Below are 45340 nucleotides of genomic sequence, written 5' to 3' on the forward strand. Positions count from 1 at the left end.
AGGTAGTTGGCACCGATTGAGTGCCGCTGAACCCTCGAAAGATCCGTCGGCCGCGGGTTCTAGCGGTCAGCTCGGAATCTCTTGCAAGGTCCTGGTCGGTGCCAAATCCGCTGCTAACTCACATAGAAAGGAATCAGAAATGATTTTTTGCGGTTGAATTGGCACTAGATGGGGTACAGCGACGAAGAAGGCTATAGGGCGTGGGTGTCGAGGATTCAGAACAATCGGAACTTACAACTCATGGTATGAGCGTTTGGAGGGAAGGACGTAAACGACTGTCCCGAGATTCGGATCAAAAAGCTGCCCGCTACGCTGAATTACGGGTGGTAACGGTCCGGTATACATTCCATATGCTAGGCGATAACGTGCTTGTCTTCCGGGTTGCGCTGGTATCGTTACGTCTAAATACCCTGCCCAATTTAGCCACTTAAGGAAGTTCTTGGCTGTTGAAATGCTGGTGTACGTTGCATGGCTGGCGTGGGCCGCAAGCTCCGTGGCGTTGATGTCTTTGAGCATACGTAACGTTCTCCACATAGCCTCTGTGCCTTGCCCAACCTTGCTCGGGCTCCCATCTATTTTGAGGCGAGGAGCCTCGACTCCAGTATCAAGCATCAATCTGTATATTTTCTGAGTACCAACCCCTTCTCCTCGTTCAAGGTAGCCTCCCTTACGAAGAGATTCGATGTAAGTCTTAACTGTTTCGTCTGAAATGCTGGTAATGCGACTGATTGTGTAAATACTTATGCCCTGCGGTTGGTTCCTCAGTGTCTCCCAGATTCTCTGTCGATTATCTCGCCCCTCTAATACGGTCAGATGCGCGGGCTTGCGGCCATTGCTCATTTAGCGGTTTTCCTCAACGGCGGCTCACCGGTAAACCAGCCGCGCTGTCCCCATTCCACAAGACCGACAGAAGACCAACCTTGCGTTTGGGCTTCAGAGAATACGCGATGAAGGTTGACGACCACTCTGCGTAAACAACCTCTCACGGTCAGCCTCAGGCTCTCTAAAAGGTCATCGTCAAAGCGGAGTTCAGGATAGCTCTGCTGCGTTAGAGCCCTAATGTCATCTTTAGAAGCTGGCTGGGCCGGCACCCACTCTAGAACGCGGTTATGAAGCCGCTCCAGCTTCGCTAGGCTTGCAGGGATTCGTTCTTCTCCAATGAGAATAATCGTGGCTCTGCTTGAATTGTAGATATCTGTTAGGACGTTTGCAGCAGCCTTGTCTAAGAGATATTGGGCGTCATCAATGATAAGAGGTCTACCGCTGCGGGATAACTGGTCTGAAATCTGGTCAACCATTTCTGATGTTGTACGGCTTGGCATGACGGCCATCTCCCTCAGAACTGCGGTCAAGAAAGCTTTTTTCGTCCACGTATCTAGACATTCAATGTAATAGGCGCGATATACGTTTGCTGCGAAGGTGGCTCCCACAGTTTTCCCCAAACCACTAGCTCCGTACATGACAACCAGCCCTGGCAAATTTTTCGGCCGAGCTAAAGATTTTTCAATTGCACTTGCGATAAGGCCAACATTTGTCAAAGGCGCTATTTTTGTCGCACTCATATAGTTCAGTCTCCTAATATATTGATTGTGTGGGGTGGTAGAAACTAGCTTTCGACATGTTCAAACATACGGCGCATAGCAGCAAACTCAACATCTGTTTGATAGTTTGAATGCCAGATGGATTCATCTTTTGTTAGAGGTGAACTATTGCATATGTCTGCGTTCAATTTTTGCCATAGTCGATATTTCGCTATTGGGTCGGGTGGCAACGTAAATGGGGTAGAGCCCGAATCGATAAGTGCTATAGCGACTCGTTTAGCCTCGGCAAGCCGAGCGGCGTCAAGTGTTGGTGCAGAAGAGTGCTCAACTATACTCATGTGATTTTTTTTATCACTAAGCATTTTAAGTTTTTCTAATGTTCGCCTTATTTGACCATGTTCCCGTTTTTCGTACGCTTGTTCTACCATCGATTTCGGCATGTACGGGCTGGCGTTTCCATCGAGATGTGCCTCACCTATTAATTCACCACTGAGATTTCTGACCCATACCCTCGAAGCATCACGAAGGTCATAGCTGATACGAACATCCGCCCCATGGAAGTCTCGCAAGCTGTCTAGAAAATATTTGTTCCCGGCCCAACTGATTTCGCCGCGACGGGTGGGGCGAATAACTTGAGGGCGCATTACATCATTCAAGACATCCGAAGGAGCAATAATTGCCTGCCAGCCAGTTGAGCTTGCTCTTGCCCAGGCTTCATTTGGACTTAAGTGTCGGCGTTTACCTGTAATAGGGTCGCGAACTTTGGAAAGTCCTCGATGAGGGGCGTTGTTATAAGTTTCGATCTCGTACTCAATGCCAGCCATAAACGTTTCGAAACTAGGTATGAGACTGGTGCCTCCGTTTTCTCGAATCTGCTTGCGGCTGATACGAAATGCTTTGGAGCTTGCATGTCGATCCATGTCTGCGCCGATGTAGCTAGTAAGCTTCTTCGCGGCGTTAACCCAGATTGTTTTATGGGCGCGTTCAATTAGGCCGCGTGCTTGGCTATTGTATGGTAGGGCATGGGTAAGAGTTCCTCCCAGTCGCTCAACTACCTCTCGAACAGTATCGTTTACAAAACCGGATCCGTTGTCGACATATAGCAACGCAAACATACCGTGCTGTACCGCATCTCTTAGAGCATCAATGACTGCGATTGAGGATTCCGACTCTCCAATGGATATTCCGACAACCTTTCGGGTTGCCACATCAATCACTGTGGTAGCTTCGGGTCTGTATGGCTTTCCCGTGCGAGGATTAATTATCTCTGCGTCGAATTTATGACCGTCAGCCGTGAATACGTCACAAGGCATTAGATCTTTGGTTGTGCGGCGTCTAAATGGTTGAAGAGCTTTGAGCTGTTGAGCAGTATGACGGCCTATATTGCGAGCCTCTGGACTGAGTTTGTCTAGGAATCGGCGTACCTGATGAATACTCGGTCGGTCAGAGGCGTATTTTTTGCAGAATTCCATATAGCTGGCTTCAACGCTAGGTTTTGTCGGCCGCTGATAGCAACGCAAGAAATCGGTACTCCAGAGCGGCATAGTCAGATCTTTTCTGCGGCGGCCTGGTGCTAATCCAACCTCCCCATGCTCACGGTATTTACTTAGCCAACGCTTTAGCGTCCTTTCTGACAGAGTTGAAATTGGCGTCGAGCGATCATTGGCAACCAGAAGGCGATCTTGCAGAAAGAGATCCAGCTTGCGTTCCTTGGAGAATGCTACTGTCACTGCAATAGCCTGCTTTTGAGTCATGGCTGACGTCATTTTCTCTATTTCCAAAACGAATGAAAGACGAGCCCCCATAGTTAGGCGTTGATCATCATTTAGCGCTGTGGCGGAGAAGGGGGTGGATTTTCCTTTTTCCGGAAAGCATCGTTTATGGTCAGAAAAGTCTGAGCAGGATTGGGTTTGCGCTGCGATTATCGCCGTTTGTGTCTCTGTTGGTAGTACATTGAAAGGATACTCAATTGCCTTACTATGTGAGCGGCGTTGACCTGGCCAGTTTTCGCGAGCGGCTCGTGCTTTTACGCCTCGAACAGTACTGGGCATGCCTATTTTTCCTGATAGCTCTTTAGCTGTGTACCCGCTTTTCATAGGTACCTCTGATATTTAATCAGTGACGAAGAGGCATTGGTCCAGAGTGACGATTATTGTTGGCCATTCTAGGTGATGATTTTGTTTAGCCTAAGGTTTCGATCTAGATTAATGAGAAGCTCCCGCGTTACCCAGGAACTGGGTAAGTTGTTCGCTATTTTCCTTAAGTAGTGCTGTCAGATATAAGTTTATTGCAAACCTCGCATTATAATTATCATGGTATGATGGGCAAATATCTCGTATTGAGGAGTATCCATAATTAAGCTAATTATCAATTTCAGCGGGGCGTAGATTAATGCTGTCATTGAGTTTGTTCTGATCATGAGGTCGGCCATCATGGTACCTGCTGATCATGTGATGCATGCTGCCGATTATTGTGGCTTCAATTGAAACTTCAGTATACGGCTTCCCATTTTTGGTGTAGTGATATGGCCCTGACAGGTCGTATTCGACTGTCTCCAATTCGCCTACGAACGGCTCAAGCGGGCTGTAATTTGTTCGCTGAGTGGTGTTGGTTTTGATAATCACATTTGGCTCCTTGCTACGGTATGTATTAGGAATATAGGACTCGAATTTTGATCGTCAATGTTAGGTATTAAATATTTTTATTGCTGATATGTATTGTGAGTTGGTTTCATGGCTGTACCCCTAAGTCAGATGAGTGGCTCGATATCGAAGTGACCGTGGTAGTCAGTCCAGAAAGATACCTTTCCTTTGCTGACACTTTTTTCATTTTTGGTTTTATGATCGGAACCGATTCGGGGTGTTTGTAATGAAGAGATTCTTATGTTTATCCCGATTTACAGTGCGGATATCAACGAGATTTCCGCTCAGCTACGAGCTTGGCATAAAGCGTGGGAGGTTGTTGTTTACTCGTTGCTGTGCCGACATTGCGGCTCACGCCAATAGCTGTGCCAAGCTTGGGAGCTATTTAGGCATTATTCCGTACGTTCACGACTGAAGCTGCATGGATTCCAAGGCACGATGTTGCTTGCTTGTATCTTCGGAGCTGTCCGCTAACGATCCAGTTCAGTCTGTGCGGTCTCTCTGAAGCCTCCTAACGAAGCCGGCTCGGCGCCGGAATATATCCAGAGGAGGGCGGAGTCTGGCCGATTGTTGCTGGTCTCCTGAGACGGCCGTTGAGAAAGCTAGGTAAGCGTCTACCGAGCACACCTTGCGTGTTCAAACGGGTGCCCACCTATGCGGCAGCAACTCCGTAATTTCACTCGCCCGCTGCGTCGGTAGACGCGTGAGAACATGCTTCAAATAACCTCGGGACTCGCACGCTTTGAGCAGCACGTCGGCGACTTTTAAGGCGCGTGCTTGCTGCGCTAGAGACACCGAGATGCTCAGCGCTGGACGTCGCGTACTGGGCATCTCGCGTGCGTCAATCAGCGGTTTTTTCAGCGATTCGCGCGCGGCGGCGACCAGTGGACGCCAGTGGCGGATGTGGTCAGGCACGAGGATGTGATTGGCCGGGTCGCGCTCGAAGGTCAGCACTACGGCCAGCCGTTCATCCATCGGCTGTGGTACAGGCGGCGCGGTGGTGCGAAACAGGTGCATCGGGTGCCCGATGTATTCCCGCAGCTTCGGACGCGGCGCAACCGGCTTGCCGGCTTTGAACCGGGTCCAATAACCCCGGGGTGGCGTGGGAATCTGAAGGCGGCGACAGAGTTTCTGAAGCCCCACGTCGGACAGTTGGTAACGCGGCGCGACCACCGTGACTGCGTCCGTCCACACCTCATCGAGCAGCTTGGCCCGGTCGTACTTTTCCAGCATCGGCGCAGTCCTCCGTCAGCAGGGCGAACCCTTGTCGCACACCGTATCAGGGGCGCCGGATTTCTCGCCGCGCCGCCTGTTTGAGCCCGTGGCCCAGTGAACGTTGTCCCTTTGGCGCATCGTGCCAGGGGGGCCGCCCCACGATGGCTAGAGCAGTGCCATCGTGGCCGACGTATCGTTCAGCCGGTACCCCATCGCCTTGTAGCCGGCCTTGCGCTTTTCCCACATCCGCAGCAAGGCGACCTGGCCCTCGTCCACGAAGTCGATCACCTGGATGTCGGCCTTGGCGGCGTGCGCTCGATGCAGGCGCCCGGCGTATTGCTGAAGGATGCCTCGCCAGGAAATGGGCATGGCCAGCACCAGGGTGTCCAGCGGTGGGTGGTCAAAACCCTCGCCGATGAGCGTGCCGGTGGCCAGGAGCACCCGAGGGGCGGCTTCGGGCAAAGATTCCAAGGCGCTGATCAGCGACGTCCGCTGTTTCTTGGGCAGGCGGCCATGCAGGGTAAACAGATTCGCCACCTGCTCCCTGAGCGCGACGTCTAGCGTCTCCACATGCTCGGTGCGTTGAGTGAGCACCAGCACTTTGCGGCCCTGGTTGTAGGCGTGCACCACGTCCGCCACGATGGTCGCCGTGCGTTCTGCGTCAGCGGCCAGTCGTTTGAAAATTTCCTGAATCCCAGCGCCCTCGGGGACGAGGAGTGGGCCGGACAGCAGGCGAGGGCTCACGGACAAGTCGTGAGGGGCGCTGGCCGGGCGCGCGGCGGTATGGCGGATCGGTCCGCACTGCATGAAAATGATGGGCTGTTGCCCATCGCGGCGGATCGGGGTCGCCGTCAGCCCGAGCACGTAACGCGCGGGCGAACTGCGCAGCAGGGCTTCGAAAGACACCGCCGACAGGTGATGGCATTCGTCGATGATGATCTGCCCGTAATTTTTCACCAGGTCACTGATCTCGCCCTGGCGCGACAGCGATTGCATGACGGCGATATCGATCTGGCCGGTGAGCTTGGGCTTGCCGCCGCCCAAGGTGCCGACGACTTCTTTGCCGACGCCGAGGAACGCCTGCAAGCGTTCTTGCCACTGCCGGAGCAGTTCGGTCCGGTGCACCAACACCAAGGTATTCACACGCCGCCTGGCAATCAGCGCCGCGGCACTCACGGTTTTACCGAAGGCCGTTGGCGCGCAGAGGATGCCGGTGTCATGCGCTTGCATGGCGGTGACGGCCGTTTCCTGATCAGGACGCAGCGTGCCGAGAAAACTGACATCCAACGGATGGCCCGCGAAACGCTCGTCTTCCACCAATGGCGTGATCTGGTACTGCGCCAGCAGCGCCTGCACGGCTTCCCAGCAGCCACGGGGCAAGGCGATATGTTGGGGGAAATTCTGCGCGCAACCAATGACTCTGGGTTTGTTCCACACAGACAAGCGCAGGGCCTGCGCTTTATAAAACTCAGGATTCTGAAACGCCGCGAGGCGGATCAACTGGTTGGCCAAGGGTTGAGGCAACTGGGCCTTTTCGAAGTAGATCAGATTCGCCAGGGTGATGCTCAAGGTGGCTGGCATCGGGCCCTGGAGCTTTTGTGATCGAGGCGAGGGGGCTTTCCATGGCTGGGCACCTTCGTCTTCATCGACGTAGGCCACGCCAAGGGGGTCGCGGTTACCCATGGCCTGAGTAATGACGGTGTGGATATGCTCGGGGTCCATGCGCTCAAGATTCGCCAGGAATGCCCACTGATCGGCATAGGGCTCCAGCGCATCGTCGACAAAAACGCTGTGATGCTGGGCCCGGGCGCGTTTTTGCAGCGGCAAGGCGATCAAGTTGCCAAAGCCACCTTTGGGCAGGGTGTCCTGGTTGGGAAACAAGCGGTCGTAGGAACTGAGCGACAATTGCCGAGTGCGTTCACAGGCATGGCTGATGATGGCGGCGCCGAGACGACGGGCATCGCTGGCCAGCACCTTGTCCTCGAAGAAGATCCAGGTATGCGCGCCGTTGCCCGAGCGTGAGACTTCCAAGGCGACGGGCACGTCGAGCGCCTGGCAGGACGCCACGAATGCGCGGGCGTCATCGCGCCATTCGGCCTCGTCGAAGTCGGCGGCCAGAAAGTAGCAGGTATCGTCCTTCAGCAGGGGGTAGACACCGGCGACGAGCGCGCCGGCCAAGTGGCGAAAGATGACGTCGTCGGTCACGGCCAGCAGTTGGCGCTGGTGGCAGTCGGCGCATTTAATCCGGGGTTTCTCGCAGATCCCCGGACGCCACTCGTTCGCGCAGGCGGGCGCATAACCGGACTTGCCGCTGTTGCTTTCCCAGCGCAGCGGGTAGATGTCGGTACGCCCTCTGAACAAGCGTCGAAAGAGGGCGACCTTGCTGCGGGTGTCCAGGGCGGACGACGGATCAACGGGCGCCAAGGGGATCCGCGCCGGTTCGACAGGCGGTTGCCAATCGATGCCGTGCGCGTCGAGCAAGGCAATCAACCGCGCGTTCTCCGCCTGGAGTGTCGCCAACAACTGGGTGTCGGTCACCGCATCGAGCCTCGGTGTTTAGGAATGACCTGTGGGGTTAGGCTATCAGTCGGCGGGGGGCGGGATCAAACCGCCGGGTCGGGTGCGGGCCGGTGGCAGCGCCACGCCGCGAGTCGTCCGGCGGTTTAACCAAAACCGTGTTCTGCGCACAGCGGTTCGATTCCCCCGCGTAGCGCGGTGCGCTTCAGATCGTAAACCAATATTTAGCGTAAACACGGGGGCTTTACGCTAAAAACGGGTTTACCTGGCGTAGCAGCAGCCTCACGCAGATTGAGCGAGCCGCCTGGGGCATTTGTTGGCGTCTGTTAGGCCGGATTAACCTCGTTGGCCCGTCCCGAAGCTTCCCGGCAGTCGGGCCCAAGCGTCTAGCCAGTCGACGCAGCTGGGTGGCGTTCTTGGGCTTTTTAGGGGGGGATCGTGGCCGTGGTTCGGGCGGCTTGATTTGCGGGCTTCGCTACGTTGGTCTGCCGAGCAGGCTTGGCGTTAAGAAAGTCATGGCACTGCACCTGGGGGGTGGGCGGCATACCTGAACGGCGATAGGAGCGTTGCCCCAGTCTCTCCTGAATATCCAATCCGGTCCGGAAGCTGAACCAACTCGCCATTTGCAGTGCATACCCGGTGTTTTTGAAGATATCCAGAATTTTATCGATATAGCCGCTATCACCGTGCTGAATCGCATGCAGGGCGGCATGTATCGTCAAGTCGCGCATCACGGACGAGAACGCCAGTTTCCTGAAATCAATGAACTCGATCACGTGTGTAGTTAGCAATGCCGACAGCAGTGCCTTGCTTTGGTCCATCATTCACTCCGTGCTGTTGATGAGCGAAAAGGCGCTAGGTATGTAGGTGTCATTCGCCCTTTGGCCAAATTCTCAGAGCCACATCTGCAAACAATTCGCCTCGCGCTGCAATTTCTAGCTCGTTCCACTTCAGTTTCGCTATCAATGGGATGTTGAGGCGAAGACTCGTGTTGGCAATCAGCTTGTCCCGCTTCACCAGAAAGTCGCAGTGTTGCGCTGACCGGTTCACGCTCAAATTCAGTAGCGTCAGGTTGCCCAAGGTTGGAATGGTATCGTGTCGTTCGCGAATCAATTGCTGCCTGGGGGTCAGTGAGCCTCCAGAGCGCAGGATAATTTCGATATCCGCTTCATCATTGTTCGCTGCGGCACTGCCGTCATTTAGAGGCCAGTTGGCGTGCCAGCTACGTGGCATTATGTGATCGATATCGAGGTTTGACAGATCCGGAAGCCCAGGCTCCTCACTCTTGACGGATAGTCGTAACGCCCCTTCCAACTCTGTCAATAACGAGCGCATTTTGGCTGCATCAAGTCGGCCAGGGTAAAGCGGGGCGCAGATACACGCATTGCGAAATTCAGAGTTTTCGGGCCAGCGGGAGGCATCTCCTTTGAGCATACCAAGGTAGCTTCTCAGTTCCTCGCTCGATATGCCGGACTTCGTCAAGTGGCGTAGAGCGCTCAAAAACACGTTGTTGTAGTTCTTTGGGGTAAGCCCACATATCGCTCGGCGCACAACGTAGGACACGAGGTCATTGAACATTTGTTTCTTTTCCGCATCACCCACCTCCGCGACTGAAATCAACAACGTCAGTGGGTGCAGCGTGGTGACATCATAGGCCGCGATTCGACGACCAAGACGGGCGATAGGTGATGAGCCAGACATGCTGATCAAGTCGCGATAGTGCTCAGCGTATCGGTTTAAGGTCACCAGTTGCCGGCCTGCTGTTTTGGGTGGGGGGCTAGTGGCAGCGTAGCGTCTGTACTCGTTGTACAGGCGCGACAGGTCAATCTCACTACCCATCTCCGCCTGAAGTGTTGAATGGATCAACCATTCAAGCCGTGGTTTATTGATACGGCCGCGTCGCTGCTTGGCCGACCAGTAGTCTGATTCGAATGGCAACCATTGACTATTGTAAAGCTCCCCCGCATCCACACCGTCGTGGTCTGCACGCATGAAGATATAGTTGCGGATCAAATCAGTAGCGTGCAGCTCAGCCCCACGGCCGTTGAGGGTCTCAAAGATAACCTGGGCGTCGTCCTCGGCTTCCAGTGAAATACTGACCAGCTTTAGATCTTGCAGAACGGCCATGATGAGCGCTTCGGCGTAACTTAGTTCTTGGCCGATACCAGAGCGGATCCACTGGCTGAACTCTGCGGTAAAGAACCAAATGGCTGCCAGTGATGGCGGATGGTCATAGTGTTTTCGCAGCGTGCCGTGCTGCGTGAAGTGTGCTGAAAACTCTTTTCGGAAATCCTCAAGGTGCTGGATCGCCAGGCTCTTTTCGAAGTGCGGGCGATCCCGAAAGGTCGGCCACAGCTTGAAGCGCTCCATCTGAGGATTGCGCATTGTTTCTTCATTGGTGTTTTGCATGCAGGCGATGACGCTGGGCTCAAACGCTTGCATGCCGGTTTCGCGCAGGGCGAGCAGCAGGGAGGCCAGGATGTATTGGAGCGTCGTCAGGCGCTGTTGGCCATCGATTATGTGCAACGTGTCGACACCCATCAGCCCATGCTTGACTTGAGGCTCCAGAACAACCGCACCTAAAAAGTGTGGGGTGATGTTCATGCCCGACACACGGGCATTGGCTTTCTCTTGAATGTCCTGCCACAGGCCGGTCCATTGATTCCGCTGTGTCCATACATACGCTCGTTGGTAGAAGGGAACACAATATTGGCGCCTGTCCTGGAATATTTGGCGCACGGTGAGCGTTTCGGATTTCATGATTGCCCCTTTTGGTCGTCGCCGCATTCTGGCGCGTGGTTCCCGTGGTGTCACTTGGTATATATACATGGCCGGGAGAGCTGGCGATCTATGAGCTAGGCGCTTTTGCGGAGTGCGGGCTGTGCGTAATTTGCCGTTATGGTCAATTGCCTTTCTCGTTAATTGGGCGCCCGGCGTCAGTCCCCCTTGGGACTGGTGACCACGCCCCCCCGGTCGCTGGTCAACCGGAAACGGCCACCTGGTTGAGGCGCGCGGCGACCACTAGCCTGAGTGCTCAGGACACGGGCGGTTGGGGCGAGAAAAATGAAGAAAGCGGTGGAGCAGGACACGCTGGTGGTGCTGATCGAGAGTGGGGCTGCGCGGGAATTTAGAGCGATGCGTGGGCCGGGTAGCGAGGGCTGGAGCCTCAGTATCCGGCTGGGCAGATTTTGTTTGCCGGTGCGCTCGCGCCGGGAGCCGGTCAGAACGTGGGCGAGTCTGACCGCGTTGGGGCGGTTTTGCGAGAGCGTGGGCATCCGGGGGTTGAGCGTGGAGTTCTAGCGTCGGTTGGTTGGATTAACTGCTCTCCGCATCGTCCTTCAACAGGCTGTCATTCGCCTTGAACATCAGAAATGCGTTCGCGGAGCCTGTTCCAGTGCGGCTTGAGCTGCTTCTTGATTGAGAGGGAGTCCATGATTCTGGCTGCCCGGTAGCCATAGGAGATGAAGTTTCTCCTGCCCAGATAGGAATACTGCTTATACAACTTCTTCAGGAACATTGAGCGGGGCAGCTGTCCTCTGGAAATTCGCTTGGCATTGACCTTGTCCATGCATTTTCCCGCCAGCCAGATGCCTCTGTTTACGCGGTCCTGATAGCGGGCTAAAGACGATGAACGCAGGTAAATGTTGGCGCCATCGAAGATAAACCCTAGGTATTGCAGCGGTCGGTCGGATCTAAAACCCTTGGCGGAGCGTATGAACTTGCAGGTCTCCGTTTTGGCGGCTTGGATCTCCAAGCCAATCGTATGGACGCGTAGATCGACTAGGGCCTTGGCCTCTGCCTCCTTCTCCAGCGGCACAATCAACAGCACATCATCGCAATACCGGTAGTAGGCGCCGCCGCAGGATTCGACATAGGCGTGAATCTGCTCATCGAACCCCATCATGTACACATTGGACAACAGGGCGCTGATGGGGGAGCCTTGGGGGATACCCTTTTTGTCCTTGTTGGTTTCGATCAGATCGCCATCACGAACCTTGGCCCGGAACTCACAGGGCTCGCAAATTCGTTTGCGACCTTGCTTGGGGTTGTTCTTGGAGAGCCCCAGTGCTTCGTAGACTTGATCCCTGTAGATGAACGAATACTTGGTGAGGGATCGAAACACCGAGTAGTGGTCGTCGGGCAAGCGGCTGGTGCCTAGTAGCGCCTGCCAGGCATTTTTCAGGTGCGTATGGTCTAGGTTGTCGAAGAAGCCCTTGATGTCGATGGCAATGACGCAGCAGGACTTTCGCGCCGCGATATCCAGAAACGCATCCCGAGCAAAATCGATATTGCTTTTGCCAAGGGCTCTAAACGCCAAGATTGCCGAGGCCCACTGGACCTTCGCCAGATGGTCCTCGTAGGCCTGGTTCAGCAGATCGCAGTAGTACGAATAAATATGGCTGTCGACGTGTGCGGCGTAGGAAATGGGCCTTTGCTTAGGGTCTTTTTTGACAACCTTCCCAATGCTTTTGTCGAAGAACACTTTCTGTGTTTGCGCGACATAGCGAATGAACGGGTAAAAGGCATGCTTAGCAACAGTCTTAGGACTTGAGACTATTTCTAGTGCAGCTGCCTGGTTGATCGGACGATCAAAGTGCAGATAGCCCCGAGACTTGTACCAATTTTCTGGCATCAGACTACATCCTTATTTCGAGCCAACCGGCCAGGCTTAGGATGGCGGCAATCCTCAAGCCGCCTGGCCGGATAAACCCAAATGTTCCTCACATTGTCCAATCGGTCTCAGTCACCCAGTTCCGATTTCGCCGCGATTGCTAGGATCGACGTATATTGTCAGCGTCACACTTGGAGTACCTATGAAGATAAGTATTCGAGGGCTGCTGGCCGCATTGCTGGTCACCCTGGGTTGTTACACCTGGGATGCCGCCTTGGGGCTTGACAGCTTGTGATGCACCTTTGGATCTATATCCAAAGCGCTTGCAGGCTAGCATAAATCTGAACCGAGCCGGCACCTCGCAATTCGGGAAAAACCATTCACTTGGCTCAGTCTTATTGAAAGGAAGCACAATGCCTGAATCGGCTTTCAATATCTTCGATGCGCTGTCCGCGTGGGGTAAGACGCTCCCAAATTGGCAGCACTTCTTGCTCAGCAAACTGGTGGCAGCTGTTGATTTGACCGATGAATCCTTGGAGGAAGTCTTCGGCGAGTATCTGATCGATCAGGGACTCAGTGAATCAGATGCGGTTCGGGTGAGCTGGGACATGGTTTTGCCGCAGCACCAGGGAGGCGCGGCGGCAGTGCTCAGCCCCCTTACCGCGATGACCTCTGTATCGGGGGTCAATACGCTCGCAGCCGGCGAGACGTTGAGCTTCGGCCCCAGACTCACGGTGATCTATGGGCCGAATGGTGCCGGGAAGTCCGGTTATGCGCGCGTGGATACAGCCTACTTAGCTTTGGGGGGAGCTACCTGCGTCTCGGGGTGTACCGGTTGTGCGTTGGACCGTATCTGGGCAATTGATTCGTTTATGAAGTCTCGGTAAGCGGGGGTGATGGGTGATCCCAAACGGCCATCGCTCCTCACTGCTGCGGTGCTATGTGATCGCTTTTTCTCTTTTAGTGTTCGACCCTTCATTGGCGGTAGCGGATCAGAACTGCGTTTTAGATAAAAATCAGGAGCATGCGCAGGAACTGATTCAAGCCGTTGATGGGCTTTGTACAAGTCGCTGATAGAAAGCCAGCCGAGCGGAGCAAGGGACAGGATCCCATAGAGGCTGCCGGTCTCTGTTTCTACCCAGAGGCTTTGCTTCACTCCATGGATCGCCACAACAGGAGACGTTATGATTTTGTGGCCATCAGCAAATTCGCCCTCTTTACTGGCATCAATATGCCTCCAGATATGGCCTGAGAGCGTTTCCGATTGATCGACAGTTGCGTACGAGACGAAGCCAGTAAATCTTTCAATCCCGGAGTCGTGCTTGAGGCGCGCGATTTTATCGTCAATTGATTCTTCCATTGGCAATCTCTCTTTTCTATTTAGGCGCGTAATTTGAGGGGGCGGACTGCTGATTGGTCTGGTGCCAAGCTCATTGTCAGTCATCGGTGTCAGGATCGAGCGCGTCGGTCGACAGCTGTAATTAACTCGCCGGAGTACAGTCTGCGGAATGAAATACGGTCACCTTCTTGCCATTTCAGTTCCTCGCATAGGCCAGGAGTGAGCTGTAACACCATCGGCCCTTCCACTGACCCATGCACGTGGGCATGCCAGGCAGGCGCAGAACGATCATCGAGCGAACGCCTCATGGTTTGGAGGTCGTCTGGATTCAATTCGGGGCGATAGCTGGGGCTCAGAACCCAGTACCCCGCTCGATGAGCATTCTTTGAGGATTCCGAGGCATGTATGTCTTCAATGTCTGAATACACCATGCCGCCGGGTGTTGCGTGCAAAAGCCCAGGGCAAAGTCGCTTCTTGCGGAAATATCCATCGATGACTGCGCGGACCCTCAACCAAATTCTGAACATGGTTCCTCCCGCTTCTGCTCACGAAGTCCTGCCCACAAAGGTCGCACGTAGTGTTGACGCAATGCAAATAAATATAAAAATGTGTCGAGTTCGCTATGGTTCTTCAGTGGATGTCCGTGTCTGATTCTACCTTTTTTGGGCGGGGTATCAGGTGGATCTCAATCAGGCGCTCGGACGGGCGCTGCGGCACGTGCGTAAGAAAAAAGGACTCACGCAAGAGGATTTTGAGCCCATCACGTCGCGGAGCTACATCAGCAAGGTGGAGGGTGGATACCACCTGCCTACACTCGACAAGACAGTCGAAATTTGCGACCGATTGGGTGTTTCGCCCTCTCTGCTGCTCACTCTGACTTTTTTGATCGCAAATGAATCAGAGGATGCATCCAGTCTCCTTGACCGTCTAAAAAGCGAGCTTGATACAGTCGGGATTCCGCGAGAGTAGCCCAGTTGGTGATCGCCTACCTGGGCACTGAATACGCTCTGAAGTGTTTCCAGCTACCGAGAGTCTCCACCTGAAGTTTGCTGGCACGAACCTGCTCCGCAGAAATGGCCAGCGGTTTTTTAGGTAAAGTCAGGTGCTAACAACTTAAATCTGTTTGAAATGTAGTGCGAAGCTGTTGGCGCCGAATATTTGGCGTGAGGGACGGCGGCTGTTCTTCAATGTGGCTCGTATAAATCGGTCCGTCAGATGTTGGGCTGTACTCAAAATCCATAACTAGCTCGCACTGAGCTTTGAAAATGCCGAAAAAAGTCATTAACGTTGACAACATCTGCTGCATTAGGCGAATAATCCTATTCGTCTCTATTTCGGTTCGAACTTCCCTATAGTCTTTTTTGAAAGCAAATATCATGTATTGGGAGTTGAAACGTGTAGGGGGCATCATTCTGCGTGCTATTGCGTAGTGATATTTCTGCATTGTGACACGAATCGCAAAATATTCGTCCTTTGGTTTTTGCTCCTTTTTCTTGCTTAATCTATGCCTAGGACCTGACGCGGCGTCCATGTAGTCGTCTGCGTTGATTTGATCGTATCTGGCAACTCCGCTTGGGAGATTGCCACCTGATCTTCTTTTTTCGAGATCCTTTTCGTGCTTTGATTCTTTTGATTCTCCAGCTCTAAATTGCACCGCTCTCTGTAAAGCCGAAAAATGCTTTTCTGGCTCATATGAAATACCTTCTTGTTCGATAAGTTTTTGGAAAGTTAAGCGTGATCTTTTAAGCTCACGGCCAGTGATGTGGCGACCGTCAAAGATGTAGGTGATGCCTGTTATTTCTTTAGTGCCTTCTTTTATGGTGAATTTTACATCAATTTCGCGCTTCTTTAATGCAGCCACAAATTGAACCATTGTTGGTTGAGCTGGGTTTTTCTTTGTGCTTTTTCGCTCAGCTATCGCATGTACCTCTTCTATTGAAGCAGCTACGCGAGCAAGAACAATGTTTCTGAATTTAACATTTGGTTTAGGGGCGTCAGGATTTTTCTTTAATTCAGATTCATACTTGCTCCACTCCCTACCAAAATTCTTGACGTCACGTTCTAGCTCATTGACACCCCAAGTGTCTTCCGGATTCGCTGTTGGCTCAATTTTGTGCTTATATTTTATTTCTAGATCTCTTGCAGAATCCATAAGCGTTTCGTAATCTTTGCTTTCATTTACAAGCAGGTAGTTGTCCATAGAGATTCTGTTAGCTACTATGTGCATGTGCTGCTTTTCTGTATCTTCGTGAATTACGCCAAAATACTTATGATCTTTTCCATAACCTAGATTTGTCATGGTCGTATCAAGAACGTCCTTCCATTCTTCGACTGTTAGCTTTTCCCCTGGCCTTAGAGAGATCATATAATGCGCTCCGCAAAGTCCTGGCCCCTTGTCTGTAGCTGAGCGGCGCATATTTGTGGGGATTTCCATTTCCCTTGCAAGATCTTCAGCATTATCAGAATATACATTTCCTCCAACGAATGTGACTGAATCGCATTTATGCTCGTGATTCTTTCCAAATACATACGCAACTCGGTTTCCGCATTTTGAATCATTCTTGAATTTCCTTGTGATCATTTTGCACCTCCTTGAATGATTGCGTTCAGTCGATCAATCTCAAGCTGCATTAATTCGATTCTCTTATATGCAGCAGTATCAATTACATCACCAGCTATTGATCTGAGATTTACCAAAAATTGGCCGGAATTGTATTCATTAATCTCACCAGAATCCCTCATTTCTTTTATTGCATTTACGCCTTCTATTATTTTCTCATGAAGCCTTCTGTTTAATTCTGGTACAAATACCCTAGCAGGAACTCTTGAGCGCAAACCTGATACACGTAGGAAAACGGCAGGTGAATCATGGCCAGTCCTTTCCATAATTCCTTGAAGCGTCTCATATTCATCTATAGAGAAGCTAACCATAACGTTTTTTAATCTTAAATCAGAACCTTCTTTTTTTGGTCTTCCGCCTTTGCTTTTCATTTCTTTGATTCCTGTTTTTATTATTATTTTATTGGTAAAGCCTTAATGCGATTTATTCTTATTGACAAACTACTGTGAATCACTTGCATTTGATCTTCGCGCAACACATCGAAGATGTTGTGAGCAGCCAGAGTATTACCGTTTATCAAGTGGAGTAGGTCGGGAGGAACGAGTGAAATACTACACTTTATAATAAGGGAATACATTGCTGGCTCCCCAGAAATCTTCACTTAAAAAGCATGCGCGTTTGTTCAAGGTTCATATTAATTATATCAGCTGTTTTGACGTTTTATTTTCCTGGAGCTGATTAAGCGGTGATTTTCCGAAAAATAGTAAAGGGTGTTGTCGGTTTTTTTTAAGGGTGTTTTTATCTTTGCTACATGTTGCGCAAACTTTAGGTAGTACCTGTCTATCTTCTAGGTGGGAACGGTGTATTAAATGTATAGGTACTGATATTTTTTTGTGTAGATATTGCGTCCGTGCCGAGCCGAACATCTAAAAGAGGAGTATAATCTTTATATAACAATAAAAAGGAGCTGTAAAATGAACGAGATTGTAGATATTGAAAAAGGTTCTGTGTCCTTTCGTCTCAGGAAAACTGTTGTGGCAATAGTCGTGGCTCGCTATAAAATGTCCGACACGGTGTTAATGTCTGTCCCGCTGATAGAGCTTGAAAGCCGACGGCCTGAGATTTTAAGTATGCTGGAGCGATATCGCAATGGCTCAACAAAGTGGCAGGACTTCATGTCAAAAAAACTGCCGTCAGCATTGCAGAAACGAGAATTTGAAAAGCGTTTATTAGGTTACGTAGAAATGAAGAAGGTATTGGCAGAATTTGTTTGGTCACTCCAACAGCACGCTCGAACCGATAAGAAGGGCTTTAGGGGGGGCAAGGAGTTGGGTATAGAAATATGGGGCGCATGGCAAGAAATTCGACCGATTATCAGTACTGTTCCCTATTGGGGTATCTCTGAGAAAGAAGCAATAACAGCATTGAAAACCAATGCGAAAATGGCCTCTATCATGAGTTTTAGCTGATTCATGGACTTTTCACTCTTCGTCCCCCGTTGGCAACATTAGCGGCCTAATTAGGTCCACACCCTGATTCTTCACGTTGCCAACGGACTTGCCAACGGGATACCACCTGAAATCTTCAGCAGAACGGCAACCCCCTGGCAAATTCCTCGGCGCGAAGCACCGAGGTCTCTGGGTCAATCCATTCCCTGGCATTCTTGGTGGATAAGACCAACGGCTTGCGATCATGGATATCCACCATTCCCTGATCACTCGCTGCCGTAATGATGACGAAACCGTCCTTGAGTCTGAGTTCATGACGATTAGAGATTTCCCGGCTGCCCGGCTGCCCGGCATAGAGGCAACCGCAACCGGTATTGCGAATGCTATCGCCGCGTATCTTGGCCTTTCGGGATCTTGATATCACCTGCCCTCAAACGTGAATGCATTAATATCGTCTGTTGCCTTGGCAACGTGGCGTATTCCAAGGCCGCCCAGCATGCGTCTGGAGCACATGTTTTTGTAATTTTGGTATCTTGGTCCTCAATCGCGCCGCAGGTAGTCAGGATGCGTCGAAACAAGCCGCCGATCAGCAGACCTTCTTCGCTCCAGTCGAACTGAAAGGCCTCGCCGAGTGCAAACGTCTCCTGCCCAAAAATTGAGCAGAAGCAGTTCAATGCCTGAGTCAGTTTTCAGCCTGTTGCCGCTGACCGAAAACTGACCCAGTAAAGGCTGTTCTGCCGACTGAAAACTGACCCAGGTGTTCAACTGCTTCTGCTCACTTTCCGAGCAGGAGAACACAGGGTGATCAGCATGGAAATGTTGGGAAAAATCCGGCGGATGTACTTCCGCGACAAGCTTTCGCTGCACCAGATAGCCAAGCGTACCGGGCTGTCGAGAAACACCATCCAAAAATGGGTTAGAGCGCCCGAAGGGTCTCCAGCACCTGCCTGATCAGCGTGGCACGAAATCGCTACTCGGTGCCTTGTGAGCGAGTCGGCCAGTGGGTCATGCGGTGGGGCTTGATGAGCCTTCAAGCGGAACACGACTGCTAAGCTTATCCACAATTGCCGGGACAAAAATCAGCAATCCGCCCTGGGTCAATTTTCAATCGGCAGGGTGGGTCAGTTTTCAATCAGCGCCAACACATCTGGTATCCATTGGCGCGATAAACGAAATGGACTGGGCAGTTCCAGACAAAGGAAGGTGAGCAATGGCGATTCAGAGCGGCAGTGAGCGCGGTTCAGAGTGGCGGCAGTGGGATTTGCATATTCACACTCCAGCGTCATTCGAGTGGAGCGGGACGAAGTTTGATCGGAAGAACCTGGGTTCGCCTGCTAACAATGCCCTTGTGGATGAGATGATCAAGGCGCTGAATGAGGCGGAGCCCGATGTTTTTGCGCTGATGGATTATTGGACGTTTGACGGGTGGTTTGCGCTGAAACGCAGATTGAGTGAGCCGGACGCCCCGAAGTTGACGAAAACTGTCTTCCCTGGGATTGAGCTGAGGCTGGCTGCCCCTATGAAGGGGCGCCTTAACGCCCATGTTCTGTTCTCCAACGAGCTTGATGATCAGATCCTCAAAGATTTTTTATCCCACCTCCGACTAGCCGAAAACAGCAGGCCATTGTCAGATGGGGCTCTCACTGATTTTGCCAAGCAAGCCCCGGACGCACTCCTCAGGCATCACGGCTTCAAGCCTGAGCAGGTGGCAGCAGATGATGCGCAGGCCTACATAGCTGGCGCTAAAATCGCCGAGTTGACTTGTGACAGCTACAAAGAGGCGATAGCCAAAGTTCCTGATGAGCAAGCTATTGGCTTCATGCCATACGATACGAACGATGGCCTGAGCGATGTGAGATGGACAGATCACTACGCTTATTTCATTGGACTGGTGCGATGCTCTCCGATTTTCGAAAGTCGAAATCTAGATGTCCGTGCTGCTTTTGTCGGAGAAGAAACACCCGGTAATGCCAAGTTTTATGCTGGTATCAGAGAAGGATTGAAAGATGTCTCTCGCCTAGTGGTGGCCGGAAGTGATGCGCACTGCTTTGTTGGCATTCCTGGAAGCAATGATCGTCGTGGATACGGCGACTTTCCGTCAGACAAGAAAACTTGGATCAAGGCTGACCCCACATTCCGTGGGTTGCAGCAAGCAATACTAGAGCCCGCAAAGCGCTCATTCATAGGGATATCACCTCCCAAGCTAGATCATATCGCGGCCAACAAAACGTATTTCATCGACCATGTGATGATCAGCAAGGTGCAGGGATCTGCACTGGCCTCGCACTGGCTGGGCGATGTCCAGCTTCCGTTGAACTCCGATCTTGTCGCCATAATTGGCAACAAGGGGAGTGGCAAAAGCGCTCTGGCTGACGTCCTGGCTCTGTTGGGCCATTCGCGCCAGACCAATCACTTCTCCTTCCTTCGAAAGGAGCGGTTCCGGGGGAAGGCTGGAGAGCCTGCTCGACAGTTCGAGGGTTTCATCATCTGGCATGATGGAACCATTAACACCTGCAATCTCAACGCGGACCCGCCCGCCGAGATGGTTGAGATGGTGAGGTATATCCCTCAAGGACACTTCGAAGATCTCTGCAACGCACATGTTACTGGCCAATCTCACGCTTTTGAAAATGAGCTTAGGGCGGTCATTTTCTCACATACCGATGATGCAATCCGGTTAGGTGCACTGGATTTTGACCAGCTAATTGAGCAGCAGGAAAGCACGTACCGCCTTCAGCTGAACGAGTTCCGTAAGGATCTGAAACGGGTCAATCTTGAGATCGCTACCTACGAAAACCAACTCCATCCTTTAGTCAAGAAAAGCCTGACGGAACAACTGACCCTCAAGCGACGGCAGCTTGCGGAACACGAGGCTGTGAGGCCAGCGTCGATTGAAAAGCCTTCTGCTGAGCTGTCACCTGAGCAGAAAACGACGGCCGAGGCCCTTGAGGCAATCGCTGCAAATCTCAAACGCTTGGAAGATGAACACAACAAAGCTAATGAGAAGGCTTCACAGCTAGCGGCCAAGAGCAAGGCCGTCAAGGACGTGAGGGAGCAAGTCCGGTTGCTCCAGCGCACCTACGACCAGTTCGTGAACGACACCAGTAAAGATCTCAACCTATTGGGATTGGCTGTCACCGACGTGGCGAAAATCGACTTAAATCTTGGTACGTTGGGCCGGCTCGAAGAAGCGTTTCTAGCTGAGCAAACGACCATTGGCATTAGAGCCACCGCAGCGGAAGGTGAGCGCCAGGAACTCGTAGGGAAGCAAGTCGAAGCTAAAGCGAAGTTGGATCAACCTCAGCTGTTTTATCAGAATCATCTGCTCGCAGTCCAAGAGTGGCAGAGGAAGTATCTGGACCTTGTTGGTGCTGGTGACTCTCCAGAAACGGTGAAAGGACTGGAGGCTAGGATCGCTCAAATAGATGCTCTACCAGAGTTGTTGAAGGCGCATCGAAGCGTTCGACTGGCGTTGGCAGGGGAGGTCTACGACATCCTCGATGCTCAGCGACGAGCTAGGGAGGCACTGTTCAAGCCGGTTCAAGAACTAATTCAGGGGAACAGTCTGATTCGCGAGGAGTACAAGCTCCAATTCAAGGCGAAGCTCGGCGGCTCAATCGACGCTTTTGCCACCAGCCTCTTCACCCTGCTGAAGCAGAACGTCGGAGAGTTCCGAGGCGACGACGAGAGCCTCAACACAGTGCGCCGACTGGGCGAAGCTGCTGATTTCGACAATCGTGAAGAGGCTGTGGCTTTTGCCCAGGCGCTGCACGACAGGATCTCAGCTGCGGCCGCTACGATTGGCGACAAGGTTGAATACGGCATCGACTCAATGCTGCGTAAGGACAAGAGTGCGAATGAGGTTTATGACCTCCTGTTTGATCTTTCCTACCTGGAACCCCGGTATTCACTGACGTTCCAAGATGCTGAGATCGAGCAGCTCTCGCCCGGTCAACGGGGTGCTCTTCTCTTGATCTTCTATCTGCTGGTGGACAGGGGGCGCAACCCAATCATTCTGGATCAGCCGGAAGAAAACCTCGACAACGAAACTGTGGTGAGTCTTCTCGTGCCAGTGCTCACCGAGGCTAAGAAGCGTCGGCAGATCATCATGGTTACGCACAATCCGAACCTGGCGGTTGTCTGCGATGCGGAGCAAATCATCTGGTCTCATTTTGATCGAGCGAACAGCCAAAAAATCTCCTACACCGCAGGAGCCATCGAGAGCCCTGCTATCAACGGGCATGTGGTGAAGGTGCTTGAGGGGACGAAGCCTGCCTTCGATAACCGCAGGTTCAAATATCATTGATGAGTGCCCTGCTTGATTTATCAGTACCGATGCAAAACTGTGCCGGGTGTTTCCTTCGCTGGAATCAGCCGGGCGTTACTTCCGACTCAGCGAAGTAATGCTCGATGGCATGTTTTAATCGATGGCGGAGGCTCTAGCTGCGTTGCCCCTTTGAGGCTGTCATCTGAACCTCAGGCCATAGATTCGCAAACCTTGCTGGCGGGAGGCAAATTTGTAGCTGCTGGGTAGTCGCGAGTTTGGAGGCTAGACATTCACCAGCTCCACGCGTGCTACTGACAGGCTTTCTTGTGCCAAGGCTTCTTGAGTTAGCATTTGCCCTTTCGTATCGGCTGGAAGTCGGAAGGGACAATGCAGAGCCTTCCTTAGCGTTCGGGACACACAGAAACGCCCATTACGGACTCGGCCTTTGTAGGCAATGCAGGAGGTGGTGGAGGAGTGGCAGGGATTGCCAAGCGGCGCTTAGCATCTCGATCCAAGTTTATTTCTGAAAACTCAGAGCGTTTTAAGGTCAGTGAAGAATTTCAGCCCTCCAGTGTAACCGCGAAAAACATGGGCTTCGTCGACGTCAAATTGCCATCTGGAGATTTCGATGGGCGCATCAAGCTTGATGCTGTGGCTATTGGTGACAAGGGCGCTGACTTGAGCGTTGATAAGGATTTCGTTTATCTGACGATAAAGCTGCCAAGCGATGTCTCGGAAAAGCTAAAAGGCATAGGTGCTGAGAACATTTGAGGGGCAAGGATGCTAGACCGAATCTCACTGGATGACGATCAACTGGTGCTCAACGCTGAGGCGCTGGACGACGCAGAAATTAATGATTTTCTGACTCGACACGGTTGTGAAAACCCTCAAAGTCTGGAGCGTATTGGCAATCACATTTATCTTTTGTCGAGCGCTGCTTGGACTGACCGCTACATCCCTTTCTTCGCTGATGCCGAGGCTCTATGGCACGCGGTACGTACTAAGGCGACAAAGCCCGAACACCACTTCGTGATCGGGATGGATGCACAAGGGATGGCGTCATTCAACCTCCGGTTGAGTGTGTATTTCTCATTGCGTTCAATGCTCAAGTCCCTTTGTCATCACGAGGGTGATGAGACCCAGCCGATGAAATACGTGTTTTTCAGCTCAAAGGAATCGTTCCTCACGAAGCTGGAAGTCCGGTACGCAATGAGCTACAGCGAGCTGATGTCGATTGATGTCGACGAGGCTTGGGCTAAGCGCGCCGAGACGTTAGAGTCGGCTGTCGGCGAGGAAGATGATGTCCACTGCGATGAACGACGGCACGTCATGCGAGAAGCTTTGATCGACTTCTTCAAGGAAGAAGACAGCCGAAACATCAAATTCTTGATGTCCTCGCTAGGCAAGTTTTATCAAGGCTACACCGAGCGCTACAAGGTTTATGTAAGCAAGTTTTCGGTTAACAAAATCTTGGCTGGGATTGAGAGTGAACGCGTTGGATTTTTATGCAAGGTCCAAGACGCGATCATGGCTCAGCAGACTAAGGCATTTGCGATACCTGGAGGCGTGGTTGCCGTAGGCGCAATACTGAAGTCTACGACTTCAGGCTGGGACTTTTTTGTGGTGTTCGTTGGCCTGTTGATTTCGACATGGATGATCGCATCCCTCAACAGCAACGTTATTAGTCATATCGATTTGCTGGGCGAAGAGTTTGAGCAGTCAGTTTCCAAATACGATGACGTGGTCGTGGGCATTGACGAGATCAAGGAAGAGATAAATCGCTCCAGAACCAAGCTTTCAGGTTCATCATCTGTGGCGAAATCCAGATTGCGCACATTAACCCGAATATCTTGGTTGATTTTGGTGTTGGTGAGCCTCGTGCTAGTTGAACGCGCCATTTTGGTGTGATATTAGATCGCAGCACATATTTTGCTGGCCTCCTACAAAGGTGCTCTTAGCCGCGCTGTCCATGATGCAGAGGCGCAGATAAAGGATGCAGGTCTACGATATGGTTATTACGTAGCGCTGGACAGATAGTACAGTTTAAAACGTTAATTTAGCTTGTCAGGGAGAGCAGGCGTGGAATTTCAACAAGCAAAAAAGAAATCAACTGCCACAGTTTGTTATATCTTTGACCAATCAAAAATAAAAATAGGCGACATACTGCTCAGTACCAGCGATGCTTGGAGGAGTAATGTTATAAAGCGCGCAACAAATTCTAGCTTTAGCCATGCTGCTCTATTTGTACATCACGGAGGTGTTCTTATTGAGGCAGTTTCGATAGGCGTCAAGCTAACCTCGATTTTAGGTAGGGCGGTGAGAGACAAGCAAAGCATTAAAGTGCTTAGGCTTAGAGATGAGTCGAACAAAGCTAATATGAATGAGCTGGGCCAATACGCAAAATCGCATCTGTATAAAAAGTATTCATTAAAAGGTGCCTTACTATGTGCTTCACCATTTGATTCGTATGAGCTAGGAACGAATGAGTTATTCTGTTCTCAGTTGATCGCTGAAAGCTACGCGGTATTTGGATTTCCCCTCTTAGAAAAACCACCCCAAAAGGTTTCTCCTGGAGATATTATCGGCAGTAGTCTGTTGGTAGATGTTACTGACGAAGTAATGGTTGAGGTCGAGGGGCACGCTCTGTCCGGTTTAAGTTATATTGAGGATGGTTCTAGGAATGACTTGGGTGGCGAATTCAATAAATTGATCAACGATGTGGTAAGCGGTACATGCGAAGCGTGCTCTTTTATACAGTCGTATATGCCGAAATCTCTTGATCAAATCAGGTACATAATATTATTTGGTGGGCAGAAATTTTCTGCATTCCAGCTTTCAATGCTGGAGTCGGAATTAGACAGGAATTTGGCAAACAAACTGGATCTATTTCTTGATCGTCTTCGTGAAGTTTACAGTGAGTCATTTAACGATGTTAAGCGAGCGGAAGATTTAGTGAGGAGCGATATCGCTTCACGACAAGAATTGGACTTTTGTCGAAGAATGCTGATTGATGCAGCGGAAATGCATAAACATAGCATCGACCAACGAGTGCAAGATGTCGCTAAGTTTGAAGCTTGGAGAGACGAGTCAAAAGTTACGAAAAATATTTTAGCTCTTGGAAAAATTGACAGGTTTTATTCCGGGCTGCTTGAGTCTGAAAAACTACTACTTGAGTCATCTACTGCTGGGGCTCAACTTATTTCCGATTATCTGGAACAAAAATCGTCGGGGGCTTAAGAGGCGAATAGTTCGATTCTTCGTAAATTCTGCAATTGTTTTTTTAAATGAGACTGGCTGGCCCCAATCAGCGGAGCTGGTCTCAACATCAGATGTAAAGGCTATTGAGCGTAATATGAATATTACGAAAGTTGCCATCTGTTGTCATCGCCGATGAAACGATGATTGCCAGTCACGAGCGCCTCTTTGATCGAGATCAGGTCAGTTTTGACTGGCAGCATTACATCCCGCTCATCGAACGCAAAGCGCAAGGACGAAGATGGTATCGAGGACGATGAATCGTTTTGATCCACACCATAAACAGCCTGCCGCATGACTACATGCGGTAGGGCTTAATGCCTCTTCAACCGGAATACTGCTGCTAAGCTTATCCACAATTGCTGGTGCAAAAAATCAGCAATCCGCCCTGGGTCAATTTTCAATTGGCAGGGTCAGTTTTCAATCGGCGCCAACAGCCTAGAGTTTCTCCCGGCCACTCTCAGGTTCGGATTCATATGGCTGAAAATAGTAGATGCCCTTAGCTTGAAGCTGGCTAACGACATAACTTGGAATCTCTAAGCCCTTTAAAATGAACTCAGGAGCTTCACCCTCTACAGTGTGGTTATGCAGTTCATTATTATGATGCCGTACTGTTCTTGAAAATTCTAAAAAAGTCTCATCCGGCTTAAGAGATTTTGGATTTTCACATAAAATACAGAAAGCTTCGCTTAAATTCCAATGCCCGCTTAATTTATCCTTCGATGCCGGATCTTTGTGACGATGATAGAGATTGGTCAACAAAACTAGATCTACTCTGTCGTATGCAGATGTATCTGTATAAGATTCGAGCGTAAACAGTCCTTGGGGTCCATATAAGTATGATTTCCACTTTTGCATATCCATAGCATCATCGCACCCCACCACAAGTATATTCAGCTCATTATCGGGAGTTGTGGAGGCAAACTTTTCATGGGCGGAGATAAGGAAGTCCTTAAGGTTGTTATCCATGTGCCTTTGCCGGGATAAAACATGGCCATCGCTGGAGAACAGATTCTCTAGGTCTGCTACGAGATCATCGTAATCGTCAAGGCGACCTAGTGAGCCGATCTTGAAACCATCGCTATCATCAATAGCGTGCTTTTTAGAAAAGTCGGCACATTTCACCTCCACATTATATTTAAAATTCCCCACTCGGACAGAACAGTCTACATCTTTAGGAGGGTTCACCTTTTCTTCATAAAAAAATCCCCCCGGGAAGAACCTAGCAAAGTGAGCGCATACGGTTACCTCTACCGCCGCTTGTATATATGCCTTTTCACTAATATTATCTAACTTTAAACCTAGCTTGTTAAAGCAAAGCTCCTCTCTCTGTGCAATGCTCAGGTGCGGAGCCAGATCATTTACAGCTTTCACAAGCCCGCTTGCATATTCTTTCGTCGATACAAATTTATTGTTCAAATCAAACTGCAAAATCACTTCCTTACCATCCATCCCCACCCCCCGCCTTATAGTGAACCATCCAGAACTCAAGCTAGCACAACTAATATAATATGTGTGATCCGCATTAATAGAGCGTAAGGGGTGCAGAAAAACCCCACAATTACACTAGGTCTGCGTAAGGCTGCTTTTGGTCCAGGCTGTGTAAAAACGTTTTAGAGCAGGTTTGAAGGTCCGAATCGGAATGAAAACCGCGTTCCTACGCAATTTTCAGGACCACTGATCTGCCAATGACGGTCAGATTTTACGTGGCGACGCAGACTTCAAAACTGAGCATGCGTTTTTACACGGTCTGGGCCGAAAACTGCCTGTCAATGCGGTACTCAGACGTTTAAAGATAGGTCAGTCATCAGTGCGACGCCCACGACCTATAAACCCCGCTGGGGCCCATTCCCGCTAAGCTGGGTAGAGGGGGTGTTCCATTGCTCCCCCACCCGCTTACCTGCGATACACGCTGATAGAGGGAAAAGCTATCACTCCTCACTTGTAGGTAGATTGACCATCACACCGATTTTCAATCTCGTTCCGAACCCACCTACCAATTTCGCCCTCAGTTGGAAACACGAAACTCCTTGGACTCCCTGGTCCGCTATCTGGTCGACAAAGCTCGCAGCGGCATCCCTAGGCAGGTAGCCGACTTTAAAGCCGTCTATGAAAACTGCGCATGCATTGGAGTCATAAGGGTTGTTGGGCTCAGTCACAATGAACGCCTCAAAATCGTTGTCTTCTGCCATGCATCTGGAATTTCGAATTTTTCGAAGAGCTGTTTGAAAATGCGACTCCCCCACAATATCGAACCCGATATTTTTGGTGCCCCTGATGTTTCCCGTCAGTGGTGGAAGGTCCAACTTTTCTGGGCAAGGAAGTCTCTTACGGCGAAGGGTTTTCTGTTTGACCTCAATGTCCAGGTTAGTTGGCTCAACATTTCGACGGAGAAGATATGCACTACGTTCTTCTGCGGATAGCAAACGACGTTCACCGTTCGTAAGTGACGATACAAACCCGTCAACCTCCATGGTCTCGATGAAGCGAGCTGCTCGCGTATACCCAATTTTGAGGTGGCGCTGAACTTCGCTGATTGAAGCCCGCTTGGACTTCAGAACGAAGCTGATCGCCTGGATATACAGAGGGTCTTCGATATCGCTATGAGGTCCAACGAGAGCGTCAGATTGCATTGGCAGGTCGTTGTGAGGCGCCGCAGGTTGATTTATGTCATTGGTGCGTGTGAACTGAAAAAACCTATCAAACCAAGACATTTCGTTCCTTCCTCAATATGGGAATAACGGCCCAACGATTGAACGCATCCGCTACGTGCCACATTTCGTTTGGGTCATATTGGCAAAGCTGGTGGCGACGTGTAGCTAAACGTTCAGGAGGAACCTCCGACTCGCGTCATCGTGTTACTTCTCACCCGACCAATACCAGAGCGTATCGCCCCAAGCTGAGCCGCTGAAACTCGGCAAGATCTCGCCCTGATTGAAATAACGCCGGGAGTCGGATTGAGCAGGACTGAACCAATAACCCGCCACGCTGCATGGCTTACCGGCTTCAAGGCGTCCGGGAGTTCTTGATTGAATATCTTCCTGGTCGAAGCGAGCGTACCAGCGGGCGGTACTATCCTCTTCAAAGCAGTTACCGTAAGGCGAGCAGGTGTGCAGTTGATCTGGATTGGGGATACGCAACGGTTTTACGACTCGATTGACCGCAACATATGCAGGGGGAAGCTGTTCGTTTTCTGCGCCCAACTGAGGGAGGTCACCCGCACGGATGATCAGTCCATTGTCGTAACTCAATATTTCTATATCGCCACGACCGCTAAAAGCATGACGTAGCAGGTCTTCGCCCCCTAGACGTTCCACAAACGGCTTCCCAAGAATGGTGTACCAGTTCACACCCTTAATGTGATCAAGCAGTTCTCGCTTAAAGTTATGTACCATGGAGTCCACTTCAAGGCCAGAGAACTGCTGCGCCAACTGAAATTCCATTGGCATGTAACTATCAAAGTCATAAGGCAAAACGCTTGAAAGGCCGCCATAACCATGCTCCGCCTTCACCTGATTACAAAGATAAACCAGCCAGTTTTGATATCTAGCAGCGCCGTCAGCGTCCTGCAAAAAAGCCCAAGGCAATGTGATCTTCAGATACGAGCGTTTCTGGTCGCCATGGACTTCAAAAGAATTCAATGCCGAAAGGCTGTATTCAGCGGCCTCACTTGCGGTCGGAGCACTGCTGATATGCCATTCATATTGTTCGTTCGAATCAGTTCCAAGAATCTTCAGAGTCGTTTTTTTGAAACTGTCATCGGTCAGTTTTTTATAACGGTCATCAAATTGACCTTTTAGATGTTGACCGAACTCTTCCTTGAAACGGTCGAAGCACTCCATGACTTTTTTCTTGCTCTCAAGTAAATAACCTTCTTTAAAATACACTGTAACGATCAGCCCTAGCCTCACAACTGGTGTGTTATCCGGCAACTCAAAGACCAAATCTGGGGCTTGCTTAGTCAATTTTTCTAATGCATTCATAATCGTCTCTCCTATCCGGCAGCAACTGCTGAATTAATCGCTACACCACTCAAAATGCTGGCTAACAAGAGCCACGAAACCTGAGCCAGGCGCACAATAACCATCAGACCGGCAAGGAGGGTTGCTGGAATACCCATTGCTACAACGACTGCTCCAATGGCAAATACGATTACCACTTCTACAGCTAAAATTCCCAAGTCGATCAAAATTTGTACCCAATCGACTCGCCGAAGCATTTCGAGGTTAATGTCTGTAAAGTGTTGGAGTTTGCGGGTCTTGGTCTCTCATCTCCTATAGCACACGATGGACTTTTTCGAGACAGCACACGAGCAATACTTCCGACTGAACGCGGCGCGAGCGTACGCACATCCAATCTAAAAAACAGGCTGCCATTGAGCCTTCTGGATTATTGGCAGCACCGTGTTTAGCAAGTGAGATTACTCTCTACCGTCCCGTTCTCCGGACCAGTACCACAGCGTGGCCCCCCAACTGGAACCACTAAAGCTGGGCATAAGCTCGCCCTGTTTGAAGTAACGGCGAGAATTCGCCTGCGCTGGACTGAACCAGTAACCCGCCTTACTGCAAGGTTGGCCTGCTTCAATGCGAGAGGGAGAAGTCGATCCCGTGTCTTCCTGGTCAAATCGTGCATACCACCGAGCAGTACTGTCTTTCTCGAAGCAATTGCCATACGGCGAGTAGCTATGGAGTCGATCTGGATTCGGGATACGTACCGGTCTCACGACCTTATTGACTGCGATATAGGCGGCTGGAGGGCCATCATCCAAAGCACCAAGCTCTGGATATTCGCCGGCACGAATGATCAGCCCGTTATTGAAGGTAAGTATTTTAATATCACCACGACCGCTAAGGGCTTGACGCACAGTTGCTTCACCGCCAAGACGCTCAAGACAGCTTTCACTCAGAATGGTGTACCAGTTTACGCCTTTGATGTAACCCAACAATTCCCGTGAGGACGAGTGAGGCATTGAGTCCACTTCTAGGCCTGAGTACTGTTGAGCCAACTCGTACTCTGTCGGCATATAGCTGTGATAGTCGTAAGGTAGAACGCTGGACAATCCGCTATATCCGTGCTCGGCTCCAACCTGATTACATAGATACATCACCCAAGCCTGATAGCGATTGGGTCCATCGGACTCTTTTAGGAATGACCAAGGCAATACTAACTTTATATATGAACGCTTTTTATCCCCGTGCGCCTCAAGGGAGTTCAGCATTGACAGGCTATAGTCATCAGCTTCTGTGGGTTTTGTCGAACTGCCCAAAAACCAGCTAAACTCGTCATTTGAACCAGTTTCCAGTATTTGTTCACGCACCTTACTAAAGTTGGCGTCGGTCAGCTTCCTTTGCCGACGATAAACCATGCCTTTCAGAACCGGTTTAAACTCCTCGTAAAAACGAGTGAAGCACTCATCTATCTTGCGCTTTGTCTCCTGGGTATATCCTTGCTTAAAGTAAAGTGTGGTTATCAACCCTAGTCTCACCACAGGTGTACCATCTGGCAATTCAAAAGACAAGTCAGGAGCGCGATTTTCTAGGTTTTTTAATGATTTATTCACATTGGTTCTCAATCAAAAATTTAGTGCTTGGCGTGGAACTGGACTGGTAGCAAGTTTTGCTAGTATTGCTGCCAGAACAACCCAGGATTGCGTGGCTATTTCAATTATCGCCAACAACCCTGTTAGAAGAGCAGCCGGTATCGCAGCGGCGACTATCAACTCACCAATGACAATGATCACTACCGCCGTAGCAACTACTTTGCCAATATTCATTAGTAGTTGCACCCAATTAACTTCACGCAGAGCCTCTAGCGTCAAATCGGTGTAACGCTGAACCTCCTGCCAAATGGCGCGGAGTTGATCGTCGGTCCAGCGTAATATTTTCCCACCGGTTTCGCTGATCCACTCCCAAGCTTTTTGTGATTCTCGACGTACCCACTCACCTTTAGTGCTAAGCCACGTTTGGGCGTCTTGCAAATGCTGCTGAAATTCTTGCGATAGTTGCTGGATGCCTTTAGCACCTTCTTCTAACAGGCTGTCTACTGCTGATTGCACTTGCTGGGTCCAGTTTTCAACATGCGCTGGCACTGGCGTTGGTTCTGGACCGTATACAGGGACGGGGACTGGAGCAGGTCTTGGCAGGTTGTCCCTTGGCGGTACCAATGAGGGCCATTGCAATGGATTGAAGTAGCCGGTCGGTTTGTGTTCTTTGTTGTACTCTTCGTCCCGCTCACGATCATCTTTATCCCGGCAGTCGTTGATCTCTAATACAGAAAAATGATCTTGATCGCCGGCTATGTCCAAATAAGCTCGCTCCTGTTCAGGCAGAAGTTTATCTCCTGGAAACTTCACTTCAACTAACCGTTCCAGGTTATTAGGGTGCATAACTCCTTCGTGATCAGGTCCCGCCTGACCGGGCCAGCGGATCGCTCGATTTTTTACAATAATGACGTCTGGTCGGCGTAATAGTCCCTTCGTATGCCCCTCTGGAAAGAAGGTCAACGTATGACGCCGATCTGGATCGGGTGTTTGACCTGGAAGTGACAGAGAGGTGCTGAGAAACGGTTTTGGTGGCAGGTAAGTCATATCGAAGCTGACCTCGGCCTTGTAGTTCCAACGGAAATCCCAGCGATATTCGTCAGCACGGATCAAACCGCTCATGACGAGTTGTTTCAGCTCCACTCCCGTAATTCCGCCACCGGGGAGTAGCTTGATCGACAACCGAGGAAAACGAGCAGCGTAATTCGCTTTCTCCATCAAATAAGGTTTGTTGGTAGGGTTGGGTAATTCAGCCCTTGTTTCTGTACCCTCGATACTCGTAGTCGTAGTCGTACATTTTTGCGGTGTTTGCGGTTGTACAACGGCCATGTTATGCGCCCTCCGAATTGGCATTTCGATAGTCCAGATTCATTTCCCTGGGCGCACTCTCACCGGCCCTAATCAATGGTTCCATCGGTTCAGGTTTACGATTAGGTGTCATCAGATCGACTTCTGCTGGGTCACTGCTGTGTACCAAGAAAGTCTTACCTTCTTCGTTCGTATAGCCCGGCAAACAGCTCCCATCGGCACGCTTAAGGGTGTATGGCATGCCGACTAAGGGCTCGCCGGTTTTGTCATCCAGCAAGACGTATCGGGCCTTGTGGCTGCGTGGTGCCCCTTGCAAGAGTTGACCGGCCTTGTCCTTGTCGGCAGCTCCCGGAAGCAACGGCCCCAGTATCTTGAGCCCTGAACCGGAACCTGGCCCTCCACCAGAATTGACCTTGACGTTCGCCCCGCTGATGGTCACGCCACCTGCATCAACCTTGACGAAGCTCCCCCCTGCTTTCGCGGTCAACTCCATGCCACCTTCCACTACGACCTTTTCACCAGCGTGATAGTGAATCTCCTGACCTGCTTCGATGAACTGACCAGTACCGACTTTGACGTGTTGGGTCTGACCGACAGTCAGGTGATCATCGGCACGGGCTTCGGTTTTGCGGTCGGCGTGGGTGATGCGGTGTTCCTCAACTTTGAATTCGCTGAGAGTGTTGGCTTCGACCGTATCGTGACGTTCGTTGCCCACGCGAATTTTCTGGTCATGCTCGATGTTTTCGTCCCAATCACGCTGGGCATGCAGGAATATCTGTTCCTGACCTTTTTTGTCTTCGATGCGGAGTTCATTGAAACCCTTGCCACCCGGTGAGCTGAGTGTCTTGAAGACACTGCGGGTTTTATTTGCGGGAAGCTCGTAGGGAACAACGTTCTCTTTGTGAAACAGGCAGCCTGTAACGAGTGGCTGGTCAGGGTCGCCTTCAAGAAACGTCACCAGTACTTCCATACCGATGCGAGGGATCGCAATACCGCCATACGTGGCACCCGCCCAGCCGCTGGCCACTCGCAACCAACAACTGGTGTTGTCGTCGGACTGACCTAAACGGTCCCAACGAAATTGCACCTTGATTCGACCGTATTGGTCGCAGTGGATTTCTTCACCTTTAGGACCCGTGACAATGGCGGTCTGACTGCCCATGACTTTAGGTTTGGGGTGATCAAGCGGCGGTCGATAATGGGCATCCCACGGGGTGGCAAGGAAGCGGTTACGGTAGCCCTGGTGGAAGTCGTCCTTGTTGTCCGTAACGTCACTGGTGATCAACTCACCGAGGACTTGCGGCTGCTTGCCTTCATGGATCACTTCCAGCAGTAACCAGAGGTCGTTCCACTCATTACGGGGATGATCATTCAGGGGTAGAAAGTGCCCGGTAGTCAGCGAAGGTTGATCACCTTTACCTTCGGCCAATTGGTAGTCGCTGCGATGTCGTTCAAGTGCACGGGTAGCCAATTGCTTGCCGCGTGCGCGTTCAGTGAAACGACCTGGGTAGTCATAGTCCTCCAAGTCAGGCACAAAATTGCTTGTGGCGTTACCTTCAGGCAGTAGGCGTGGCTTTTCAAAGTCATAGTCGCGACGACTGACGCGAGTGGTGCGAGTTTCTAAGCGCAGGTTGAAACCGTTGATCACCGGTCTCTCTGCGGCCATTCCCGAGTCTTGCTGGTAGGCCACGGGCGTCAGCTTGCGAAACACCGTTTGGTCATCCCCGAACACCAGCTTGTGCCCTTGGGGGCTGTGTTGGAAGTGGAAGTGAATACCTTCCTCTTCGCATAGACGCTGGATGAAATGCAGATCGGATTCGTCGTACTGAGTGCAGTAGATACGTTCGGGATAGGTTGCGCCGAGTTGAAAGCTGTAGGCATCCGAAAGGATGCCGCGCGCTTCGAGTACCTGCGCAATAATTTTTGGCACGCTCAGGTGTTGGAAAATTCGTTGATCGCAAGTGTGGCGAAGGTAACTCAGTTGAGGCGTTAAACTGATGCTGTAGCGCGTCATGCGCTTGCCCGAGTCGCCTTGGGCAGCACGGTATACCACTCCATGAACCATGCCTTTTCCGGTACTGCCAAAGGTCAGGTAGGCCGTTTTGTGCAGTAGCTCTTCAAGCTTGAGGTCTGGTCGGGTGCTGACCAATTCAATGTCAAAACAGTACGGTTGGTTGAGGGCTTCGCGGCCTACAAAACTGAGTACCTGAAGGTCAGTGGTGGCACCTTCGAGGGTAAGGGAAATATGCGTAGCATTAGCGTCCAGCATGCCTTGAATCCCATCCATGAATATTCAGAGGGCAATGGTGCAGGATTACGCATACCGCTTCAAGGCTGGCACATCATTTGGATAAGGCCCCAGAGGACCTTAACTGAGCAAAGGTAAAGGTCTGTATAGATGAATTAGCTTCAAGGTGGCTACGGTCACAAATGGAAGATTTCATCGTCCATCTTGAATCCAATAGGACGGATGATTTCATCGACTGTTCCTGCTACACGCTCTTCTTGCCTGAATTCTTGAATGGTGAAGCTAAGTGCAACTGCGAGTCTCATCGCATGTTCGTTGAGCGTAACTGGGTCGAGTGGCCATATCTGTAGCCGAATGATAGTACTATCTCGTCTGTCAAAAATGCACCAATGAGAGACTTGATGCGAAACCTGTGTATACGGTGCTCATATGGTCATTTTGAGCCCTAGTATCGCAGTGTTGTACACTTCAACCCGAGCCTCCTCTGGCTCGTACTGCTCGTGTGAATCGGATCGAGAGTGCTTGAACCACAACTACCATTGTCACGCTCTCAGAAGTATGGGATCCCGAAGCTATTTCTTCTTAAATGCATAGCAGCAGGGGCGCAGGCCTCATTGAAAGCTACGGTCATCTTGACACCAATTCTCATAGCGGCAGCTGAAATTACGTTGCGAGGTGGTGATATTGAATTGCTGTCAAATCCGACAGTCAAAGAATATGGTTGGCTAACTCCAGGAGTGACAGCGGTGCTGCTCTTGAGCTTTTTGTTCGCGCCATTATTTACCAAGCGCCACAGTTGGAAAACCGCCAAATCTTGCTGATAGGTGTTGGCCGTACCACACGGGTTGATAAGCCACCGATGAGCGACGAAATGCACTGAACAGAGCTTGTACGCTTAGTCATCTGAGGCTGGGGCATCGGAAAGAATGAGGCGTCGGCTACGGCCAAACTGGGACGCGATTTTGCTAAAAGCCTGTTGAAACCGCTCTTCAGCCGCATTTCTCTCATCCGGAGATGCTGCTCGCCAGCGAGCCATCCATGCGTTTCTGCTCTCGCTAGCCTCAGCTTGTTTCTGAGCCTTCAACTGGACCAGCTCCTCGAAGCTCGGCTTTAGCCCAGATCCCTCCGTTACGACGTTATCCGTACTGTCAGTCATAGCCTTGGCCCTCCGCTTACCCTGATCGAGATTCTAGCCAAAATCGCGCTCAGAAGTGGTACTCAAGCAACGGCCAGATGCCCGCAATAGCGCTCAATCCTGGCACGCGCCTTGAGCGGAGCTATGGAGCGTGGTGGTTGAGGGGAAGGCAGTGCTGTGAGGCTGCGGTACGAGGAGCATTCAGGCTCGTAGGGCCGTTACGCAACGCGCTTGGTGTCATCTAACGCGGCTTGGAGCGCTTGAAGGCCATCTTCTTCAGTAAGACCAGCAGCTTCTGCTGTTGTGAGAGCCATCAATATCGCTGGGCTCACATTCAGCACGCTTGATAGCTCACAGAACATCGCAATCGTCGGCGATGCCTTTCCTTTTTCGAGCATTCGGACATACCTGTCTGTGGCTGCCGGATGGAAATCTTCCTGAGTCAAACCGTTCCGCATACGTAGGCGTGCGAAAACACGTCCAAATGCTAGGTTGAGTTCCATTTTTAGGCCCAAAACGGGCATTGGAACGCTTGCAGATTAATCCAAACAGGAAGCATACTTCCGGTTGTGCGATTTGTTCTTCGGCAGTCAGCTTGGACGATTCTTAAGCCGTCCCTGATTCCGAGGGCTGGTTGCTAGCTGGCGGCAAGCGTTCTAGCAACGCCGTCGATAATCCTGCATTGCGGAATGCACGCGTTTGATGCCAAAAAACATCACCAAGGACTGCTGTTATATGAAGAGAAATAGAGTGCAGGCGTGACGAATGGGATGAAGGGTTTCTTGAGTATTATTAGGGCTTTCTAAGTGCTGGATTCAACGCTGACGAAGCGATGGCTATCACTCTATTAATGGAAAAAGGATTGTTGTATGAACGGAAAGATGAGCATTTCATCGAAATGCTTGGTGGTAAGTGCGCTCGTTGGATTGTGTAGTACATTTCTAGTCGGATGCTCGGATAGCGGAGCAGATGCGAAAAAAGTAGAAAAGAAAGTTGAAGTACAGCAACCACTTAAGCAAACGGAACAGAGTGATGCTGAGAAGAGATTTGCAGCACGTAATCAGCCACGGACTGTAGAGTTGCCCGCTGTAGAGTTGGGTGACCTTTCGAAGTACCAAGATATGTTGAATCCAATGACTGCTTTGCGGATTTACACTGCGCAGCATGCTTGGGATGAGACGCAGGATGACGTGGTCGAATCCGTGAAAAATGCGATTTTGGTGCGTGATGAAAACCCCGACCTCTACAAATTTAGTTATGACATTCTTACCACGAAAGACACATTCAAGAAAAAGGACTTGAGCGATAAAATTTTCACCATTGTAAAGGACGAGGCTAGTAAGTCCGGATCGAATAGGCTGGTAAAGGCTATAATCCCTGATCACTTGGCTGCCTATGACTTTGCATCTAAGGGATTTAAAGTATCCGGCTGCATGTTTTCCGATAAATTGGAATACAGTGCAGAAGAAATGCGAAACCAAGAGAGCTTCAAACGTGCTGCTCCGACGCGCTGCTACTACAACCCTGGGCCAAAAGACTACCTTATCGGTCTCACTGGCGGTTCGAGTGTCTTTTTTGATGTCCCCGACGAAACTCAGGCTCGGAAGATCGAGGCTGCACGTCCTACGTCAAATGTTGTGGTCTACGGTTACGTAAAAAATATACAGCGTGAAATTATTACCGACCGTTTTGGCCCCAAACACTACGTCTTGGTAGCACCGCAACGAGTTGACGTGGTGGACACTGCGAGTGGTACGGTTTTACTTTCCAAGACTCTCTGAATTCACTCTAGTCGCCGAGAGGCGTCGCTGACGCCTCTCGCTTGAGCAACAGGAAACTACCATGATTTATCGGTTGGCGCTCGCAGCGGGCATTGCCGCGCTCAGTGGATGTGCTGCGTTGCATTCAACAAATGAATGCGAGGAAAATTTCAGTTCAGAAGGCAGCATTGTTACTGGTAAGAAATTTTCGACGACTTCGATGCTGCCTAGCATTTCCCCTGATTTGGCATTTAAGCGGCTGTCAGCAGTAATGCTAGAAGAGGGGTTTCACATTGAGTCATCTGATCCACGTAGAGGCCTCATCTCTGCATACCAGGATGTCAACTACAGCAGTAAACGGGCGCCGTTAAATGCCATTGTTGAGGCTGCATCCTCCGGCGCGAAGGTTATGCTGGTCTTTGTGGTAGCAGCAGGAATTTACGCCCCGGATATCGGTGCACGTGGTGAGTTTTGCAAGATTATTAATGCGGTTAATGCGAACTAAATTAGTGGTTGTTGCTGAGCGCATATTTTCTATCTGTATAGTTTAAAAGCTGAGGAATCAGATGGCTAAGCTTGAATTGCTTGAAGGCATTGTGTCGCACGTTAGTCGTGGCACTTCTGTTCACGGGAATATTCAAACATCAGCGGTAACTGGCAATACGAGTGGGTCAATTTCGTCCGGAAATAATTATTCGTTTAGAGTAAATGGGCGCCCAATTGAGTTTGAGTTGAAAGATGCTGTTAGCCTAGCAGAGGGAGATAATGTACGAGTTGCGGGAGTGATAAAGAAAGGTCACTTGACCTGTTATGCTTTTAAAAATTTAGATACTCAGGCTGAGCATGACTGCTACTCGTTTTGGAATACGGTGGCTGCTTGGTTGCTTACGCTATTTGGTGTTTTAACGCTTTTTATATTGCTCGGCATCCCGATTGTAATTGGTGGAATTATAATGATCATTATTCAGCGGAGAGTGAAAAAATGCATCCAGCTGGTCGCGGAGGGCGAGGTATTGGCTGCTACTACCGGTCAATAGATTTAAATATGCAATAAACTGCCAGACTGTAGCCTTCGGGAATCCCCGAAGGCGGCTTTTACATCTAGAAACGCACGATTGCTGTTCTGTTTGATGACTCAGTTGTAGTCCTGTTTACGTAGAAACGTCCCAAAACGCTGTTTTCATCGTTCGATCTTATTTACCAATCTGGAAAAACTGATTTTTTCAACAGAATCGGCCAATTGCTGTCAGCCTCTGCTGGGCGAAGCAAACGAACAATGCTTGGGTAAGGACTGCCTGGCTCTACCATTGGGGCGTCCGGTGCGGCTGCTTTGGCTTGCGGTACGCCGATTTAGCAAAGAGCTAGGGAGGGGCGTCATCGGACCGCAAGGTTCATTGATATAGCCTCTGTGACGCTCTGTAGCGTCATTTAAGCAATCTTGCGATGAGCTTGATGGCAGTTGGAGGGTTTTTAGTTTGCGATGCCGTCAGGGGCTTTGAAGGGGCTTAGATCCAAGAGCTAAAACTCTAAGCAATCCGCCCTGATTGTTTATTCATTAGAATCGGCCAATTGCTGTCAGCCTCTGCTGGGCGAAGCAGACGAACAATGCGTGGGTAAGGACTGTCCGTCTCTACCATTGGGGCGTCCGGTGCGGCTGCTTTGGCTTGCGGTACGCCGATTTAGCAAAGAGCTAGGAAGGGGCGTCATCGGACCGCAAGGTTAATTGATATAGTCTCTGTGGCGCTCTGTAGCGTCATTTAAGCGATTTTGCGGTGAGATTGGTTACAGTGGCATGGTTTTTAGTTTGCGATGCCGTCAGGGGCTTGGAAGTGGCCTAGATCCAAGAGCTAGAACTCTAAGCTCTGCCCTAATTGCTTATTCATTTGTTACGCGCGCACGTATTAAAAATTTTTAATATAGCTATTTAACCTCTTACTTCGTAAGAGGATATATCCAGTTATAGATATATATAGTGTCAGTAAGGTAAGTGTTATTTTTCAGATCTTTAGGCTTTTGGAAACAATAAAATTATTGTATTGGCACAAAAAATGCTTGTCAAGATAAATTTGCATATTTATAAAATTATGCTAAGAAACTGAGATAGTTAATACTTATTCTCATCTGCGCGGTTGATGCCTTTTCGCGAACAAGACCAAAAAGGACATACCTGTCTTGGTATTTCAGTGCTGCGGGCGAAGCATCCCTGGATTAATTCGCCACGGCTGTGGCGGTTAAGGGCGGGGTAATAAGCGGGCGCAGTCACCAAAGGGTCAGTGAGTTGTGTTGGCGATCTCTTGAGCAGAGTAAGTATCCCAGATGCCGGGAAATGCACTTGCGTGTTCGTCGGTGCGGCTCGGGCTGAAGTTGTAAACGACCGCTGGCGGGTCATAGGGCTGGCCGGTGCATAAGTCCAAACATGGGCGCGATGCGTTTTCTTCGCGCCAGGCATCAGCATTTACGCAGGAGTTTCGTCAGCACGTCCTCGCGCAGTGCGTCCACCAACGGCTAACTGCGCGCCGCAGTAGCCAGCCCACTTCGCCCGGGTCGAGGAGGCTCTAGGCAGTCCGGCTCGGCCGAAGCCTTTTTCCTGTCGATACAGCGGCGGATGGTCGGCGAACTTGGTCGCTATGATGTGAGCCAGTAAGCCCGACGTCGGGATGCCTAAACGTGCAAAGGCATGTGCCGTATAACTGTAGCTTTAAGTGTTGTTCTTCTTGCTCTGTGCAGTCACAACAAAAAAAACCGAATCCATACTCACCGGCGCAGTGATTCCTTTTCGGTCAATGAGTCCTCGGCTGCTTTTTCTTGAGCCCTCGGGCAGTCCGGTTCAGATAAAAAACGTCCCCGACGAGGACCACGACTGTGTAGAGCTAATACCTAAGCCTGCTTGGGCTCGCAGAAAGGTTCGTTGGTGACTTTGCTTTACTCAAGCGAGATCGCGTCGTAGGCGAGCATTGGCGAGCTGTGAACCACAGCTCAAGCCCTCCCTTGGTCGGTCAGGTCAATTGTAGCTAGAGGCTCGATTTACCTGCTGGGCGTCTCGTGGGGATTTGCACAAACTTACTCACCTGCTTGCATTCAACTTGATCAGCCATTTGTATCGGATTTGCTCATCGTGTTTCGTGGCCATCACCGGCATAGAGCGATCAATTGTAGTCCGTCGTGAAAGGCAGGAACTGGCTGAAAAGGGCCTAAGAAATGCAGATGCCAAATTCGCGGTGTCACTGCACAATTGATTGGTTACTTGACGTATGGTTGTGATCAGGACCGGCAGATCGACATAGGGAAAAAATAAATTTTATCAGCGCTTGTGGCAAAGAAATCGTTTCGCTTACCCGACCGTATCCGAAAGTGGCCATTAGCTTTTATCCTGTTGGAAAACGGTGTCGAAAATAGGACACCATGCCAGAAAAGCCAAGGCTAATCTCCTGACGGATTTGCCGGGGGCTGAGAGCGCTGCCAGAAAACGGTCGTTTATTGGCGGGTGGGTGGTCAATACAAGAGGGAGTTTTGTAATGATTAGGTCAGCATTCGATAGCCTTGAAATACCACATATGCTCGTTGTTGAGTTTATGGCTACGTTTTCACGCTTTGAGTACGTATTGAAGGAGAGAGATTATCTCCGTGAAAAAAGTGAGTTTGCGCAAGCAGCGTGGAGAAGGTTTGCGACGGATGCAGCCGAAGAAATTGATTTAGCTGGTGATCAGCAATTCGCTAGCGCCATAAGTTTTCTAATTGAAGACCCGCCTATAATTCAGATTTCCGCCAAGGAATGGGTTGATCGTCCGTTGCAGGGTGCCTCTGAATTAGAGCGGGCGGTTGAAAGTGTATGTCGTGTTAGAAATAATCTTTTTCATGGAGGGAAATATGTGCCTCACTCTCCTGCTGGCCGAGATGAGATGTTAGTCAGTAGTTCTTTAGTTGTTCTTCTTGGGTGTGTTCGTCGGTTTCGAGATTTTCGAGAGGTATTTTGACGTCGTGCAGCCTTAGACGTGCGATTTTAAAATATTCAAAACTATGATGTTATTGCCGCAGATGGAGATGCAAGCATGACGATTATTGAGGATGGTATCCCTTTATCTGAAGAGATTAATAAACAGTCCAAGCAGGTAAAGCCGAAATTAACAAAGGACGAGAAAATAGAAAAAGAAAAGGCGGAGCTGTTGGCGTCCCTCGCTGCTTCCGATTTCTCCTCCATGAAAGCCCGCGTTGCTTCGATTCTCAATCTCTACCCACAGGCAAGAAATAGCGATATTACGCTGTCGTTAAAATATTGGGCCTCCTTCCAGCCTGATATCTATAACGAAGCTGGAATACTGCCAAAGGATCTTTTTCGCCTTGAAAGGCTTCATTATCTGGTTCGGGCAAGAGCGAAGATCCAGAATGAATACGGCCTGTTTCAAGCGGAGTCTGATATTAAAAGAAGTCGACGTAAGAATGAGGAGAAGATGGAGTATGCGGTTTTGCAAGATGCAGAGCCGAGGAAGGTTGTTCAAATATACTCAGATGAAACCGGTAAAACTCATAAATTTGTGATTGTGGCATCTGTTTGGGTTCTCACAGGGCGAGCGGTGTTTTCTGTGTCAAAAGCAATAAAGGATTGGCAGGGTGGTTCTCTCTGGAAGGATAGAGAGGTGCACTTTACAAAGTTTGGAAGAAAAGATTTAGATACGTTAAAAGAGTATTTGAACGTCATTCTTTCGAATCGAGAGTTTTTGGGGTTTAAGGTAATAGCTGTTGAGCGTTCTAGAACAAGTCGCCCGATTGAAGAGGTGGTTCAGAAACTGCATGAGCACATGTTGATGACAGGTGCTGCTCATGAAATAGAAAATGGCAGGATTGACCTTCCTAGAGATATCGAGGTCACTATTGATGAGGAGCAATCTCTAGATTCATTTGTTATTTCTGAACTAAAAAGAAGGGTTGAAAGCGCCTATGAGGCCGGTTACGGCGGCAAACTAAAACTCGTGAGTTTGCAGACAACATCCTCTAGGGTTAGTCCTCTCGTGCAGCTTTCTGATTTGGTTGCAGGTGCTGTAGGGCGATACTTAAATCATGACGGTGAAAGAAATTTCAAGGACGAAATGGCAGAGCTAGTAGTCCAAATGCTTGATTTGTCACTAACAGAGTCTGGCGTTCCAGGGTTAGATGCGTCTGCGCTTTTTAATGTTTAAATAAAACTTAATAATGATGCGGAAAAGGTACGTGCATCAGATGGCTATACGGACTATGGCTGGTAGCGGTATAAATTTAAAAGGTGATCCCAGTGAAGCAGTGTGCGCTTTGTGATGTAAAGATCGAGGAGTCTAATGACTCAAGGGAACATATTATTCCTAATAGCATTGGAGGTAGGCGGAAGGTAAGGGGCTTTATATGTATTTCATGTAATAGCAAGTCCGGAGATGAATGGGATGCTGAGCTTGGTAGGCAGTTGAATCCACTAAGCTTGATATTTTTTATTAAAAAAGATCGGGGTGGGCCTCCTCCTTCACAGACATTTGATACTACAACCGGTGAGAGGCTCACTCTGCATCATCAGGGCGGTATGTCTCCATCTAAACCTGAGTTCAAAGAGGAGGTTTTGATTGATAAGACTTCCATTAGTATCATTGCAAGGGATATTGATGAAGCGAAAAGAATGTTAAAGGGTGTAAAGAGAAAGCATCCTTCAGCAAACACAAACCAGATTTTGAACGATGCGGCGGTAGAGTCTCGATACCTAGATGGTATGCTGAAAATGAATCTAGAGTTCGGTGGTCCTAGGGCAGGAAAATCATTAGTCAAAACGGTCCTTGCACTAGCTTCATATTCCGGGATTGTTCCTGGCACGTGCGAACACGCAATGTCTTACTTGAGGAATGATGGTGAACCTTGTTTTGGTTACTACTATGAACGGGATTTGGTGATTGGGAGGCCTTCAAATGTGCCTTTGCACTGCGTGGCGATATCGGGAGATCCCGAAACAGGATTGCTGTTAGGTTATCTTGAGTATTACGGAGTGAGAAGGGTAGTAGCTTGTCTTTCGGAAAAATATTCTGGTGCGAAAATTTCAACCAATTACTCAATCGATCCCACAACCGGCGCAGAACAGGAAGTCAGTGTCGAAATCTCGCTAACCATCGAGGACATTGCAGCCGCTTATAACTATGAGAAATGTGATTCCGATACGGTTGTAAATTGCTTTCATCAGGTTATGCCTCGGGCTATCGAAGCATCACATGAAAGAGAACGAGATCGTGTGATATCACATGCTGTAGAATTTGCGTTCAAAAACTGCGGTGCGGAAGAGGGCCAAGTTTTGACAGAAGAGCATTTGCGAGTGTTGTCAGGTAAGCTTGCAGAGAAAATGACTCCATATATTCTGAGTCAAATTAAAAAGGATAAGTGATCGTTTTTTCGGATTGCGGTGGATATTTTCCATTTGTATTTCTTGTTTGTTGAGCAGTCAGCAAGAACGATGGGGCCGTCGAAAGTGTTTCGCCGTAAGCATCTAGTCCCAATGGTTGGTAGTCGGGGCTCGCCGAATCTCCTTTTAATGTAAAGGGGGTTCAGCGAGCTTAGGCCAGCCGATTGAAGGAGCTTTTTACCAGCTAGGAGCGCGGCCTCCTTCTGTGCAGTGCTTGTTTTATCGCCACTATACCCTCAGCGATTTTGAAGGGTTGGACGTGTGAATTTCTATTTGACCCAATTGAACGCGATAGCGAGCCGGGATGGTGATGCGAAGGACATAGATTCCGCTCGAACGGCGGTAGAGGTTGTTGCGTTGCGTCACGTTGTAGGAGCCCTTTGTAGGAGGACTACGTGACTATCTCGCTTTCTGCTCGATGGATTTCAGAAAAATCAATGAGTTAGGAGAGAAGTGGAGCGGGTGAAGGGAGTCGAACCCTCGTTATCAGCTTGGGAAGCTGATAACTGAGGATGTCGACCATTGAGCCCGTGCGATTTGGCAGCTAGTGACGGTTCAGTGGGTGCCAGCGTGACGTACGCAAGGTGAGTTTGCGGAGCGCACATAGTTGACCTGCTTCGCGTTAACACCCTATGCTTCCTTTCGCACCCCATCTGCTTGTGGGTTGGCTAAAGCGGTGCGCTACATAAAGTATTAATGCTCGCCTATAGGCGCTCCTTTGACGGCTGACAGTACGTGTAATAACCCAACGAGTTTCTTGGAACATGCTGTCAGCTATGAAATGAAGGAAGCGTATTCATGTCTAAATTCAACACCCCGAATATCTTCGACCAGGCGGTCGAATACCTACGTGCGCATTACGAGGCTCTCGGGATCGTCATCGGCTCTGCCCACGCGCACGCCGTTGTGGCTCATTACCTTGGGTATAACAGCAAAGTGGCGCTCAAGAGCGATCCGGATTTCGATCCATTCGACCCTGAGTTGGTTATCAACTATGAAGAAGGTGGCGACGTCCGCAAAATGCGTGAGCACATCGTCCGCATGCAACCCAATCCACTACAAAGAGTTGACGTCCTTACCTTGGCCGACGTTATCGAAGCCGCGCTCACGCCACCGTGTGAATGCTGCAACAAAAAGTGGATCGATGTCCGCTACGTTGGCTCGCAATGGGAGCAGCCAGAAGGCTGGGTATGCTTAGGTTGTGCTCAGCACGAGCCAGAGTACGATTTCTGTATTTACTGCGGTGATGGCCGTCCACATCGCGCTGATAAGATCAATCGCCAAGGGGAATGCGAGGAACACGCCGGTGAATCGGAGATGGACGATCAAGAGCGTGAAGATAAGGAAAGCTATTTGGAATATCTCCAGAATCACTAACCGGTAGCGCCTTACCAGAATCCTAGCTGACATTCGCCAGCTAGGATTCTAGTGTGCTGTTCTCTAAATAATTTACCCATTAGCCTATGAGCCCATTGCCTCACGGGCGCGCTGGATTTTGTTCAAGATATCTTCGCCTTTGGCGTTCCAGACATAGCGAGTCGGTTGCGC

The 45340-nt window shown here is 50.2% G+C and carries 33 protein-coding genes and 5 pseudogenes; 17 read left to right on the plus strand and 21 right to left on the minus strand.

Features of this window, described 5'->3' with window-relative positions:
• Window positions 1-836 precede the first annotated feature (836 nt).
• The 7 genes and pseudogenes from ACWIKB_RS32635 to ACWIKB_RS32665 all read right to left on the minus strand — a co-directional run bounded on the left by ACWIKB_RS32635 (window position 837) and on the right by ACWIKB_RS32665 (window position 10675).
• A complete protein-coding gene (locus ACWIKB_RS32635; RefSeq protein WP_475271537.1) occupies window positions 837-1562 on the minus strand; it encodes an AAA family ATPase in 726 nt (241 codons plus the stop codon).
• Window positions 1563-1606: 44 nt separating this feature from the next.
• Complete coding sequence (locus ACWIKB_RS32640) at window positions 1607-3637, minus strand: transposase (protein WP_475271538.1); 2031 nt, start codon at window positions 3635-3637, stop codon at window positions 1607-1609.
• Between the two features lie 264 nt (window positions 3638-3901).
• Window positions 3902-4165, minus strand: coding sequence for a hypothetical protein (locus ACWIKB_RS32645; protein WP_475271539.1), 264 nt, complete (start codon window positions 4163-4165; stop codon window positions 3902-3904).
• A 654-nt stretch (window positions 4166-4819) separates the two neighbouring features.
• Window positions 4820-4978: pseudogene (locus ACWIKB_RS32650) on the minus strand (transposase domain-containing protein); the annotation flags it as partial.
• Between the two features lie 585 nt (window positions 4979-5563).
• Window positions 5564-7936: a TOTE conflict system archaeo-eukaryotic primase domain-containing protein gene (locus tag ACWIKB_RS32655; protein WP_475271540.1), complete on the minus strand. Its 2373-nt coding sequence runs from the start codon at window positions 7934-7936 to the stop codon at window positions 5564-5566.
• Between the two features lie 404 nt (window positions 7937-8340).
• Window positions 8341-8736, minus strand: a complete 396-nt coding sequence (locus ACWIKB_RS32660; protein WP_475271541.1) for a hypothetical protein — start codon at window positions 8734-8736, stop codon at window positions 8341-8343.
• A gap of 49 nt (window positions 8737-8785) precedes the next feature.
• Window positions 8786-10675 carry a DUF262 domain-containing protein gene (locus ACWIKB_RS32665; RefSeq protein WP_475271542.1) on the minus strand — a complete coding sequence of 630 codons (1890 nt, stop codon included), beginning with the start codon at window positions 10673-10675 and terminating at the stop codon, window positions 8786-8788.
• 303 nt (window positions 10676-10978) lie between these two features.
• On the opposite strand from ACWIKB_RS32665, the gene ACWIKB_RS32670 reads away from it, so the two are divergent.
• Window positions 10979-11215, plus strand: coding sequence for a hypothetical protein (locus ACWIKB_RS32670; RefSeq protein ID WP_475271543.1), 237 nt, complete (start codon window positions 10979-10981; stop codon window positions 11213-11215).
• A gap of 49 nt (window positions 11216-11264) precedes the next feature.
• Here ACWIKB_RS32670 and drt2 read toward each other — a convergent pair whose 3' ends face one another.
• Window positions 11265-12548: an antiviral reverse transcriptase Drt2 gene (gene drt2, locus ACWIKB_RS32675; RefSeq protein WP_475271544.1), complete on the minus strand. Its 1284-nt coding sequence runs from the start codon at window positions 12546-12548 to the stop codon at window positions 11265-11267.
• 392 nt (window positions 12549-12940) lie between these two features.
• Between drt2 and ACWIKB_RS32680 the strand changes: the two genes are divergently transcribed.
• On the plus strand, window positions 12941-13414 hold the full coding sequence (locus ACWIKB_RS32680) for a hypothetical protein (protein WP_475271545.1): 474 nt from the start codon (window positions 12941-12943) through the stop codon (window positions 13412-13414).
• A 1130-nt stretch (window positions 13415-14544) separates the two neighbouring features.
• Window positions 14545-14835 carry a helix-turn-helix domain-containing protein gene (locus tag ACWIKB_RS32685; RefSeq protein ID WP_475271546.1) on the plus strand — a complete coding sequence of 97 codons (291 nt, stop codon included), beginning with the start codon at window positions 14545-14547 and terminating at the stop codon, window positions 14833-14835.
• A gap of 136 nt (window positions 14836-14971) precedes the next feature.
• Here ACWIKB_RS32685 and ACWIKB_RS32690 read toward each other — a convergent pair whose 3' ends face one another.
• Entirely contained in the window at window positions 14972-16447 is a 1476-nt protein-coding gene (locus ACWIKB_RS32690; protein WP_475271547.1) for a relaxase/mobilization nuclease domain-containing protein, read from the minus strand.
• Window positions 16444-16857: a hypothetical protein gene (locus ACWIKB_RS32695; protein ID WP_475271548.1), complete on the minus strand. Its 414-nt coding sequence runs from the start codon at window positions 16855-16857 to the stop codon at window positions 16444-16446. The genes ACWIKB_RS32690 and ACWIKB_RS32695 overlap by 4 nt, the downstream gene beginning before the upstream one ends.
• Before the next feature lie 543 nt (window positions 16858-17400).
• Between ACWIKB_RS32695 and ACWIKB_RS32700 the strand changes: the two genes are divergently transcribed.
• Window positions 17401-17895 carry a hypothetical protein gene (locus ACWIKB_RS32700; RefSeq protein ID WP_475271549.1) on the plus strand — a complete coding sequence of 165 codons (495 nt, stop codon included), beginning with the start codon at window positions 17401-17403 and terminating at the stop codon, window positions 17893-17895.
• A gap of 12 nt (window positions 17896-17907) precedes the next feature.
• Here ACWIKB_RS32700 and ACWIKB_RS32705 read toward each other — a convergent pair.
• A pseudogene (locus ACWIKB_RS32705) lies at window positions 17908-18172 on the minus strand (SOS response-associated peptidase family protein); the annotation flags it as partial.
• A gap of 512 nt (window positions 18173-18684) precedes the next feature.
• On the opposite strand from ACWIKB_RS32705, the pseudogene ACWIKB_RS32710 reads away from it, so the two are divergent.
• From ACWIKB_RS32710 to ACWIKB_RS32735, 6 genes and pseudogenes are all read left to right on the plus strand, one after another.
• Window positions 18685-18807 (plus strand): annotated as a pseudogene (locus tag ACWIKB_RS32710) (helix-turn-helix domain-containing protein); the annotation flags it as partial.
• Window positions 18804-18881 (plus strand): annotated as a pseudogene (locus tag ACWIKB_RS32715) (Mu transposase domain-containing protein); the annotation flags it as partial. The pseudogenes ACWIKB_RS32710 and ACWIKB_RS32715, both read left to right, overlap by 4 nt.
• A 203-nt stretch (window positions 18882-19084) precedes the next feature.
• Window positions 19085-22180, plus strand: a complete 3096-nt coding sequence (locus ACWIKB_RS32720) for a TrlF family AAA-like ATPase (RefSeq protein WP_475271550.1) — start codon at window positions 19085-19087, stop codon at window positions 22178-22180.
• A 435-nt stretch (window positions 22181-22615) separates the two neighbouring features.
• Window positions 22616-22912 carry a hypothetical protein gene (locus ACWIKB_RS32725; RefSeq protein WP_475271551.1) on the plus strand — a complete coding sequence of 99 codons (297 nt, stop codon included), beginning with the start codon at window positions 22616-22618 and terminating at the stop codon, window positions 22910-22912.
• A 9-nt stretch (window positions 22913-22921) separates the two neighbouring features.
• A complete protein-coding gene (locus tag ACWIKB_RS32730) occupies window positions 22922-24049 on the plus strand; it encodes a hypothetical protein (protein WP_475271552.1) in 1128 nt (375 codons plus the stop codon).
• Window positions 24050-24220: 171 nt separating this feature from the next.
• Window positions 24221-25378: a YiiX/YebB-like N1pC/P60 family cysteine hydrolase gene (locus tag ACWIKB_RS32735; protein ID WP_475271553.1), complete on the plus strand. Its 1158-nt coding sequence runs from the start codon at window positions 24221-24223 to the stop codon at window positions 25376-25378.
• Between the two features lie 456 nt (window positions 25379-25834).
• Here the strand turns inward: ACWIKB_RS32735 and ACWIKB_RS32740 are convergent, their stop codons facing one another.
• From ACWIKB_RS32740 to ACWIKB_RS32780, 9 genes are all read right to left on the minus strand, one after another.
• The gene (locus ACWIKB_RS32740; RefSeq protein ID WP_475271554.1) at window positions 25835-26848 is read right to left on the minus strand and encodes a hypothetical protein; all 1014 of its coding nucleotides are present in this window, start codon (window positions 26846-26848) and stop codon (window positions 25835-25837) included.
• 479 nt (window positions 26849-27327) lie between these two features.
• Entirely contained in the window at window positions 27328-28110 is a 783-nt protein-coding gene (locus ACWIKB_RS32745) for a DNA translocase FtsK (RefSeq protein WP_475271555.1), read from the minus strand.
• Between the two features lie 144 nt (window positions 28111-28254).
• The gene (locus ACWIKB_RS32750; protein WP_475271556.1) at window positions 28255-29379 is read right to left on the minus strand and encodes a type VI immunity family protein; all 1125 of its coding nucleotides are present in this window, start codon (window positions 29377-29379) and stop codon (window positions 28255-28257) included.
• An 11-nt stretch (window positions 29380-29390) separates the two neighbouring features.
• Entirely contained in the window at window positions 29391-29585 is a 195-nt protein-coding gene (locus ACWIKB_RS32755; protein WP_475271557.1) for a hypothetical protein, read from the minus strand.
• A 231-nt stretch (window positions 29586-29816) separates the two neighbouring features.
• Window positions 29817-30956 carry a DUF3396 domain-containing protein gene (locus ACWIKB_RS32760; RefSeq protein ID WP_475271558.1) on the minus strand — a complete coding sequence of 380 codons (1140 nt, stop codon included), beginning with the start codon at window positions 30954-30956 and terminating at the stop codon, window positions 29817-29819.
• 12 nt (window positions 30957-30968) lie between these two features.
• Window positions 30969-32264 (minus strand): VRR-NUC domain-containing protein, encoded by a 1296-nt coding sequence (locus tag ACWIKB_RS32765; RefSeq protein ID WP_475271559.1) that lies wholly within the window; start codon window positions 32262-32264, stop codon window positions 30969-30971.
• Window position 32265: 1 nt separating this feature from the next.
• Window positions 32266-34512 (minus strand): type VI secretion system Vgr family protein, encoded by a 2247-nt coding sequence (locus ACWIKB_RS32770; RefSeq protein WP_475271560.1) that lies wholly within the window; start codon window positions 34510-34512, stop codon window positions 32266-32268.
• A gap of 155 nt (window positions 34513-34667) precedes the next feature.
• Complete coding sequence (locus ACWIKB_RS32775) at window positions 34668-34796, minus strand: hypothetical protein (protein ID WP_475271561.1); 129 nt, start codon at window positions 34794-34796, stop codon at window positions 34668-34670.
• Window positions 34797-35844: 1048 nt separating this feature from the next.
• On the minus strand, window positions 35845-36150 hold the full coding sequence (locus tag ACWIKB_RS32780) for a helix-turn-helix domain-containing protein (protein WP_475271562.1): 306 nt from the start codon (window positions 36148-36150) through the stop codon (window positions 35845-35847).
• A 345-nt stretch (window positions 36151-36495) separates the two neighbouring features.
• On the opposite strand from ACWIKB_RS32780, the gene ACWIKB_RS32785 reads away from it, so the two are divergent.
• The 3 genes from ACWIKB_RS32785 (at window position 36496) to ACWIKB_RS32795 (ending at window position 38423) form a co-directional block, all read left to right on the plus strand.
• The gene (locus tag ACWIKB_RS32785) at window positions 36496-37407 is read left to right on the plus strand and encodes a hypothetical protein (protein WP_475271563.1); all 912 of its coding nucleotides are present in this window, start codon (window positions 36496-36498) and stop codon (window positions 37405-37407) included.
• A gap of 61 nt (window positions 37408-37468) precedes the next feature.
• On the plus strand, window positions 37469-37891 hold the full coding sequence (locus tag ACWIKB_RS32790) for a hypothetical protein (protein WP_475271564.1): 423 nt from the start codon (window positions 37469-37471) through the stop codon (window positions 37889-37891).
• Between the two features lie 61 nt (window positions 37892-37952).
• Window positions 37953-38423: a hypothetical protein gene (locus ACWIKB_RS32795; protein ID WP_475271565.1), complete on the plus strand. Its 471-nt coding sequence runs from the start codon at window positions 37953-37955 to the stop codon at window positions 38421-38423.
• Between the two features lie 1272 nt (window positions 38424-39695).
• Here ACWIKB_RS32795 and ACWIKB_RS32800 read toward each other — a convergent pair.
• Window positions 39696-40048: pseudogene (locus ACWIKB_RS32800) on the minus strand (IS66 family transposase); the annotation flags it as partial.
• An 853-nt stretch (window positions 40049-40901) separates the two neighbouring features.
• Here ACWIKB_RS32800 and ACWIKB_RS32805 point away from each other — a divergent pair.
• From ACWIKB_RS32805 to ACWIKB_RS32820, 4 genes are all read left to right on the plus strand, one after another.
• A complete protein-coding gene (locus ACWIKB_RS32805; RefSeq protein WP_475271566.1) occupies window positions 40902-41360 on the plus strand; it encodes a hypothetical protein in 459 nt (152 codons plus the stop codon).
• A gap of 75 nt (window positions 41361-41435) precedes the next feature.
• Complete coding sequence (locus tag ACWIKB_RS32810; protein ID WP_475271567.1) at window positions 41436-42560, plus strand: DUF3800 domain-containing protein; 1125 nt, start codon at window positions 41436-41438, stop codon at window positions 42558-42560.
• Between the two features lie 92 nt (window positions 42561-42652).
• Window positions 42653-43774, plus strand: a complete 1122-nt coding sequence (locus ACWIKB_RS32815) for an HNH endonuclease (RefSeq protein WP_475271568.1) — start codon at window positions 42653-42655, stop codon at window positions 43772-43774.
• Between the two features lie 816 nt (window positions 43775-44590).
• Window positions 44591-45169, plus strand: coding sequence for a hypothetical protein (locus ACWIKB_RS32820; protein ID WP_475271569.1), 579 nt, complete (start codon window positions 44591-44593; stop codon window positions 45167-45169).
• Window positions 45170-45340 lie beyond the last annotated feature (171 nt).

Source organism: Pseudomonas sp. 5Vm1k, assembly GCF_056161485.1.

Excerpts from the sequence above, each read along its gene's own strand:
- drt2 (WP_475271544.1), bottom strand. The coding sequence starts at position 12,548 with ATGCCAGAAAATTGGTACAAGTCTCGGGGCTATCTGCACTTTGATCGT.
- ACWIKB_RS32730 (WP_475271552.1), top strand. The coding sequence starts at position 22,922 with ATGCTAGACCGAATCTCACTGGATGACGATCAACTGGTGCTCAACGCT.
- ACWIKB_RS32790 (WP_475271564.1), top strand. The coding sequence starts at position 37,469 with ATGATTTATCGGTTGGCGCTCGCAGCGGGCATTGCCGCGCTCAGTGGA.
- ACWIKB_RS32765 (WP_475271559.1), bottom strand. The coding sequence starts at position 32,264 with ATGGCCGTTGTACAACCGCAAACACCGCAAAAATGTACGACTACGACT.
- ACWIKB_RS32810 (WP_475271567.1), top strand. The coding sequence starts at position 41,436 with ATGACGATTATTGAGGATGGTATCCCTTTATCTGAAGAGATTAATAAA.
- ACWIKB_RS32805 (WP_475271566.1), top strand. The coding sequence starts at position 40,902 with ATGATTAGGTCAGCATTCGATAGCCTTGAAATACCACATATGCTCGTT.
- ACWIKB_RS32770 (WP_475271560.1), bottom strand. The coding sequence starts at position 34,512 with ATGCTGGACGCTAATGCTACGCATATTTCCCTTACCCTCGAAGGTGCC.
- ACWIKB_RS32690 (WP_475271547.1), bottom strand. The coding sequence starts at position 16,447 with ATGATCACAAGGAAATTCAAGAATGATTCAAAATGCGGAAACCGAGTT.
- ACWIKB_RS32775 (WP_475271561.1), bottom strand. The coding sequence starts at position 34,796 with ATGAGACTCGCAGTTGCACTTAGCTTCACCATTCAAGAATTCAGGCAA.
- ACWIKB_RS32665 (WP_475271542.1), bottom strand. The coding sequence starts at position 10,675 with ATGAAATCCGAAACGCTCACCGTGCGCCAAATATTCCAGGACAGGCGC.
- ACWIKB_RS32745 (WP_475271555.1), bottom strand. The coding sequence starts at position 28,110 with ATGTCTTGGTTTGATAGGTTTTTTCAGTTCACACGCACCAATGACATA.
- ACWIKB_RS32640 (WP_475271538.1), bottom strand. The coding sequence starts at position 3,637 with ATGAAAAGCGGGTACACAGCTAAAGAGCTATCAGGAAAAATAGGCATG.
- ACWIKB_RS32785 (WP_475271563.1), top strand. The coding sequence starts at position 36,496 with ATGAACGGAAAGATGAGCATTTCATCGAAATGCTTGGTGGTAAGTGCG.
- ACWIKB_RS32660 (WP_475271541.1), bottom strand. The coding sequence starts at position 8,736 with ATGGACCAAAGCAAGGCACTGCTGTCGGCATTGCTAACTACACACGTG.
- ACWIKB_RS32670 (WP_475271543.1), top strand. The coding sequence starts at position 10,979 with ATGAAGAAAGCGGTGGAGCAGGACACGCTGGTGGTGCTGATCGAGAGT.
- ACWIKB_RS32740 (WP_475271554.1), bottom strand. The coding sequence starts at position 26,848 with ATGGATGGTAAGGAAGTGATTTTGCAGTTTGATTTGAACAATAAATTT.
- ACWIKB_RS32635 (WP_475271537.1), bottom strand. The coding sequence starts at position 1,562 with ATGAGTGCGACAAAAATAGCGCCTTTGACAAATGTTGGCCTTATCGCA.
- ACWIKB_RS32820 (WP_475271569.1), top strand. The coding sequence starts at position 44,591 with ATGTCTAAATTCAACACCCCGAATATCTTCGACCAGGCGGTCGAATAC.
- ACWIKB_RS32750 (WP_475271556.1), bottom strand. The coding sequence starts at position 29,379 with ATGAATGCATTAGAAAAATTGACTAAGCAAGCCCCAGATTTGGTCTTT.
- ACWIKB_RS32695 (WP_475271548.1), bottom strand. The coding sequence starts at position 16,857 with ATGAAAAGCAAAGGCGGAAGACCAAAAAAAGAAGGTTCTGATTTAAGA.
- ACWIKB_RS32720 (WP_475271550.1), top strand. The coding sequence starts at position 19,085 with ATGGCGATTCAGAGCGGCAGTGAGCGCGGTTCAGAGTGGCGGCAGTGG.
- ACWIKB_RS32795 (WP_475271565.1), top strand. The coding sequence starts at position 37,953 with ATGGCTAAGCTTGAATTGCTTGAAGGCATTGTGTCGCACGTTAGTCGT.
- ACWIKB_RS32780 (WP_475271562.1), bottom strand. The coding sequence starts at position 36,150 with ATGCCCGTTTTGGGCCTAAAAATGGAACTCAACCTAGCATTTGGACGT.
- ACWIKB_RS32700 (WP_475271549.1), top strand. The coding sequence starts at position 17,401 with ATGAACGAGATTGTAGATATTGAAAAAGGTTCTGTGTCCTTTCGTCTC.
- ACWIKB_RS32680 (WP_475271545.1), top strand. The coding sequence starts at position 12,941 with ATGCCTGAATCGGCTTTCAATATCTTCGATGCGCTGTCCGCGTGGGGT.